Raw genomic sequence first — 57,671 nt, 5'->3', positions numbered from 1 at the left:
CCGCACCGGAGTGCCGCCCATCACCGGCAACCACGTCTCCGTCCGCCCCGGCCCCGGGCCGCACCACCGCCGCAGGCTCGGCCACTTCCACCAGGCGGGCCGCAACCCGCGCGTCCGCCACCGGGACGGCCACCGGTCCATCGTGCTCCCCGGCAGGCGTCCACGAGGTCCCCGTCACCGCCGCGTCCGGAAGTTCGCTCTCGCAGGGTGACGTCCCGCCGGCCTCCGCACGCCGGGACGCCGCCGAGGACCCCGCGTCCGCCACCGCGCTCGCCCGCCCGTCCACAGCGGGCGCGGCCGCGTCGGCCGGAAGCTCCGCAAGCCCGGTCAGCAGCCCCGGGGCGCCCACCGGTCCGGCACCCGCCGGCCCCGTCCCAGGCGTGGTCCCCGTCGTCTCCGCGCCGGTGCCGGTCGACGACGAAGCCGCCGGGCACGCCAACGCCTCCGGCGGGTCCGCCTCGGCCGCGCCCTCCGCGGCGACCACCACCCCGCACGCCACCACCGCGGCGGACGGACCGGCCTGCGCACCGCCGTCCCAGGCGTCGGCCACGTCGCCATCGCTCCGCCGCGCAGGCGCGGTCTCGGTGTCAGCGGCCGTGGCCGTACCGCTCCGCGACTCGCCCCCTTCCGGGGAGTCCGCGCTCTCCCGCGCGCCGGGCGGCAGCGGATCGTTGCCGGCCTCGTCCGCCTCGAGGGGCGGCAAGGGGCCGGCGGCTCCCGTGGCACGGAGGACGGGTGCTTCGGTCTCGGTGGTGACGTTCAACTCGGGGGTGACGTTCAACTCGGGCCTCACTGGGTGTCGTTCAGGATCGGGCGGCGCCCGCCGCCGCTTCCACCGCGTCGGCCAGCCGCTCCAGCACGGCGTCCGCCTGCTCGTCGGTGACGGTCAACGGCGGCAGCAGACGCACGACTTCGGCGTGCGGTCCGCCGATGCCCACGATCAGTCCGCGCCGCAGGCACTCCCGCCGCACCGCCGCGGCGAGACCGGGCACGGGGAGACCGGGCACGGCAGCGGCCACCTCGGGCGCGGGCGCGGAGGCCGGGTCGACGAACGCGAGGCCCAGCATCAGCCCTCGCCCGCCGACCTCACCGACGCACCGGTGGCCCGCGGCCAGCGACCGCAGCCGGCGGAGCATGCGGGCGCCGACCTCACCCGCCCGGGCGGCGAGCCGCTGCTCGCGGACATGGGCCAGGGTCGCGGCACCGGCCGCCATGGCGAGCTGGTTGCCGCGCGGCACGTCGGCCGGCGGGCCCGCCGCCGGGGCGAGGTCCAGGTCCTCCCGGTGCACCACCACGGCCAGCGGCAGGCTGCCGCCGATCGCCTTGGCCAGCACCATCACGTCGGGCGTCACACCGCTGTGCTCCACGGCCCAGAAGGCGCCGGTCCGCCCGACCCCCGTCACCGTCTCGTCGACGACCAGCGGGACGCCCCGCTCGCGCGTGCTCTCCCGCAGTCGCCTCAGCCGGTCGTCCGACACCGGCTCGACGACCACCCCGCTCTCGACGACCACCCCGCCGGCCCCCCCGGCCGGACCGGCGGCCAGGGCGAGGGCGTCGGCGACCGTGGGGCCGCAGAACCTGACCCGGGCGCACCGCGCGAGCCCGGGCGGCAGCGTGGCCAGCAGTTCGGCGAGGAACCGCTCCTCCACCGGCGTGGACAGGTCCAGGACGCCGATGGGCGCGCCGGAGTCCAGCACCTCACGCACCGCCGCCAGCACCACGGGGTGGTTGTGTCCCAGTGCGAGCGCCCCGTCGCCGGAGAGGCAGTCCAGGTAGCGGCGGCCGTCCGCGCCCTCGACGGTCATCCCCCGGGCGCGCACCGGCACGATCGGCAGGGCACGCGCATAGGTCCGCGCCGACGACTCCCGCAGCGGTTGCCTGCGCACCGTCCCGGTCAAGGCCACCCTCTGGTCCTCCCGCCGCCTCACGACATCGGGGCCGCGCATGGACAGCCGTCCCCTCACCGCTACAACTGCCGTCCCTCCGTCGGGGACACGGGTGACAGTGAAGTTCCGGGGAAGCAGCGCGGGAGGACGTGTGCCGGAACCCCCTGGTGGACGCCTCAAGCCACCCCTCGTGACGGAACCGTTGCCTGCCCGTCGGCGACCACCCACAGCCACCCCCTAGGGTGGGGTGGCCGATCGGGCACCGTGGGTGACCGGTCCCACCATGTCCAAGCGCACACGCCAGGGGGAGTCCTGAACATGCGACCCATACGCCCGCCGTTCCCGACCGGCCGGGAAACCACCACGGGCCGGACAGCGAGCACGCGGCGCGGAGCCTTCCGCCCCTTCGCCGCCGTGGTCCTGGCCTCGGCCCTCGCCCTGACCGCGGGAGCCTGCGGTCCGGAGGACACAGAGGCCGCCGACAAGCCGCCCGTGTCCCTCCCGGACGAGGGCAAGATCAAGATCCCCCAGGAGCTGACCGACAAGCTCAAGGAACACGGGATCGACCTCGAGGAGTGGCGCGGCGGCGCCTGGAAGAACTGGGACAAGGACGACTGGCTGCGCGAGGCCGACCAGTTCATCAACCCGATCATCGAGGACCTCTGGAACCCCGACCGCATGCGGGAGGCCGAGGAGCCGGAGAGCACGGTCGACGAGAGCGACATCGCCGACGACCAGGGAGTGACCGACCCGACGCCCGCGCCGGTGGAGGCCGCCGAGGTCTCCGCCCCGTACGGCGACTCGGCGCCGACCGCGGGCAAGCTCTTCTTCGACGGGCCGCAGGGCACCATGGTCTGCTCGGCGACGGTCGTGGAGGACCCGGCCAACCCGGGGAAGTCCAACCTGGTGTGGACGGCCGGCCACTGCGTGCACGCCGGTAAGGAGGGCGGCTGGTACCGCAACATCGCCTTCGTGCCCTCCTACAACGACCAGGCCATGAGCGGGCAGGAGCTGGCCGGCGCCGCCCCCGAGAAGATCGCTCCGCACGGCCTGTGGTGGGCCCAGGTCGCGATGACCTCCGACCAGTGGATCGCGCAGGGCGGTCAGACCGGCGGCAACGGGGCTCCGTTCGACTACGCCGTGCTCAAGGTGACCCCGGAGAACGGCGGCGGGAAGTCGCTGGAGGAGACGGTCGGCGCCGCGACGCCGGTGGGGTTCGACGCCCCGGCGGTGCCGGACATCGACAGCATCACCGCGACCGGCTACCCGGCCGCGGAGCCGTTCGACGGTGAGCGGATGTTCCAGTGCCAGGACAAGCCGGGCCGCCTGTCCGTCGTGGCGAGTGACCCGACCATGTACCGCATCGGCTGCACGATGACGGCCGGTTCCTCCGGCGGTGGCTGGATCGCCGAGGTGAACGGCGAGCCGGCGCTGGTGTCCAACACCTCCATCGGCCCGATCAGCGCGGGCTGGCTGGCCGGACCGCGTCTCGACGAGCAGGCGAAGAAGCTCTACGAGTCCGTGAGCGCGCAGTAGTCCAAGGCGCACGGTAGTCCGTGAGCGGGCGGTGGTCGGCGGAAGCCGGCGCCTGCCCGCGCACGACGAGGGCCCGCCCCCCGGCCGGGGGGCGGGCCCTCGTCGTTGCCCGAAACGTCGCGTCCGGCCGGGTGGGCCGGGGCCGCTGACGGCTTACGCGGTGGCCGGCGTGTACGGAGCGAGGTCCGAGGCCAGCTCCTCGTGCACCCGCACCTTGAGCAGGGTGCCCTCCGCGGTGTGCTCCTCGGAGATCACCTCGCCCTCGGTGTGCGCCCGCGCCACCAGCTTGCCGTGGGTGTACGGGATCAGCGCCTCGACCTCGACGGCCGGACGCGGCAGCTCGGCGTCGATCAGCGCCAGCAGTTCGTCCATGCCCTGCCCGGTGCGGGCGGAGACGGCGATGGAGCGCTTCTCGACCCGCATGAGCCGCTGGAGTTCCAGCGGGTCGGCCGCGTCCGCCTTGTTGATCACGACGATCTCCGGCACACCGGTGGCACCGACGTCACGGATCACCTCGCGCACCGCGGCCAGTTGCTCCTCCGGGTTCGGGTGCGAGCCGTCCACCACGTGCAGGATCAGGTCGGAGTCACCGACCTCCTCCATGGTGGAGCGGAACGCCTCGACCAGGTGGTGCGGCAGGTGGCGCACGAAGCCGACGGTGTCGGCCAGCGTGTACACCCGCCCGCTGGGCGTCTCGGCCCGGCGCACGGTCGGGTCCAGGGTCGCGAACAGCGCGTTCTCGACCAGGACGCCGGCGCCGGTGAGGCGGTTCAGCAGCGACGACTTTCCGGCGTTGGTGTAACCGGCGATGGCGACCGAGGGCACCTTGTTGCGGCGCCGCTCCTGACGCTTCACGTCACGGCCGGTCTTCATCTCCGCGATCTCCCGGCGCATCTTCGCCATCTTCTCGCGGATCCGGCGCCGGTCCGTCTCGATCTTGGTCTCACCGGGACCACGGGTGGCGAGACCACCGCCCTTGCCGCCGCCCATCTGACGGGACAGCGACTGACCCCAGCCACGCAGGCGCGGCAGCATGTACTGCATCTGTGCCAGCGCGACCTGCGCCTTGCCCTCGCGGGACTTGGCGTGCTGGGCGAAGATGTCGAGGATCAGCGCGGTCCGGTCGATGACCTTGACCTTGACGACGTCCTCGAGGTGGATCAGCTGTCCGGGGCTGAGCTCACCGTCGCAGATCACGGTGTCCGCGCCCGACTCGATGACGATGTCCCGCAGCTCGTTGGCCTTGCCGGAACCGATGTAGGTCGCGGCGTCGGGCTTGTCGCGCCGCTGGATCACGCCGTCCAGCACCAGCGCGCCCGCCGTCTCGGCGAGGGCGGCCAGCTCGGCCAGCGAATTGTCGGCGTCCCGCGCCGTGCCCGAGGTCCACACTCCGACGAGTACGACCCGCTCCAGGCGGAGCTGCCGGTACTCGACCTCGGTGACGTCCTCGAGCTCGGTGGACAGACCCGCGACGCGTCGCAGGGCCGCACGCTCGGAGCGGTCGAACTGCTCACCGTCCCGATCGCCGTCGATCTCGTGGCTCCAGGCGACGTCCTCTTCCATCAGGGCATCGGCCCGAAGGGCGTGCGCGAAACGCTGGGAGTCCTGGGAAGTGGATGAAGAGGAGGTCATTGGGTCCTTACGTCGAAGGGTGGAGTGACGGCCGTGCGGTCCGTCACTGGTCACAACGTCCGGGTGCCCCGGGAGATTCCCGGGCAACCCGCCCGCACCCCACGATGGTCCCACGGCGCCGCCGCCCCGTCACCGGGTTATGCGCCGCGGCGGGCGGCGGTGCACCCGCGCGGCGGCATGCGCTTTCAATCTGCGTGCCCTCACCCCATGTGGCCACCCCATGTGGCCGTGACCCACGTGCCCTCACCCCACGTTGCCGTGGCCCACGTGGTCGTGACCCATGTGCGCATGCCCCAGGTGCGCGTGACCGTGCCCGTGCCCGTGCGCGTCACCGTGCCCGTGCCCGTGCCGGCCGAGTCCCGGCGCGGGCACGACCGCGCGTCCGGCGGCGGGCTTCCCCTCGGCCTTGGGGGCGTCCGACGTCCAGTCCGGGTGTCCCGGCATCGGCGGCGTCCGGGTGTCGTGGAGCCACGCCCGGAAGAAGCCGTCCAGGTCGCGTCCGGCGATCTCGGAGGAGAGCCGGACGAAGTCGGCGGTGGTGGCGGTCCCGTCCCGGTGCCGGTGCACCCAGGCGCGCTGCACCTGCTCGAAGGCGTGCCGTCCGATCTCCTGGCGCAGCGCGTACAGCACCAGTGCCGATCCGTCGTAGATCACCGGACGGAAGATGCCGATCTTCTGCCCCTCCGCGGGGACCTTGGGCGCCGCGGGCGGTCCGCCCGCGGCGCGCCACGTGTCGGAGGAGGTGTACGCGGCCTTCATCCGCGCCTCCAGCGTGCGGTGCCCGGTCTCCTCCCCGTAGAGCGCCTCGTACCAGGTGGCGTGGCCCTCGTTGAGCCAGACGTCCGACCAGGTGGCCGGGGTGACGCTGTCGCCGAACCACTGGTGGGCCAGCTCGTGCACCATGACCGATTCGACCAGCCAGGCGGGGATGGCGGGCTCGGTGAACAGGAAGCGCTCGAAGAGGGAGAGCGTCTGGGTCTCCAGCTCGAACCCGGTGGCGGCGTCGGCGATGAGGATCCCGTAGGTCTCGAACGGGTAGGGGCCGACCTTGCCCTCCATCCAGTCGATCTGGTCCGGGGTCTTCGCCAGCCACGGTTCCAGCTTCTCCCGGTCGGCGGCCGGGACGACGTCGCGCAGCGGAAGGCCGTGCGGGCCCTCGCGCCGGACGACGGCGGAGCGGCCCACCGAGACCTGGACCAGTTCGGTGGCCATCGGGTGCTTGCTGCGGTACGTCCAGGTGCGGGTCTGCGCGGCGCGCCCGGTCCCGGCGCTCTTCCCGTCCTTCTCGGGCAGGCCGTTGGCCACGGCCGTCAGCGCGGTGGGGGCGGTGACGCGAATGGTGTAGAGCGCCTTGTCGGACGGGTGGTCGTTGCAGGGGAAGACCAGGTGGGCGGCGTCGGCCTGGTTGGCCATGGCGAGCCCGTCCTTGGTCACCACCCAGCCGTGCCCCTGTCCCTTCGGCGGGCGCGGGTCGCTGGTGTGCCGGACGACGACGCGGGTGGTGTCGCCCGCCTCCGGCGCGGTGCGCGGCGTGATCACCAGGTCCTCCCCGGCGGAGGTGAACGCGGCCTTCGCGCCGTCCACCGTGACCGAGGAGACCTTGCCGTGCGCGAAGTCGAGGTTGAGCCGGTCCAGGCGGCGGGTGGCCCGGGCCTCGATGGTGGTGACCGCCTGCATGGGGCGGGTGTTGGAGCCCGGGTAGGCGAAGTGGAGGTCGTACGAGCGGACGTCGTACCCGGGGTTGCCCAGCTCGGGGAAGAGGCGGTCGCCGACGCCGAGCGGCGCGGCGGGCGTGGGGTCCGGGGCGGCGGCCGCGACCAGGCTGACGGAGACGGCGGAGGCCAGCAGGGCGCCGCGGACGGCGCGGCGGCGAGGGCGGTGCGAGAGCATCCCCCACGGCTACCAGGACGGGGCACCGCCCCGGGGGCGACTCGCACCCTTCCCACCCGAACGGGTTGCCGCCGGCCCTCGACACCCGGACCCGGCGGGCGGCTTCACTGCACGCCCAGGCCCGGCTGCCTCACCGCACGCCCAGAGCTGGCGGCCTCACCGCACGCCCCGGCTCGGCGGACTCTCCGCTCGCCCGGGCCCGGCTGCCTCACTGCTCGGCGGTGGCGGCGCGGCCGACGTCGAAGACGCCGGGCACGTCCCGCATGGCGCGCATCAGCGCGGGGAGGTGGGCGGCGTCGGGCAGGTGGAGCGTGTACGTGTGGCGGACACGCTGGCGGACCGGCGGTTCCACGGTGGCGGAGACGATGTCGACGCCCTCGGCGGCGATCGCCTCGGTGAGGTCGGCCAGCAGGTGGGGGCGGCCGAAGGACTCGGCGACCAGGGTGACGCGGCAACCGGTCGTCTCGCCCCAGTGCACGCCGACCGGCTCCCGCCCGGCCCCCCGCATCCGCACGGCGGTGGCGCAGTCCGCCCGGTGGGCGGCGATCGCGCCGCCGCGCACCGCGAAGCCCACGATCTCGTCGCCCGGCACGGGCGTGCAGCAGCCCGCGAGCCGCACCGGGGCACCGGACTCCTCCGCGATCACCCCCGTGCCGCGGAACGACACGTCCGGCTCGACGGAGGGCTCCGGCGCGGGCGGTACCTCGCGGATCGCGTCGTCGGGGCGGTTCTCGGTGGGCGCCTCACCCGCGGGGACCTCGGCGGCGCGGGCGGCGAGCCGGCGCTGGATGGCGATGCGCGCGGTGGGCGTGCGGGCGTGGTCGAGCCACTCCCGGGAGGGTTCGGAGGCCGGGTCCTGGCCCATCAGCAATTGCACCCGGTCACCGTCGCGCAGCACCGTGCCGAGCGCGGCGAGGCGGCCGTTGACCCGGGCCCCGATACAGGAGTGGGCGTCCTCCCCGTACTGGGCGTAGGCGGCGTCGACGCATGTGGAGCCCTCGGGCAGGCCCAGGGCGCCGCCGTCGGCACGGAAGACGGTGATCTCGCGGTCCTGGGCGAGGTCCTGACGGAGCGTGGACCAGAAGATGTCGGTGTCGGGGGCGGCGGCCTGCCAGGCGAGCAGCCGGGAGAGCCAGCCGGGCCGGGTCGGGTCGGCGCGCTCCCCGTCGGGCCGTTCACGCTCGGCGCCCTCGCCCTGCTCGTCCGCGCCGGGCGGCGTCAGGTGCGGGTTGCCCAGCGCGATCACACCGGCTTCGGCGACCTTGTGCATCCGGTGCGTGCGGATGAGGACTTCGGCGACCTGGCCGTCCTCCCGGGCGACCGCGGTGTGCAGCGACTGGTAGAGGTTGAACTTCGGGACGGCGATGAAGTCCTTGAACTCCGAGACGACCGGGGTGAAACAGGTGTGGAGTTCACCGAGCACGCCGTAACAGTCGGCGTCCTCGTTCACCAGGACCAGCAGCCGTCCGAAGTCCGTCCCCCGCAACTGCCCGCGTTTGCGCGAGACACGGTGGACGGAGACGGAGTGCCGGGGCCGGATGACGACCTCCGCGGCGATGTCGGCCTCGCGCAGCACCGCGCGCACCGACTCGGCCATCTCGGCCAACGGGTCGTCACCGGATGCCGTGTTGCCGGAGATCAGCTCCTGGGTGTGCCGGTGCTCCTCGGGGTGGAGGACGGCGAAGACCAGGTCCTCCAGCTCGGTCTTGAGCACCTGCACGCCGAGTCGTTCGGCGAGCGGGATCAGCACCTCGTGGGTGACGCGCGCGATGCGTTCCTGCTTCTCGCGCCGCATCACGCCGAGCGTGCGCATGTTGTGCAGCCGGTCGGCGAGTTTGATCGACATCACGCGGACGTCGTTGCCGGTGGCGACCAGCATCTTGCGGAAGGTCTCCGGCTCGGCGGCCGCGCCGTAGTCGACCTTCTCCAGCTTGGTGACGCCGTCGACCAGGTAGGAGACCTCCTCGCCGAACCCGTTGCGCACCTGCTCCAGCGTGACGGCGGTGTCCTCGACCGTGTCGTGCAGCAGCGAGGCGGTCAACGTGGTGGTCTCCGCGCCGAGTTCGGCGAGGATCAGGGTCACCGCGAGGGGGTGCGTGATGTAGGGCTCGCCGCTCTTGCGCATCTGTCCGCGGTGCGAGGACTCGGCCAGCACGTAGGCGCGGCGCAGCGGTTCGAGGTCAGCGTCCGGGAAGTGCGCCCGATGGGCCTCGGCGACATGGCTGATGGCGTCGGGCAACCGGTCGCGGCCCGTCGGGCCGAGCAGGGCCGCCCGGCCGAGCCGTCTCAGGTCCAGTCTGGACCGGGACCGCCGGCGGGGAGCCGGCGGGCTCTGGGGAACGGGCGTCACGGCCCCTGGGGTCGCGGCGTTCGTGGCCTCCGCGCTCATCGGCACCTCCGGCTGCGTCGACCGGCGGACGGGGACCCCGAGAGGCGACACGGCCAGGGGTGCGGTGTCGGTCCCCCGTCCGGACCGGTGCTTGATGCTATCGAGCCCATCACGTGCCGTTCACCGCCTCTCGCCGAGCGTGAACGGGATCACCCGTTCGAGCGAAGGGGGCGGGCGTCGCGGCGTGGCGTTCCACCGCGCGCGCGGCGGAGGGTCCCACGACCCCGACCCGCTCCCTTCCGCCCGGTTTCATACGTTCCGCACCACCGGGGTCTTCGCGGCGACGGCGCGCTCCAGCCAGTCGGCGTCGACGGCGCCCTCGGCGACGATCTCCGCCGGGCCGGTCATCTCGACCTCGCCGTCCGGATGCTCGGTGATCACCAGCCGGCCGCCGGGCAGGTCCACGGTGTACGTCACCGGGGTTCCGACGACGGCCGGGTCGGCGCCGTCCCGGCGGGCCGTGGCGACGGCCACGGCGCAGGCGCCGGTGCCGCAGGAACGGGTCTCGCCGGAGCCGCGCTCGTGCACCCGCATGGCGACGTGACGCGGGCCGCGGTCGACCACGAACTCGACGTTGACCCCGTCCGGGTAGACCGAGGCCGGCGTGAACGGCGGCGGGGTGTGGAGCGCCCCGGCGTGCGCCAGGTCCTCCACGAAGGCGACGGCGTGCGGGTTGCCCATGTTGACGTTGCGCGCGGGCCAGCTGCGGCCGTCGACGGAGACCGTCACCGCGTCCTCGGGCAGCACCGCGCGGCCCATGCGGACGGTGACGTCGCCGTCCTTGGCCAGGTGGACGGTCTTGACGCCGCCCCGGGTGGCCACGGCCACCTCACCGGCCGCGACGAGGCCCGCGTGCTGGAGGTACCGGGCGAAGACGCGGACGCCGTTGCCGCACATCTCCGCGACCGAGCCGTCGCCGTTGCGGTAGTCCATGAACCATTCGGCCTCGCCGGACATCTCCCGGGCCTCCGGGTGTGCGGCCGACCGCACCACGTGCAGCAGCCCGTCGCCGCCGATCCCCGCCCGGCGGTCGCACAGCGCGGCGACGGCGGCGGGGGGCAGGTCCACGGCGTTCTCGGGGTCGGGCACGATCACGAAGTCGTTCTCGGTGCCGTGGCCCTTGAGGAAGGCGATCCGCGTGCTCATCCTTCGATCGTACGGCCTGGACGGACCCGACGACGTGCGGGGACCGGGGCCGGCGGCGGCTGTCGGGCGGCCGGTGTCCATCGTCACCGGAGCCGGGCGACGCGCCAGACCGCGAGCGCGACGACGGCGATCACCGCCACCGCGTAGGCCAGCGCGATCCGCCAGTCGGTGGGCCGTCCGGAGCCCCGCGGGGGCAGGCCGGGCCAGTGCTGACCGACCTTGCGGGCGGCCACCAGGGCCCAGCCCGCGGCGCAGGAGCAGATCAGCACGCCCAGCATGGCGATCACGGCGCCGCTGTCACCGAAGTCGAAGGCGAGCGGGAAGGCGAACATCAGCGAGCCGGCGGCGGCGAGCCCCACCACGGGCGCGAGGTGCCAGGCGCTCAGCCTCCGCCGGGGGCGGATCTCGACCTCGACCTCTGGACCGGGGAACATCTCGTCGGGCGGCGGACCGTCGTCGCTCACACCGCCGTCGCCCACACCGTCCTCGTCGACCTCGTCGTCTCCGTCGACGCCCACGTCGACGCCGACCTCGTCGTCGGCCGCTACGTCGGCCTCCAGGCCGTCGGCCTCCGGCTCGGCCCCGGGGGCGGCGAGAGCTTCGTCAGCGGTGCGCGCCGTGGGCACACGGGGCAGGTCGGCGCCGGGCGCCGGGGCGTCGTCGCCGCGCTCCCTGTCGCCCTCGGCGACATGCCTCCCGTGTGCGGTGTCGCGAGGGCCGGCCTCCATCGCCACGCGCCCTCCTGACTGGGACTCCACTGGTCGATCGGATCACGATGATGGCACGGCGCCCGGGGCCCGAATGACGACCGGAGCGACCCGATGCCATGACGTGATCAGGCTGTAACCGGCCGTTCGAGCAGTGCGAGCGCACGCTCGGGCAGCTCGGTGGCGTCGTCCGCGGCCCCACTGAGCCAATGCACCCGCGGGTCCCGCCTGAACCAGGAATCCTGGCGGCGCGCGAAGCGTTTGGTCGCGCGGACCGTCTCGGCGCGCGCCTCGTCCTCGGTGCACTCCCCCGCCAGCGCCGCCAGAAGCTGCTGGTAGCCCAGCGCACGGGAGGCCGTGCGCCCCTCGCGCAACCCCTGTGCCTCCAGTGCCTTCACCTCGTCGACCAGCCCGGCCTCCCACATCCGGTCGACCCGGCGGGCGATCCGCTCGTCCAGCTCCGGCCGGGACACGTCGACGCCGATCTGCACGGTGTCGTACACCGACTCGTGGCCGGGGAGATTGGCGGTGAAGGGCTTGCCGGTGATCTCGACGACCTCCAGCGCCCGGACGATCCGGCGGCCGTTCGACGGCAGGATCACGGCCGCCGCCCCGGGATCGGCCTCCGCCAGCCGGGCGTGCAGGACGCCGGGGCCGCGCTGCTCCAGTTCCTCCTCCAGCCGGGCCCTGACCTTGGGGTCGGTGCCGGGGAACTCCATGCGGTCGACCGCGCCCCGCACATAGAGGCCCGAGCCGCCGACCAGGACCGGCCACCGGCCCTCGGCGAGCAGCGCCTCGATCCGGGCGCGGGCCAGCCTCTGGTACTCGGCGACGCTGGCTGCGACGGTGACGGCCCAGATGTCGAGCAGGTGGTGCGGGACGCCGCCGCGCTCCTCGGGGGTCAGCTTGGCGGTGCCGATGTCCATGCCCCGGTAGAGCTGCATGGAGTCGGCGTTGATCACCTCGCCGCCGAGCCGCTGGGCGAGGAAGACGCCGAGGTCGGACTTGCCGGCGGCGGTGGGGCCGACGACGGCGATGACGCGCGGGGTGGGACGAGTACTGCTCACGGCCCCAGTCTCCCAAATCCCGCGAGTGGTCCGGACCGGGGTGGGGCCCGGCCCGGGCGCCCTGCCGAATACGTCGGCCGGGCGCCCCGGGGCCCCTCGGAGGACGCCTCGGGGATGCCTCCGGGGGTACTTCCACCGGGTGCCTCGGTCGGACGCGCGCATCCGGCCGGTTCCGGCCCGCATACGTACGGTGTGAAACGGACAGGTGTGTACCGAGAGCACGGAAGGCGGACCATGAGCGGTTTCCTCGACAACCTGAAGAACAAGCTCGGTCCCGCGAAGGGCAAGGTCAACGACCTCGCCTCGCGGAACCAGGACAAGATCCAGCAGGGCATCGACAAGGCCGCGCGGATGGCCGACGAGCGGACCAAGGGCAAGTACTCGGAGAAGATCGAACGCGGCACCGGCAAGGCCAAGGACGCGGCCGCGCGGCTGGCGCAGCAGCAGGCGGGCGGTCCGCACGGGCACGGCACCGGCATGACCGGCGACGAGGGCCCGGGCCCGGTGCGCCGCCCGGAGAGCGGCGACGGCGGCACCACGCCGCCGTCCTCCCCGCCGCCGGGGCCCTGACGGCGGCCGACGGCGCCGACGGCGGGGGCCGCCCTGCCGCGCCCCGGCCGGGGCCGTCGGTCAGGTCCAGGAGGCCACGAAGTAGCCCACGCCGTACGGGGCGTCGTCGAAGAGCAGGCGGCAGTCCAGGTCGTCCTCGTGGGCCGCGGAGAGGATCTGCCACGGGGAGCGGCCCGAGATCATCAGGTCCCGGGCGAGCGTCTCGTCGAGGTCCCCGAGGAGGAATCCGTCGCGGTCCCCGTTCGCCAGGGCCTTCGCGATGGCGGCGTCCACGGCGGCGGCGCGCTCGTCCAGGTAGCCGGGGGCCTTCACGTCGCGGCGGGCGCTGCCGTCGCCCATCACCAGGAACCCGACGCGCTCGCCGGAGCCGGCCAGGTTGGTTCCGTCCTCGCCGTTGGCCGCGGTGGAGCGCCCGTGCGTGGAGACCTCGTAGCCGCGGACGGGTCCCGTCCAGCCGGAGCGGGACAGGAGCCAGGCGCCGACGGCGAGGGGCGGGGGCAGCACGGCGGGCCCGGCGTCGCCCCGGCCCTCGCCCAGCGTGACGTCCATGGGGACGCCGAAGCCGCGGAACGAGCCCGTGGAGCCGGCCTCGTGCAGGACGTCGCGCCCGCCCGTGCCGACGACCACGACGAGGTCGGGGGCGGCCTCGACGAGCGCCCGCACCGCCTCGTCGCAGGCGGCGCGCAGCGGGTCGAGTTCCGGTGCGGCACGCTGGGCGACGTCGGGCACGAGCAGCGGGGGGCAGGGGCAGACGGCGGCGGCGACAAGCATGATCGCAGCGTAACCGCTCCCCCTCGCACCCCGCTGCGGCCAACCGTGCCGCCGGTGCGCCCCGCGGACCCCGCCCCGGCCCAACTGTTCCGCCTGCGGCCACTCGTGCCGCCGTGCTGTACGCAGCCCACGCCCTCCCTCCCGTGCTGCGGGCAATCGTTCCGCCAAGGGCGATGGGGGTGGGCGCAGGCCTCACATACGCACGTGACGGCTCGCTTCGCGAAAGCCAAGCCCCTGGGAAGGGGGCGGGTCGGGGGATGAACAGTGCTGTCCGCCCCGGCTGAGCGCGAGCACGCCGCGATGAGGTCACGTGCGTACGGCACCGCCCGCTCAGGCCTGGTGGAGCGGACCGCTCGCCGCGGAGGCTCGGGCCTGCGCCCGCCCGTGCCGCCCCCTGGGCGGCCCAGCCGCCCGCAGAACGGTCGGGAATGCGCCCGCAGGGCGGCGGAGCATGCGTCCGCAGGACTGTCGGAGCAGGCACCCGCAGAGCGGTCGGGGCAGACGCGTGCGGGGCGTACTCCAGGGCCGTCAGCAGGCGCCGGCGCAGGGAGTGGCGGCACCTCGCCGCCCGCGTGGGCTTCCGTTGTCAGGCGCTGCCCGCGGAGGGGGCCCGTTGGCACCTGCCGCCCGCGCAGGGACCGTCAGGAGGCGCCGCCCGCGGAGGGGCCGTCAGGAGGCGGCGCCCGCGGAGGGGCCCGTCAGCACGTGCCGCCCGCGGAGGGAGTGTCGGCAGGCGCCCCCGCGCAGGGGCACGTTGGCACGTGCCGCCTGCGCGGGGGTGTCGGCGGGCGGTGCCCGTGGAGGGGGGTCAGTCGCAGCCGCAGGGGCTGGTGGGGGCGGCGACCGGCTCGGGCACCCCGACCTTGGGAAGCCCGAGCAGCACCCCCGCCGGCTTCGCCGCCTCCACCACGTTCCGCTTCTCCCACGCGTCGCCCGCCCGGGTACGGCGCACCGCCAGCACCGGTCCCTCCGCCAGCAGGTGGTGCGGCGCCGCGTACGTGACCTCGACGGTCACCACGTCCCCCGGCCGCACCTCCTCGTCCGGCTTGGTGAAGTGCACGAGCCGGTTGTCGGGGGCGCGCCCGGACAGCCGCTGCGTCGCGCCGTCCTTGCGGCCCTCGCCCTCCGCGACCATCAGCTCCAGCGTCCGCCCGACCTGCTTCTTGTTCTCGTCCCAGGAGATCTCCTCCTGGAGCGCGACCAGCCGCTCGTACCGCGCCTGGACGACCTCCTTGGGGATCTGGCCGTCCATGGTGGCCGCCGGGGTGCCGGGCCGCTTGGAGTACTGGAAGGTGAAGGCCTGCGCGAAGCGGGCTTCCCGCACCACGTGCAGCGTCTGCTCGAAGTCCTCCTCGGTCTCGCCGGGGAAGCCCACGATGATGTCGGTGGTGATCGCCGCGTGCGGGATGGCGGCCCGCACCTTCTCGATGATCCCCAGGTACCGGTCCTGCCGGTAGGACCGCCGCATCGCCTTCAGCACGGTGTCCGAGCCGGACTGCAGCGGCATGTGCAGCTGCGGCATCACGTTCGGCGTCTCGGCCATCGCGGCGATGACGTCGTCGGTGAAGTCCCGCGGGTGCGGGGAGGTGAAGCGGACCCGCTCCAGGCCCTCGATCGCACCGCAGGCGCGCAGCAGCTTGCTGAACGCCTCACGGTCGCCGATGTCGGAGCCGTAGGCGTTGACGTTCTGGCCGAGCAGGGTGATCTCGGAGACGCCCTCGGCGACCAGGGCCTCCACCTCGGCGAGGATGTCGCCGGGCCGGCGGTCCTTCTCCTTGCCGCGCAGCGCGGGCACGATGCAGAAGGTGCAGGTGTTGTTGCAGCCGACGGAGATCGACACCCAGGCCGCGTAGGCGCTCTCGCGGCGGGTCGGCAGGGTGGAGGGGAAGGCCTCCAGCGACTCGGCGATCTCGACCTGCGCCTCTTCCTGGACGCGGGCGCGCTCGAGCAGCACCGGCAGCTTGCCGATGTTGTGGGTGCCGAAGACGACGTCCACCCAGGGCGCCCGCTTCACGATGGTGTCGCGGTCCTTCTGGGCCAGGCAGCCGCCGACGGCGATCTGCATGCCGGGACGCGAGGCCTTCCTGGGGGCGAGCCGGCCGAGGTTGCCGTAGAGGCGGTTGTCGGCGTTCTCCCGGACGGCGCAGGTGTTGAAGACGACGACGTCCGCGTCGCCGTCCGACCCCTCGGGGGCACGGACGTAACCGGCGTCCTCCAGCAGCCCGGAGAGCCGCTCGGAGTCGTGGACGTTCATCTGGCACCCGTAGGTGCGCACCTCGTAGGTCTTCAGGCCCACCGCTGTGTCGTGGACGGCCGTGTCCACTGCCCCGCTCATCGCGTCGCTCCGGTCCATGCTGCTCATGGGACACAAGGGTAAGGGGGCGCCGGACCCGCCCGGCACGCGTCCCGGGGCCGCCCCGGCTCAGAGGCGGGCGCGCATCGACTCGCAGACGCCGTGCACGCCGTCCAGCGGGTGGTCGGCGCCGCCGGCCCGCAGCACGCCCTGGTAGCGGCCGTACATCTGGAAGTAGTCGATGGAGAGGAGGCCGAATCGGTGGCGGACCGTCTTGCGCCCCTCGGGTGCGAAGACGACGTCCAGCCGGCCGTCGCGGGAGGCGATCCGCCAGGGGGCGGCCGGGTCGTCGGGGCGCTCGGGGGTGAAGGAGATCTCACCGAGCGGCTCGCACGCGCCGGGCGCCCACACCGCCGACTCCTCGGGCTCCCCCGGCAGCTCGGGGCGGTCGGCGAAGTTGGCGCCGACGGGGCCGTCCGCGGTGGGCAGGGCGAACGTGCCCCACAGCCACCGGGTGCGGTAGGGCAGGAAGGAGCGGTGCTCGTCCAGGATCGCCAGGTCGCGTCCGGGCTCGAAGACGTACTCGGTGGAGCCGACCCTGAGCACGCCCTCGGCCGGGAAGACCGCCTTGTGCGTGTACATCCGGCCACCGCCGGGCAGGAGCGAGCCGACCGACAGGGGCGCACCGGCGCCCCGCGCGTCCAGGGTGAGCTCGGCTCTCATGGCCGGGGCGGTCGCGGTGGCGGCGACGTCGACGTGGATCGTGTGCCGTCCTTCACGCTCGGCGAAGTCGTAGACGAGACGGTGGCCCGGCCTGTCGAAGGCGCAGTGACCGCCGTCCAGCAGCTCCTCGGGCAGCGCCGGGGAGCCGCCCCGGGCGTTGGCGGCGTGCTGGTGGAGGGTGCCGGTGCGCCGGTCGTGGGCGTAGATCTCGCAGCTCGCGAGGTACTGGGCGTCCTGGATGATCATCGAGGACCACAGGTCCGGGTGGAGCAGCGTGAACCCGGCCCACTCCTTCAGCCGCAGCCGGCGCAGCAGGCGGGAGGGCCCGGTGAACTCGTCGAGCGGGTTGACGCGGACAGGCCGGGCGGGCAGCCGCCCGTGGCGGCGGACACCGCCCTCGACCAGGAAGGCGGGGGCGGCGTTCTGGTGGTCGTCGGGCACAACGCCGGAGCCAACCATCCTCCCCGGGGCCGGTCAATGGCACCGGCACCGCGGGGATCCGGGGACGCAGCCGTGATCGGGGGACGCCACGCCGGTCCGGGGACGCCACCCCACTCCAGAGCCGCCACCCCGGTCCGGGGACGCCACCCCGCTCCAGAGCCGCCACCCGCTCCGGGGACGCCACCCCGGTCCAGAGCCGCCACCCGCTCCGGGGACGCCGCCCCAGTCCAGGGACACCGCCCAGTCGGGGAACGCCGCTCCGGCCGGGGAGGGTGACCGGTCGCACAGGGCGGTGGAGCGCGTGCGTGATCCCCGGCCTACCGGTGGCGGGCGCCGAGCTGGCAGGATCGCTGGCATGTTCCCGGCTGTGACCCGTATCGGCAGACGAAGAGCCCTGACGGGTTCGTTCGTCCTCCTGGTCGTGCTGGTCGTTCTCCTGTGGTGGCTGCTGCCCCTGGGCAGGACCCCGCCGAGCGGGCGGACGGTCTTCGGCACGGGCACCCCGGCGGGCGTGTACCACGTCTACGGCGAGGAGCTGCGCAAGGACCTGGCCGTGGACATGCCGGACCTGTCGGTGCGCCTGAAGGAGTCCTCCGGCTCCCGGCAGAACGTGGCCATGGTGGCCGTCGGCAAGGCCGACTTCGCCATCGCCGCCGCAGACGCGGTGCAGGAGTACAAGTCCAACGAGAGCGCGCGGGCGGACCAGCTGCGGGGCGTTGCCCGCCTGTACGACGACTACCTGCACGTGCTCGTCCCCGCCGACTCCGACGTCCGGCACGTCGCCGACCTCAAGGGGCTCCGGGTGGGCATCGGCCCGAACGACTCCGGTGTGCAGCTGATCGCGGAACGGGTCCTGACGGCGGCGGGTCTGGACCCGCAGGACGACATCGTCCGGCACCTCGACGGCATCGACACCGGGCCCGACAAGCTGAGGCGCGGCGAGATCGACGCCCTGTTCTGGTCGGGCGGCATCCCCACGGCGGGCCTGACCGATCTGGCCAAGACCTTCGACTACCGCTTCGTCCCCGTCGACAGCGCCCTCGTGACCCGGCTGCACGAGCAGGGCAACAGGTACGGCCACTACCGGTCCACCACCATGCCCGAGTCCGCGTACCCGGAGGCGATGGACGGTGAGCCGGTGGAGACCCTGGCCGTCTCCAACCTGCTCATCACCCGTGCCGACGCGGACCCGGAGCTCACCGAGTGGCTCACCGGCACGGTGATCCGCAGCCGCGACGAGATCGGCGAGAAGGTGCACTCGGCCCAGCTGGTCGACGTGCGCACCGCGATAGACACCCATCCGGTGCCGCTGCACGAGGGCGCCCGGGACTACTACCGCTCGGTCAAGCCGTAGGAGCCGAGCGGGGCACGGTCACGGTCACCGCCAGTCCGTGGGGCCGGTGGTGGGCGACGTCCAGCGAGCCGCCCGCCGCGGCGAGCAGCGCCTTGGTGATGGACAGGCCCAGACCGGACCCGTTGATGTTCTGATGGCGGCCGCTGCGCCAGAACCGGTCGCCGACGCGGTCCAGCTCCTCGTCGGTGAGGCCGGGGCCCTCGTCGGTGACGACGACTGTGGCGGTGCGCCCGTTGGCGGCCACCGTGACCCGTACCTCGCCGCCCCCGGGCGTGAACTTGACCGCGTTGTCGATCACCGCGTCGAGGGCGCTGGAGAGGGTGACCGGGTCGGCCCAGGCCGTGGTGGCGGGGCACTCGCCGGTGAGCCGGACGCCCTTGGCCTGCGCGGCGGGGGCCCAGGCGGCGACCCGTTCCCCGGTGAGCGCGCCGATGTCCGCGAGTCCCAGCTCAGGCTCGGTGTGCTCGGCGAGGGCCAGGTCCAGCAGATCGTCGAGGACCTGCGCGAGCCGCTTGCCCTCGGTGCGCACCGAGGCGATCTCCTCGTTGCCCTCGGGGAGTTCCAGCGCCAGCAGCTCGATCCGCAGCAGCAGCGCGGAGAGCGGGTTGCGCAGTTGGTGGGAGGCGTCGGCCACGAAGGCGCGCTGCTGCTCCAGCACGTCCTCCACGTGGTCGGCCATCTCGTTGAACGACCGGGCCAGCCGCCGGAGTTCGGGCGGCCCGCCGGCGGCTGCGACCCGGGACTTGAGGCGGCCGGTGGCGATGTCGTGGGTGGTGGCGTCCAGGACGCGGACCGGTCGCAGCACCCAGTGGGTGAGCCGCAGGGCGGCGCCCACCGCGACCAGCATGGCGGCCAGTTCGCCCGCGGCGATCAGCAGCCAGCTCCGGAGCGTGCGCCAGCGCATCGCGTCGGTGGGCGAGTCGGTGACCACGACGGCGACCACGTCGCCGTCCCGGATCACCGGTGAGGCGACCACCAGCCGCCGGTCCTGCCAGGGCCAGACCTGTTCCGGGTCGTGGCTGGGGCGGCTGAGCAGCGCCTCCTCGAACGCGGCGCGCACCTCGCCGCCCGCGGGCAGTTGCCAGTCGTCGGGCGCGGAGGTCAGCAGTTCGTCGTTGCGCAGGAAGACACCCGCCCGGATGCCGAAGACCTTGTGGTAGCTGTCCAGTTCGCGGGCGAGGTTGTCGTCGCGCTCGCCGACCGCCCCGTCCGGGACGTCGCCGGGCGCGAGGGTGCGGACGAACTGGGCGAGGGCGGCGAAGCGCGCGGTGTCGTCGATCCGGTCCACCACCACGCGCTGCTGCTCGGTGGCGGCCACGCTCACCGCCAGGGGCACGCCCAGGGCGAGCAGCACGGCCGCCATCAGGACGATCAGCAGCGGAAGAAGCCTGTTGCGCACCCGTCCCCTAGGCGGCCGGGGCGACGAGTCGGTACCCGACGCCGCGAACGGTCTCGATCAGCGTCGGCCGGCGCAGCTTGGAGCGCAGCGAGGCGACGTGCACCTCGAGAGTACGCCCGGTCCCCTCCCAGCTGGTACGCCACACCTCGCTGATGATCTGCTCACGCCGGAAGACCACGCCCGGACGCTGGGCGAGCAGGGCGAGCAGGTCGAACTCCTTGCGGGTGAGGGCGACCACGGCCCCTTCGACGGTGACCTGCCGGGTGGACAGCTCGATCCGGACCGTGCCCAGGTCGATGACGCCGTCGTCGGCCCCGGGGGCGCTCTCCTCGGCGGGGCGGCGGCGGCTGACCGCGTGGATGCGGGCGAGCAGTTCCCCGGTGTCGTAGGGCTTGACCACGTAGTCGTCGGCCCCCAGATTGAGCCCGTGGATGCGGGAGCGGACGTCGGCCCGGGCGGTGACCATGATCACCGGGGTGGTGGTGCGCTTGCGGATCCGTCCGCAGACCTCGAACCCGTCCTGGTCGGGCAGGCCCAGGTCGAGCAGGACGACGGCGAAGGCCGGGCCGCCGGGCACCAGCGCGCGCAGCGCCTCCTCGCCGTTGCGGGCGTGGGTGACGCTGAAGCCGTGCCGGGCCAGGATCGCGGTCAGGGCCGCCGCCACGTGGTTGTCGTCCTCGACGAGCAGCAGTCTCATGTCGTTCGGCCCTCCCTTCGGCCGTCCCGTCCGGGCGCGCTTCCCGTCCGGACCTCCTTATCGGGTACCACCCCGCGAACAGGTTTAGGAGCGTCGCGAGGGGTTTCGTTACCCACCCGGTACGGATCAGGACGTCCCAACTACGGCATGTGTCCGGTTGCTATCCAATCGTGATGCTCAATTTCCGCTCAGAAGTAATGCGCTGGTAGGACCGGGTTATTAAGGTCCAGCGGAAACCGAGGAGGACGGAGCCAGCAAACGATGACCGATGTAACGGTGGCCAAGGAAGATGCGGCCCCGGTCGGCGATCTCGTGGTCTTGAAGGACGTCAACAAGCACTTCGGTGCTCTGCACGTGCTCCAGGACATCGATCTGACCATCGCCCGCGGTGAGGTTGTCGTGGTCATCGGGCCCTCGGGGTCCGGCAAGTCCACTCTGTGCCGCACCATCAACCGGCTCGAGACCATCGACTCCGGCTCGATCGCGATCGACGGCAAGCCGCTGCCCGCCGAGGGCAAGGAGCTCGCGCGGCTGCGCGCCGACGTCGGCATGGTCTTCCAGTCGTTCAACCTGTTCGCCCACAAGACGATCCTCGAGAACGTCACCCTGGGCCAGGTCAAGGTCCGCAAGGCCGACAAGAAGGTGGCCGAGGAGAAGGCGCGGGCCCTGCTCGACCGGGTCGGCGTCGGCGCGCAGGCGGACAAGTACCCGGCCCAGCTCTCCGGCGGCCAGCAGCAGCGCGTCGCGATCGCGCGGGCGCTCGCCATGGAGCCGAAGGTGATGCTCTTCGACGAGCCCACCTCGGCCCTGGACCCGGAGATGATCAACGAGGTGCTGGAGGTCATGCAGCAGCTCGCCCGCGACGGCATGACCATGATCGTCGTCACCCATGAGATGGGCTTCGCACGGTCGGCCGCGAACCGGGTCGTCTTCATGGCGGACGGGCGGATCGTCGAAGAGGCCGCTCCGGAGCAGTTCTTCAGCAACCCCCGCAGCGACCGCGCCAAGGACTTCCTGTCCAAGATCCTGCACCACTGAGACACCCGCCGGGAAACCCTCCGAGGCGCCCGCGCCACCTCCCGTCCCCGGACTCGTCCGGGGACGGGTCGCATCTCCTCATCACGCAAAGGATGTTCACCATGAAGCTCCGCAAGGTCACCGCCGCCTCCGCGGCCGTCATCGCCCTGGCCCTGACCGCCACCGCCTGCGGCGAGGGTGCCGCCGAGAAGGACGCCAAGGGCCCCGAGGGCGGCAAGGGCAAGATCACGGTCGGCATCAAGTTCGACCAGCCCGGCATCGGCCAGAAGACGCCGCAGGGCTACGCCGGCTTCGACGTGGACGTGGCGAAGTTCGTCGCCAAGGAGCTCGGCTACTCCGAGGACCAGATCGAGTGGAAGGAGTCGAAGAGCGCCGACCGCGAGAACATGCTCTCGCGTGGTGACGTCGACTTCATCGCCGCCTCCTACTCGATCAACGACGAGCGTGAGGCGAAGGTCGACTTCGCCGGCCCGTACCTGCTGGCCCACCAGGACCTGCTGGTCCGCGCCGACGACGACTCCATCAAGTCGCCCGAGGACCTGAACAGCAAGAAGCTCTGCTCGGTGACCGGCTCGACCTCCGCGCAGAACGTCAAGGAGAAGCTGGCCCCCAAGGCCCAGCTGCAGGAGTACCCGACCTACTCCGCCTGCCTGACCGGTCTGCAGAACGGCGCCGTCGACGCGCTGACCACGGACGACTCGATCCTGGCCGGCTACGCCGCGCAGGACTCCTTCAAGGGCAAGTTCAAGCTCACCGGCCTGAAGCTCTCGAACGAGAACTACGGCATCGGCGTCAAGGAGGGCAGCGACCTCAAGGCGAAGATCAACTCCGCCCTCGAGAAGATGGTCTCCGACGGTGCGTGGGAGAAGGCCGTCGCGGCGCACTTCGGTCCCGCGAACTACAAGAACGAGCCCGCGCCGAAGATCGGCGACATCAAGAAGTAACGTCCAGCGGCTTCACCACGGCGGCACCGTCCTCCCGGCTCCGGCCGGGGGGACGGGCCGCCTGCCCTGAGCCAACCGACACGCGGAAGCGCGGGAGATCGTGTTCGACTTTCTTGAAGGTTACGACCTGCTGGGGGCCTTCTGGGCGACGGTGCAACTCACCGTCTACTCAGCGATCGGCTCCCTGATCTGGGGAACTCTGCTGGCCGGCATGCGGGTGGGCCCGGTGCCGCTGATGCGCGCCTTCGGCACCGCGTACGTGAACTTCGTACGCAACATCCCGCTGACTGTGATCATCCTGTTCAGCTCGCTGGGGCTTTACCAGACGCTCGGTGTCGACCTCGGGGGCGACGGGATCGTCCAGGTCATCAGCTTCCGCCTGTCGGTGCTGGGGCTGATCGTCTACACCTCGGCGTTCGTCTGCGAGGCGCTGCGCTCCGGCATCAACACCGTGCCCGTCGGGCAGGCGGAGGCGGCACGCGCCCTCGGCCTGAACTTCGGCCAGGTGCTGCGGCTGATCGTCCTGCCGCAGGCCTTCCGCGCGGCGGTGGCCCCGCTGGCCAACGTGCTGATCGCACTGACGAAGAACACCACGGTCGCCGCCGTGATCGGTGTGGCCGAGGCTTCGCTGCTGATGAAGGAAATGATCGAGAACGAGGCGCAGCTGGTGCTGATCGGCGCGGTCTTCGCGTTCGGCTTCGTGTGCCTGACGCTGCCCACCGGTCTGCTGATGGGCCTGCTGGGCAAGAAGGTGGCGGTGAAGCGATGAGCGCGTCGGTTCTCTACGAGGCCCAGGGCCCGCGGGCCAAGGCCCGCAACGTCGTCTACACGGCCGTCTTCCTGGTCGCGGCGGCCGTGCTGCTGTGGTGGGTCTACAGCTCCCTGAAGGAGAAGGGCCAGCTCGACTGGGCCATGTGGTCGCCCTTCTTCGGCAGCGAGTCCTGGACGACCTACCTGCTGCCCGGCCTGCAGAACACCTTGCTCGCCGCGGCGCTGTCCCTGGTGATAGCCCTGCCGCTGGGCGCGGTGCTCGGCATAGCCCGGCTCTCCGACCACGCATGGGTCCGCGTTCCTGCCACGGTGGTCGTCGAGTTCTTCCGCGCCATCCCCGTGCTGATCCTGATGGTGTTCTGCGGGGAGTTCTACTACCTGTACACCGGCGTCAGCAGTGACTCACGCCCGCTGTACGCGGTGATCACCGGCCTGGTCCTGTACAACGCGTCGGTGCTCGCGGAGGTCGTGCGGGCCGGCATCCTCTCCCTGCCCAAGGGGCAGTCCGAGGCCGCCATGGCCATCGGTCTGCGCAAGAGCCAGGTGATGCGAGTGGTGCTGCTGCCGCAGGCGGTCACCGCGATGCTGCCGGCCATCGTCAGCCAGATCGTGGTCATCGTGAAGGACACCGCCCTCGGCGGCTACATGATGACCTTCCCCGAGCTGCTGTCCAGCGCCACCACGGCCAGCTCCTTCTACGGCGCCAACATCATCCAGTCCCTCACGGTCGCGGCGGTCATCTTCATCGTGATCAACTTCGCGCTCACCTCGTTCGCGAGCTGGCTGGAGAAGCGTCTGCGGAGGGCCAAGAAGTCCACCGGCGTGACGCTCGCACCCGACGGAGGAGCCGACCAGTCGGCTTTCGCGGCCCCGGGGGTCTGACCGGAACCGACGTCCCGTCAGTTTCCCGACGCCCCTGGTGACACGGGCGTTCGTCCGACGAAGGCAGTGGCGGCCCCGCCACTGCCGTCGTCGCTTGACGCGGACACCTGCAATGGGTTGCATAACCATGTGATCGCGCACTCCGCTCCACCTCCCTCCGCCCCTGTGCTCGTCGTGGGCGCGGGTCCGGTGGGGCTCACCCTCGCGCTCGCGCTGGCGCGCCTGGAGGTCCCCTCGGTGGTCCTCGACGAGGGGCAGGGCGGCGAGGAGCGACGAGCGGCCCGCACGGTCGTGCTGCACCCCGGCACCGCGGCGCTGATCACCCGGATCACCGGGGGCGGCCTCACCCGGCTGGGGCTGCGCTGGAGCGGCTGGCGCGCGACGCGCGGGCGCCGCACCGCCTTCGAGACGCGGTTCGACACGACGGACTCGGGACCCGGCGCCCCCCTGCATCTGCCTCAGCACGCGCTGACCGGCGCGCTGCGCGCCGCCGCCGAACAGGAGCGCCTGGTCACCCTCGCCCCGGGGAGCCGGCTGGACTCGGTGGAGCAGGACGGCACGGAGGTACGCGCCCGGGCCCGCGGCACCTGGTGGCGGGGCACCCATCTGGTCGGCTGCGACGGCGCCCGGTCCACGGTCCGCAAGCTGCTGGACATCCGCTTCCCCGGCCGCACCGCCGTGGAGCGGCACGCGGTGGCCACCCTGCGCGCCGAGCTGCCCTGGCCGGGGCAGGGCGTCCTGCACCGTTCCCCGCCCTGGCGGTCCTCGGCTCCGTTCGCCGGCGAGGTGGTCGCGCGCCCGCTGCCGGACGGGGCGTGGCGGCTGGACTGGCTGATGCCGCCGCCCCGCGACCCGGCGGCCGACCTGGTCACGCCGGACGTGCTGGTGACGCTGGTCCGGGAGACGCTCGCCGGCTGGCACGGTGCCGACCTTCCTCCCCCCTACGAACTGCTCGACACCGGCGTCCACACGGTCCACCACCGGCTGGCCCGGCGGTGGCGGCGGGGTCGGGCCTTCCTCGCCGGGGACGCCGCCCACCTGCTGGGCTCGCTGGGCGGCCAGGGCTTGGAGGAGGGGCTGCGGGACGCGGAGAACCTCGCCTGGAAGCTGGCCTTCGTCCTGCGCGGCAAGGCGCCCGAGTCGTTGCTGGACACCTATCAGACGGAGCGGCGGGCGGCGGTCGCCACCCGGCTGCGCGCGGCCGACCAGGCGCTGCCGATACTGCGCGGCGGCGGGCTGCGGACCTACGTGCCGGGAACGGCCCGCGCCCAGGACGCGCTGCTGGTCGACGGCCACCTCGGACGCGGCGCGCTCGGCGGGCCGGGCGGGTACGGCTCCTCGCCGCTGCTGCCCTCGCCGACCGACGCGGATGTGACGGTGGACACCGCGCCGGGCGAACCGGTGGCGGACGTGCGGGTCACCGCGGAGGACGGCTCCTCCAGCGGGCTGTGGGAGCTGCTCGGGCGGTGCGCGCTGTCGGTGGTGCTGGTCGCGCCCGGCACCGGGGTGTGGGAGCGGCGGCACTGGGCGGGGGCCGGGATCATGCCGGCCCTGGCCGAGGCGGTGCGGGCGCTGCCGGTACCGGCGGAACTGCTGGTCACCGAGGCATACCCGGGGGCGCCGGCGCACACCGTCCTGCTGGTGCGGCCGGACGGCCGGCTGGTCGCCGCCCTCGGCGGGGTCCGCCCCGCCCAGCTGCGCGCGGCGGCCGAGGCGGCGACCGGGGCGAACCTCACGGTCCCCTCCCCGTCCGCGCCGGAGCCGGACGCGGCGGAGCGGGCGGCGGCGCGTTCCTGACCGGCGCCGGGACGGGCACCGGTGCCGACCGGGCCGGTGCCGTGCCGGTGCCAGCCCGGCACGGCACCCGCACCCGCATCCGCATCCGCATGCGCATGCGCATGCGCATGCGCTGCTGACGGTTGTCACCGGTCCCTGCGGGGCGGCCCCTTCACGCCGCAAGGCAACCGCCCCCTCGTGTTGCACAGCACCGGCCCCGGGCCCAGGCCGCGTCCGGGGCGGCCCAATCGGATCACCGCCACCGTCGCCGGTCCGCGACGACCTGCCTCGTACCGGGGGCCCCAACCGGCCCGGAACGGTTGTCCGACGGCGACCGTACACTGCCGCCATGACCGGATCGACCAGGCAGGGCGGCCCGTCCGGGCCCGGCCACGCCCAGCGGCTGAGCGTTCTCTCCGAGGCCCTGACCCGGCGTCTCGGCCTGCCGGAGGTGAGGACGGAGCCCGCCTCGGCCACGGCCCCGGCGACCCTGGTGTGGACGGACGGACCGACCCTGGACGCGGTGTCGGCGGCGGCCCGGGACACCGACCCGGAGGCGGCCGGTCCTCTGTGCCTGCGGCGGGTCCTCTCGGAGCAGGCGGTCGCACTCGGCGCGGTCAGGCTGGCGACCTCTCCCTCCCCTCTCGGCTGCGGCCTTCCGCTGCCGGTGACCGCGGACGCGGTGGAGGCACTGTGGTGGGAGGTACCGCTGCCCGCGGCGTCCACCCCGCGGGAGGACGCGCTGGTGTACGCCCTGCTGTACCAGGCCCACGACGACCACCGGCGCAACAGCGTCAGCGCCGAGGAGATCTGCGCCGTGGTCCGTCAGGAGGGCATCGCCCCGCTGCTCCTGCGCTCGGGCGCCGAACTGACCCCGGCCGAGATCCTGACCGCCCGCTACGCCGCCACCCACGCCCACCCCGCCTGGCGGCACAGGCTGACGACCATGCCCGTGCCGACCCTGCTGCGGCTGGTCGCGGACGACGCCCAGGCGCCGCCCCCGTGCCTGACGGCGGGTCTGGCCCTGGCCCTCGCCTTTCCGGAGGACGACGCCTCCGGCGCGATCGCGGCCACCCTCAGGGCCCGCCTCGCCACACCGGACCGCCGGAACGGGGACCGATGAACCGGTGAACGCGCCTTGGACGGACGACCGCTCCGGACGGACCGGTGAACGCACCCCGGAGGGGCGGTGAGCGCGCCGCGGACGGAAGGGGACTAAGCCGTGCCGGAGTCCGGACTGCCCGCGGAAGGTGGCGCCGTCCGTCCCGGCGACGCCGTGGTCGCCGGCAGATCCCCCGCTACTGCGGTGTGGTCGCGATCTGGATCAGGTTGCCGCAGGTGTCGTCGAGGACGGCGGTGGTGACGGGGCCCAGCTCGACGGGGTCCTGGGTGAACCGGACGCCGAGACCACGCAGACGCTCGTACTCCGCCGTCACGTCCTCGACGGCGAACTGGGCGAGCGGGATGCCGTCCGCGACGAGCGCGTCCCGGTACGCCCTGGCCGCGGGGTGGCCGGCGGGCTCGAGGAGGAGTTCCGTGCCGTCGGGCTCGTCGGGGGACACCACGGTGAGCCACCGGTCCTTCTCGCCCACCGGGACGTCGTGCTTCTTCACGAAGCCGAGGACCTCGGTGTAGAAGCGCTCGGCCTGTGCCTGGTCGTCGACGAAGACGCTGGTCAGGTGAATCCTCATGAGGTGCTCTCCTCGGTTCCGGAGGGGTCGGGCACGGGCCATCGCTCGGCGATCCGCCGCAGCGGAGCGGTGTTCAGGTCGTGGAACTTGTAGCGGCCCTCCCGCCTCGTCTCGACCAGCCCCGCGCCCTCCAGCACCGCGAGGTGCTGGGAGACCGCCTGGCGTGAGATGCCGAGTCGGTGCTTCATGCTCAGCCGGGAGCAGATCTCGAACAGCGTCTGGCCGGACTTCTCCGTGAGCTCGTCGAGGATGGTGCGACGAGTGGGGTCGGCCAGGGCTTTGAAAAGGTCGTCGGCCACACCCCCACCATAGGCAAGTAGTCACTTGCCTATCAACCGGAGGTGCGGCTCGGCACGCCAGGTCGCCCGGGCACCGGCCCACGGCCACCCACCGACGTCAGTAGGCGTCGTCGCCCGGGTACCCGGGGAACTCGTCGAGGTCCGCGTCCTCACCCTCCCCCTCGAGGGCCTCGCGGACCACGCGCAGGGCCATGCCCTCCGGGTAGCCCTTGCGGGCCAGCATCCCCGCGAGGCGGCGTATGCGCTTGTCGCGGTCGAGCCCACGGGTGGACCGCAGCTTGCGCCCGACCAGGTCGCGGGCGGTCGCCTCCTCCTGATCGCTGTCGAGCTGGGAGACCGCCTCCTCGATCAGCGAGGACTCGACACCCTTGGTCCGCAGCTCGCGCGCGAGGGCACGCCGGGCCAGGCCCCGGCCGTGGTGCCGGGACTCCACCCAGGCGTCGGCGAAGGCACCGTCGTCGATCAGGCCCACCTCTTCGAACCGGGTGAGCACCTGGTCGGCGACGTCGTCGGGGATCTCCCGCTTGCGCAGGGCCTCGGCGAGCTGCTTCCGGGTCCGCGGGGACCCGGTGAGCAGGCGCAGGCAAATGCCCCGCGCCCGCTCGACCGGATCCCCGCGGTCACCGTCGTGAGCGATGCGATCGACCTGCTCGCCGCGCGTCCCGCGGCCTTCGCGACTGCCGCGACCGGGGCGACGGGCCGGACCGGGCGGACCGGCCTCGTCGTCGGGGCCGGCCTCTGAGGCCCATTCGGTTCGGCGTGTCACGGATCAGCTCTTGGCCGCCGCGGCCTTGGCCTTGGTGGCACGGGCGGCGGGAGCCGGGACGGCCTTGGCGGCGTCCGCGTTCTCGCCCCCGGCCGGGTCGGTGACAGCGGCGGCCGCGGTCTCCTCCTCGGTCGGCTTGATGACGCCCAGCTTGGTCTTGATCTTCCGCTCGATCTCCTCCGCCAGGGCGGGGTTGTCCTTGAGGAAGTTGCGGGCGTTCTCCTTGCCCTGGCCGAGCTGGTCGCCTTCGTACGTGTACCAGGCGCCGGCCTTGCGGACGAACCCGTGCTCCACGCCCATGTCGATCAGGCCGCCCTCGCGGCTGATGCCCTGGCCGTAGAGGATGTCGAACTCGGCCTGCTTGAACGGCGGGGCCACCTTGTTCTTGACCACCTTGCAGCGGGTGCGGTTGCCGACCGCGTCCGTGCCGTCCTTCAGGGTCTCGATGCGGCGGATGTCGATGCGCACCGAGGCGTAGAACTTCAGCGCCCGGCCACCGGTCGTGGTCTCCGGGGAGCCGAACATGACGCCGATCTTCTCGCGGAGCTGGTTGATGAAGATGGCCGTCGTCTTGGACTGGTTGAGCGCGCTGGTGATCTTCCGCAGCGCCTGGCTCATCAGGCGGGCCTGCAGACCCACGTGACTGTCGCCCATCTCGCCCTCGATCTCCGCGCGCGGGACCAGCGCCGCGACGGAGTCGATGACGATCAGGTCGAGCGCGCCGGAGCGGACCAGCATGTCCACGATCTCCAGCGCCTGCTCGCCGTTGTCCGGCTGGGAGAGGATCAGGTTGTCCACGTCCACGCCGAGCTTGCGCGCGTACTCGGGGTCGAGCGCGTGCTCCGCGTCCACGAACGCGACCTGGCCGCCGGCCTTCTGCGCGTTGGCCACCGCGTGCAGGGTCAGCGTGGTCTTGCCGGAGGACTCCGGACCGTAGATCTCCACCACACGGCCGCGCGGCAGGCCGCCGACGCCGAGCGCCACGTCCAGGGCGGTCGAGCCGGTCGGGATGACCTCGATGGGCTCCTGGGTGCGGTCGCCCATGCGCATGACCGCGCCCTTGCCGAATTGCCGTTCAATCTGCGCGAGGGCTGTTTCCAGCGCCTTCTCGCGGTCGGTTCCTGCCATGGGTTCCACCCGGTTTGCTTGAGTCGATCGCTTCACGTCAAAGACGCTAACGCCTGCCACTGACAACGCGCCCCGACGCCCGTCCACCCTGTGGAAAACTCGTGCGCATCTCACCTCAAACCGTACAGAAGTACCTCTGTGAGACGGATGCCCGAGCACCACCGGCCGTCCCATAAGAACGGCTGTTCGATTTTCGTGTCAAATCATTCCCGGTCCCGGCGGTGCGTGCCGGGTGTACGCGGGGTTCACACCCGGGAACCGCCCCAGAGCCGCCTGGCCCGCCGGAACAGCCCCCGGGCGGCCGCGTCCGCCGCTCCCCGGCGATGGCCGTGCACCCGCGGGTCGTCCGTCACGTCGTACCGCTTCACATAGGCGCCGAGGAACGCCTGGAGGGTGGCGACGGCCGGGATCGCGATCAGCGCGCCGACCGCGCCGAGCAGCGCGGTGCCGGCGATCACCGAGCCGAAGGCGACCGCGGGGTGGATGTCCACCGTCCGCGCGGTCAGCTTGGGCTGCAGCAGGTAGTTCTCGAACTGCTGGTACACCACCACGAAGATCAGCACCCACAGCGCGTACCAGGGGTTGACGGTGAAGGCGATCAGCATCGGCAGCGCGCCCGCCAGATAGGTGCCGATGGTGGGGATGAACTGCGAGACCAGTCCCACCCAGACCGCCAGCACCGGCGCGTAGGGCACGTCGAGGAACTGCAGCAGCACGTAGTGGGCCAGGCCCGACACCAGTGCCATCAGGCCGCGCGAGTAGATGTAGCCGCCGGTCTTGTCGACGGCGATCTCCCAGGCCCGCAGCACCTCGGCCTGCTTGGCCGGGGGCAGCACCGAGCAGAGGGCGCGCCGCAGCCGGGGGCCGTCGGCGGCGAAGTAGAACGAGAACAGCGCGACGGTCAGCAGCTGGAACAGGCCGCCGAGGACCTGGGCGGACACGTCCAGCACCCCGCTGGCGCTGTTCTCGACGTACTTGTGCAGCCAGTCGGAGCTGAGCAGGCTCTCCTGGACGTCCACCCGGCGCAGCTCGGTGTCGAAGTGCACGTTGATCCAGTTGATCACCGAGTCCAGGTAGGCCGGGAAGTCGTCGATGATCCGGATGATCTGGTCGGCGAGCATCGAGCTCATCAGGGTGACGAAGCCCGCCGCACCGGCCAGCACGCCCAGGAAGACCAGGCACGCGGCGACGCCCCGCCGCAGCCCTCGGGAGGCCATCCAGCTCACCGCGGGCTCGATGGCGAGCGCCAGGAAGAAGGCGATCAGCACGTTGATCAGCAGGCCGGTCAGCCGGTGGAAGGCCCAGCTGCCCAGCTGGAACACGGCGACCAGGGAGAGCGCGAGCACCATGGCCCGCGGCAGCCAGCGGGGCATCCTGGCGGCCTGCGGCGCCTCCGCGGCCGCCCGCGTCCGGTCCGCAGGTGGTGGCCCGTCCGCAAGTGGTGGCCCGTCCCCGGGTGGTGGCCCGTCGGCCGGTGGTGGCGCCGTCTTCCGCTGCGACGGCACCCCGGCGCCGTCGGCGGCCGGCGCCGCACCCGTGTCCCTGCCGCTCTCCGTGCCCTCAGCCCCTGTCACGCCGCAAGTCTCGCCCACCTCGCAAGGTTTCGGAGAATTCCGGTGGCTCAGCGCCTCTCGGCCGGCACGTTCATCGCGGTGCAGACCGCCCGCCACACGTCCTTCGCCTCCCAGCCGGCGTCCAGTGCCTGCTGGACGGTACGCCCGCCGAGTTCCGCCATCACGTGGTCGCGCGCGAAGGAATCGGCGTACCCGGGACCGAAGTGATCCGCCATCCGCTGCCAGAAGACCGTCAACCGCATGGCTCCAGTATCCGCCCCCGGATCTCAGAGCAGCGCGCGGACCCCGGCCGTGACGGCCACCGCGACCCCGACCACCACGAGGAACGGCGCCCGCAGCGCCAGCGCCACCCCTGCCGCGCCCACCCCCAGCACCCTGGCGTCGAGGACCAGCTCGCGCCCGTCGCCGAAGGTCTGCTGCGCCGTCAGCGCGGCCAGCAACGCCACCGGCAGCAGCGCCGCGAGCCGCCGCACCAGCGGCCGCTCCAGCACCGAGCCCGGAACCAGCAGCCCCGCGAGCTTCACGGCGTAGCACCCGACCGCCGTCAGCCCGATCGCGATCCAGACGTTCACCGCTGCTCCTCCTCGGATGCCTCGACCGTGGGCCTTCCACCGGGACCGGAGCCCCGTCGCCCCTGCACGTACAGCACGACCGGCGCCGCCAGCGCCGCCACCAGCACCGGCACCCCCGCCGGCAGCACCGGCAGCAGCCCCAGTCCGAGCGCCACCGCGAGCACGGCGGTCGCCCGCTCCACGGCGCTGCGCAGCATCGGCGCCAGCAGGGCCAGGAAGACGGCCGGACCGGCGGCGTCCAGCCCCCACGCCTCGGTGTCCCCGATCGCCTCCGCGCCCAGCGCGCCGAGCAGCGTGGTCAGGTTCCACAGCAGGTAGAGGGTGACGCCGGTGACGGTGAAACCGATCCGCGCCGCCCGGCGGGTCGGCTGCGCCAGGGCCACCGCCGTGGTCTCGTCGATCACCCACTGGGCCGCCGCCGGCCGCACCGCCGGCCGCAGCGCCAGCAGCTGCGACAGCCGCAGGCCGTAGAAGGCGTTCCGCACGCCGAGGAAGAAGGCCCCGGCCGCCGCCGTGAACGGGTTGCCGCCCGCCGCCAGCGCGCCCACCAGGGCGAACTGCGACGCGCCGGTGAAGATGAGCAGGCTGGTCAGGCAGGTCTGCAGCAGGGTGAGCCCGGCGCCCGCGGAGGTCACCCCGAAGGCGAAGCCGGACAGTCCCACCGCGACGCCGACCCCGAGGGCGTCACGGACCACCGCCGCGTCGGGCTTGGCGTCGGCGGGATCCGGCTGGTCAGGACGTTGCGTGTGCGCTGTCTCGTGTGCCACGCCCGCAGCCTAGGCAGGCTGGCCGCCTTCCGGTCAGCGTGTTCGATATTCGGGCAGGTCAGCGGCGAGTGTCGGTGGCGGGGTGCAGGATGGAGCCATGGCAGGCACCCCCCATCCCGCCCTGGCAGGTTTCTCCGCCGCGACCCGCGGCTGGTTCGCGGGTGCCTTCACCGCGCCCACCTCGGCCCAGGCCGGCGCCTGGCAGGCCATCGGCGAGGGGTCGGACGTCCTGGTGGTGGCCCCCACCGGTTCCGGCAAGACGCTGGCCGCCTTCCTCGCCGCCCTGGACCAGCTGACCTCCACGCCCCCGCCCGCCGAGCCGAAGAAGCGCTGCCGGGTGCTGTACGTGTCGCCGCTGAAGGCCTTGGCGGTGGACGTGGAGCGCAATCTGCGCAGCCCGCTGACCGGTATCCGCCAGGAGGCGGTGCGGCTCGGCCTGCCCGAGCCCGAGGTCCGGGTGGGCATCCGCTCGGGTGACACCCCCGCCGCCGAGCGCCGGTCGCTGGCCAACCGGCCGCCGGACATCCTGATCACCACGCCCGAGTCCCTGTTCCTGATGCTGACCTCCGCCACCCGGGAGGCGCTTACCGGCGTCGAGACGGTGATCCTCGACGAGGTGCACGCCGTGGCCGGGACCAAGCGCGGCGCCCATCTGGCCCTCTCCCTGGAGCGGCTGGACGAGCTGCTGCCCCGTCCGGCCCGCCGGATCGGCCTGTCGGCCACCGTCCGCCCGGTCGACGAGGTGGCCCGTTACCTCTCGCCGCAGCGCCGGGTGGAGATCGTCCAGCCGCCGTCCGGCAAGGAGTTCGACCTGTCGGTGGTCGTCCCCGTGGAGGACATGGGCGAGCTGGGCGGCTCCCCCGCCACGGACGCCGGCAAGGACGGCGAGCGGCCGTCGATCTGGCCCTCCGTGGAGGAGCGCATCGCCGACCTCGTGCAGTCGCACCGCTCGACCATCGTCTTCGCCAACTCCCGCCGTCTGGCGGAGCGGCTGTGCAACCGGCTCAACGAGATCGCCTACGAACGCGCCACCGGGGAGCCGCTGCCCGAGGAGCATTCCCCGGCCGAGCTGATGGGCGGCTCCGGCGCCGCCCAGGGCGCTCCCCCGGTGATCGCCCGGGCGCACCACGGCTCGGTCTCCAAGGAGCAGCGCGCCCAGGTCGAGGAGGACCTGAAGGCGGGCCGGCTACCCGCCGTGGTCGCCACCTCCAGCCTGGAACTGGGCATCGACATGGGCGCCGTGGACCTGGTCGTCCAGGTGGAGTCGCCCCCTTCGGTCGCCTCCGGCCTGCAGCGCGTGGGCCGCGCCGGGCACCAGGTGGGCGCGGTGTCCACCGGCGTCGTCTTCCCCAAGTACCGCGGCGACCTCGTGCAGGCCGCCGTGGTGACGGAGCGGATGCGCACCGGCGCCATCGAGTCGCTGCGCGTGCCCGCCAATCCGCTGGACGTGCTGGCGCAGCAGATCGTGGCGATGACCGCGGTGGACGGCTGGCAGGTGGACGAGCTGCTGGCGCTGGTCCGCCGGGCGGCACCGTTCGCCTCGCTGCCGGAGTCGGCGTTCACCGGCGTGCTGGACATGCTGGCCGGCCGCTACCCGTCCGACGCCTTCGCCGAGCTGCGGCCCCGCGTGGTGTGGGACCGGGTGACGGGCACGGTCACCGGCCGGCCCGGCGCCCAGCGGCTGGCCGTCACCTCGGGCGGCACCATCCCGGACCGCGGGCTGTTCGGCGTGTTCCTCGCGGGCTCCGACCCGAAGAAGGGCGGCGGCCGGGTCGGCGAGCTCGACGAGGAGATGGTCTACGAGTCCCGCGTGGGCGACGTGTTCACGCTCGGCACCAGCTCCTGGCGGATCGAGGACATCACCCGCGACCGGGTGCTGGTCTCCCCCGCGCCGGGCGTACCGGGGCGGCTGCCCTTCTGGAAGGGCGACCAGCTCGGCCGCCCGCTGGAGCTGGGGCGCGCGGTCGGCGCGTTCCTCCGCGAGGTCGGCTCGCTGTCCGAGGAGGACGCCCGGCTGCGGCTGCTCGCCGCGGGACTGGACGCCTGGGCGGCGGACAACGTCATCGCCTACCTGACCGAACAGCGCCAGGCCTGCGGCCACGTCCCCGACGACCGCACCATCGTGGTGGAGCGGTTCCGCGACGAGCTGGGCGACTGGCGCGTCGTCGTCCACTCCCCGTTCGGCGCGCAGGTGCACGCCCCCTGGGCGCTGGCCCTGTCCGCGCGCCTGTCCGAGCGCTACGGCATGGACGCCCAGGTGATGCACGCCGACGACGGCATCGTGCTGCGCCTGCCGGACGCCGATCTGATGGGCCTGGACCTGATGGACCAGGACCCCGCCCGGGCAGGCATGGAGTACGACGGCGAACAGGCGCCGGTGGGCGCGGCCGACGTCGCCTTCGAAGGGGGCGAGGTCGACCGGCTGGTCACCGACCAGGTCGGCGGCTCCGCCCTCTTCGCGTCCCGGTTCCGTGAGTGCGCCGCCCGCGCCCTGCTGCTGCCCCGCCGCAACCCGGGCAGGCGGACACCGCTCTGGCAGCAGCGCCAGCGAGCCGCCCAGCTGCTGTCGGTGGCGAGCGAGTTCGGTTCCTTCCCGATCGTCCTGGAGGCGGTCCGCGAGTGCCTCCAAGACGTGTTCGACGTCCCCGGGCTGACCGAGCTGATGGGCGACATCGAGTCCCGCAAGGTCCGCCTGGTCGAGGTGACCACGCCCGAGCCGTCGCCGTTCGCCCGGTCCCTGCTCTTCGGCTACGTCGCCCAGTTCCTGTACGAGGGCGACTCCCCGCTCGCCGAGCGGCGGGCCGCCGCGCTGTCGCTGGACTCCCGGCTGCTGGCCGAACTCCTCGGCCAGGCGGAGCTGCGCGAACTGCTCGACGCGGACGTGCTCTCCGAGCTGGAGAGTGAGCTCCAGTGGCTCACCGAGGACCGCCGGGTGAAGGACGCGGAGGGCGTGGCCGACGTTCTGCGGCTGCTGGGCCCGCTCACCGACGCCGAGCTGGCCGAGCGGGGCGCCGAGCCGGGCTGGGCCGAGGAACTGGCCTCATCCCGCCGCGCGATCGGCGTGCGGATCGCCGGCGCCGCACACTGGGCCGCGGTCGAGGACGCCGGGCGCCTGCGCGACGCCCTGGGCACCGCCCTGCCGGTGGGCGTTCCCGAGGCGTTCACCGAGCCGGTCAAGGACCCGCTGGGCGACCTGCTCGCCCGCTACGCCCGCACCCACGGCCCCTTCACCTCGACCGCTGCCGCCGCCCGGTTCGGCCTAGGCGTCGCCGTCACCGAGGGCGCCCTGCGCCGCCTGGCGGCCGGCGGCCGGGTGGTCGAGGGCGAGTTCCATCCGGCGGGCATCGGCCAGGAGTGGTGCGACGCCACGGTGCTGCGGCGGCTGCGGCGCCGCTCGCTGGCCGCGCTGCGCGAGGAACTCGAGCCGGCGCCGCCCGCCGCCCTCGCCCAGTTCCTCCCCCAGTGGCAGCACATCGGCAAGGGCCACGCCCTGCGCGGCATCGACGGCCTGGTGCGGGCGGTCGAACAGCTCCAGGGCGCCTCGGTGCCCGCCTCCGCCCTGGAGAAGCTGGTCCTGCCCTCCCGTGTCGTCGGCTACACCCCGGCGATGCTCGACGAGCTGACGGCGGCCGGCGAGGTGGTGTGGGCGGGCGCCGGCTCGCTGCCCGGCAAGGACGGCTGGGTCTCCCTCTACCTCGCCGACACGGCGCCCCTGCTGCTCCCGCCCCCGCACCCTCTGGAGCTCACCGCTGTGCACGAGTCGGTGCTGACGGCGCTGTCGGGGGGCTACGGCCTGTTCTTCCGGCAGATCGCCGACCAGGTCCGCGCCACCACCCATCCGGACGCCACCGATCCCGAGCTGGCCGACGCGCTGTGGGACCTGGCCTGGTCGGGCCGGCTCACCAACGACACCCTGGCCCCGATGCGTTCCCTGCTCGGCTCGGGGCGGACCGCGGGGTCCACCGCCCACCGCGCCAAGCGGGCGGTGCCGCGTGGCCGGTACGGCGGCCTCACCGCCTCGGCCCGCCGCCCCGCCTCGCGCACCGGTCCGCCGACGGTGGCCGGCCGCTGGTCGCTGCTGCCCGAGCGGGAGGGCGATCCCACCGTCCGGGCCACCTCGCTGGCCCGCGCCCTGCTGGACCGGCACGGCGTGGTGACCAGGGGCGCGGTCGGCGCGGAGGGCGTCGAGGGCGGCTTCTCCGCCGTCTACCGGGTGCTGGCGGCGCTGGAGGAGACCGGTCAGGCCCGGCGAGGCTATGTGGTGGAGGGGCTGGGCGCCGCCCAGTTCGCGATGGAGGGCGCCGTCGACCGCCTGCGCGCCACAGCCAACGCCCGGGAGCGGGGCGAGGCGGCACCGCCCACCGGCGACCCGTGGAGCGGCACCGCGCCCGGGGGCGCGGGTGGCGGCGGAGCTGACGGCTTCCCCGAGCCCTGGGGCCCGGCGCCGATCGCGGACCCGTCCGGCGGTCCCGGGCGGTTCGGCGGCCGCCCCGCCGACCGGTTCGGGGGCCGCCGCGACGCGGGCGCCTCCCGCGCGGTGGTGCTGGCCGCGGCGGACCCCGCCAACGCCTACGGCGCGGCCCTCGGCTGGCCCGAGCCGCCGGGCGGCGCGGGGCACAAGCCGGGCCGCAAGGCGGGCTCGCTGGTGGTCCTGGTCGACGGTGAGCTGGTGCTGTACATGGAGCGCGGCGGCAAGACGCTCCTGGCCTGGCCCTCCGAGCCGGATCTCCCCGCCGACCGGGACCCCCGGCTGCGGCAGGCCGCCGAGGCGCTCGCCGAGGCCGCCCGGTCCGGTTCGCTGGGCACGGTCACCGTGGAGCGGATCAACGGCGAGCCGGCGCTGGGCGCCGCGCTCGGCCCGTCGCTGGAGGAGGCCGGGTTCGTCGCCACACCACGGGGCCTGCGGATGCGAGCCTGAGCCCCCGGCGCGTCCCTCGCCCCCTCGGCGCCCCCTCGGCCTCCGGCGCCACGACGCCGCCGGCCCACGCACACCTCCCGTACCCCGCCGCGCCTCCCGGGTCCCGCTTCCGCGTGCCGCCCGTACCACCGCTCCCCCGGGCCGCGGCCTCGTCCCGCCCGCCGCCTCCTGCCGCCCACTCCCGCTCACCCGTATCGCCGGTCCCCGTGGCGCGCACCGCACGGTCCGGCTCAACCCGCGCCGCCCGTTCCCCCGCGCCTCCGTCCAGTCAGCTCCCACCACCCGCGCCCCGCACTGCCCGGTCCCGCACTGCCCGGTCCCGCGAAGCCCGGTCCCGCGCCGCCCGGGTCCCGCTTCCGCGCCCCGTCCCGCATTCCCGGTAAGGCCCGGTCCTGCTCGCCTCACGCGGCCCGGGCCCTCGGCCCGCGACGCCGCCCGTTCCGCGATGCCTCACATGCGGGGGCACCGTCCCGCGCGGCCGCCCTCACGCCCGGTGTCGTGGAGGAGGCGCCGCCCGGCGCGCACCGGGGACGGGACGCGCTGCCGTGCCGTGCGGTCCCGGGGGTCCGCTGCCGTGAGGCGCCCAGGCCGGGGCATGCTTGAGGCATGCCCGAAGGCGACACGGTATGGCTGACCGCGAAGCGGCTGCACGAGGCCCTCGCGGGCCGGGTGCTGCTCCGCAGTGACCTCAGGGTGCCCCGTTTCGCCACCTCCGACCTGACCGGACGGACCGTGCTGGAGGTCGTCCCCCGCGGCAAGCACCTGATGACCCGGGTGGAGGGCGGTCTCACCCTCCACTCCCATCTGCGGATGGACGGCGCGTGGAAGGTCCTCCCCGGCGGGGGGCCCTGCGTCCGGCTGCCCGGGCCGCAGCACCAGATCCGTGCCGTCCTCGGCACCGCCGAGAACACTGCGGTCGGTTACCGGCTGCCGGTGCTGGAGCTGCTGCGGACGTCCGAGGAGGAGCGGGCCGTGGGGCACCTGGGCCCGGATCTGCTCGGGCCCGACTGGGACCCGGACCTGGCCCTCGCCAACCTGGCCCGCGAACCGGACCGCCCGCTGGGCGAGGCGCTGCTCGACCAGCGCAACCTGGCCGGCGTCGGCAACGTGTACAAGTGCGAGCTGTGCTTCCTGCTGGGCGTGACGCCGTGGCTGCCGTTCGGTCTGCTGCCGTCGGAGCGGGCGGCCGCCCTGCCGGGAACGGCGCAGCGGCTGCTGGCCGCGAACCGGGAGCGGCACCAGCGCCGCACGACCGGGCCGGCGGGACCGGCCGGGCGTCCGACGGGGCAGAACCTCTATGTCTACGGCCGCGCGCAGCGGCCCTGCCTGCGCTGCGGCACACCCGTGCGCGTGGCCGACCAGGACGACCGTCCCACGTACTGGTGCCCCACCTGCCAGACGGGGCCGACGCCGTGACCCTCGCCCGCACCGTCCCGTCCGCAACGGCCGCTCAGCACCGTTACAACCGCCACCGCCACGGCCGCTCAGCACCGTTGCAACCGCCACCGCCACAACCGCCACGCACCGCCACAACCGTCACCGGTCGTGCGCGCGCCGCCCCCGCAGGGCCCGCACCCATCGCCCCGTGGCGACGACGACCCCGGTCGCCCGCTCCTTGGCCACGCAGTGCACCGGCAGCAGGCTGACGCTCCACCCGGCGAGCACCACGCCCGCCTCGACCGCCCCGGACGCCCGCGGGTCGAGGGCGAGCCGCAGCGCCGCCCACCACCACAGCAAGCCCAGCGCCACCCTCACCGCCGTGCCCATGGCGTACCTCCCGCTCCGCCCGGACGGCTCGCGCCCGGCACCCGCGAGCCCGGCGGCCCGGCCGCCACCGCCCGGACCGGAGGCCTACCCGTTCTCCGCCTGGAACATCCAGTGGTGCTTCTCCAGGTCCGCGGTGATCCCGATCAGCAGGTCCTGCGTGATGGGATCAGGCTTCTCCGTCGTCTCGACCCTCGACCGCATCCGTCCGATGACCGCCCCCAGCGCGTCCACCATGGTCCGCACCACGTCGCCGTCCTTGATCCATCCCTCGGACACCGTCGAGATGCCGGACCCGGAGGCCACCGTGGCCGCCCGCCCGTCCGGGGAGATCCCGAGCGCGGAGGCCCGCTCGGCCACCGAGTCGGAGTGCGCCCGGGCACTGGTCACCACGTCGTCGAGCTGCAGGTGCAACGACCGGAACCGGGGTCCGATCACGTTCCAGTGGACCTGCTTGCCGACCAGCGACAGATCCACCAGGTCGACCAGGGCGCCCTGGAGCGCTTCCGAGACCACCCTGAGGTCCGCATCCGGCAATGGGCTCTTGACAACGTACATGCGTTGCTCCTCGTCAGCCGACGTGTCCCTCCACCATGACCGCACCCCGACGACACGGCAAACGGGGCGTATCCGCACGATGTGCGCATACGCCCCGCTGTTCCCGCTGTTCGTTCCGGCCGTGTCCCGTCCGGTTGCCTCGGGACCGCCCGCGTCAGGCGGCGACCACGTCGACGGCCTCCGCGGGCGCCTTGATGGTGACCCGCTCCGGGGAGACACCCGTCACGGAGACGGACCCCAGCATCGGGCGCACCGGAGCCGGCACGGAGGAGTCGGTGGCGGCCGCGGACCGGGCCAGCTCGGCGAGAGCCAGCTCGTCGCTCACTTCCCGCATGAGTTCGGACATCCGCACGTCCAGCGCGTCGCAGATGGCGGCGAGCAGTTCGGAGGAAGCCTCCTTCTGCCCGCGCTCCACCTCGGACAGATAACCGAGCGAGACCCTGGCGGACGAAGAGACCTCGCGCAGAGTACGGCCCTGGCGCTGCCGCTGCCGACGCAGCACGTCACCCAGCAGGCGACGGAGCAGAATCATCGGTGGCTCCCTCCTCGGACCGCGTAGCCGCATCCTTCTCGCCCCACCGTACCGCCTCGCGCCGCGGCCGTGCGGGGAGCGATGTCGTGTTCACTCAGGGCTGCAAACATCAGATCCCCCCGTTCTGTTCCGTATCCTATGCCCGCTCGTTTCCTTGCCGTTGGTCCGTCTGCGCCGCGCCTCCGGCGTCGAGGAGCTCTTCCAGGAGCAGTGCGAGCACGCTCCGCGCACTCTCCATACGAATTTCCGCCCGTGTGCCGTTCAACCGCAGAGCGCGGACTTTCCCGCCCGCGGACGCCTCCGCACCGTGCGCCGCACCCGCCGCACCACCGGCGACGGCGACGAAGACGGTGCCGACCGGCTGCCCGTCCTGCGGCTCGGGTCCGGCCACCCCGGTGGTGGCGATGCCCCAGTCGGCGCCCAGCGCCCGCCGCACGCCCTCCGCCATCTGCCGCGCGACCCGCGCGTCCACGGCGCCGTGCTCGGCGAGCAGCCGTTCGTCGACCCCCAGCAGCCGGTGCTTGACCTCGGTGGCGTACGCCGTCACCGAACCGAGGAACGCCTTCGAGGCCCCCGGGACCTCCGTCAGCTCGGCCGCGACCAGTCCGCCCGTGAGCGACTCGGCGACGGCGACCGTCTCCCCGTGGTGGGTCAGCATCAGGACGACCTCGGCGGCCGCGGGCGTCATGCCGTGCTCCCCCTCGACGCGGCGCGCCGCTCGGCGATGCCCTGCCGGCGCAGCACGACCGCCTGACGGACGTAGTCCAGACCGGTGACCACGGTGAGCGCCACGGCCACCGCCATCACCCACCAGCGGAGGGTGGCCAGCGGCCCGGTCAGCGCCAGGATGTACATGCCGACGGCGATGCCCTGGGTGAGCGTCTTGAGCTTGCCGCCCCGGCTGGCCGGGATCACCCCGTACTTGATGACCAGGAAACGGATCACCGTGACGCCGAGTTCCCGGCCGAGGATCACCCCGGTCACCCACCACGGCAGCTCGTCCAGCCAGGACAGGCAGACCAGCGCCGCACCCATGATCGCCTTGTCGGCGATCGGGTCGGCGATCTTGCCGAAGTCGGTGACCAGGTTGTACGTGCGGGCCAGGTGCCCGTCGAAGAGGTCGGTGAACATCGCCACCGCGAACGCCGCCCATGCGAAGGAGCGCCACGCGGGGTCGTACCCGCCCTCGGCCAGCATCAGCACCACGAATCCGGGCACCAGCACCAGCCGGAACATGGTCAGCAGGTTGGCCACGTTCCACAGGCTGGCCTCGTTCACCGCGGCCGCCGCGATCTTCCCGCCTCTGGCCGCCGGCCTGGCGCCCAGGGGCTCGACGGGCTCCTCCATCAGGACCTCCGTCTCGGGCGAGGCGCCAGGGGCGGACGCCGGTACGCCGGTCATCCCGTGGCCTCCGCCAGCTCCGCCCGGGACGCCGGCGCGGACGCCCCCGGCAGCGGGCCGCCCAGCGGCTCGGCCACCAGGTCGACGCCCTCGGTGGCGATCACCTTCGCCTCGACGAACTGCCCCACCCGCAGGCCGGCGGCCTCGGTCAGCCGGACCTGGCCGTCGGTCTCCGGCGCCTGGTGCGCCGCTCGCCCGTACACGCCGTCCTCCTCGTCCACGGATTCCACCAGCACCCGGACCGTCTCGCCCACGCGCTCCTCGGCGCGCTGGGAGACGAGCTCCTCGGCCAGCCGGGAGACCCGGGCCAGACGCTCGGCGACGACGTCCTCGTCGAGCTTGCCGTCGTATCCGGCGGCCTCGGTGCCGTCCTCGTCCGAGTACCCGAAAACACCGATGGCGTCGAGGCGGGCGTTGTTGAGGAAACGCTCCAGCTCGGCCAGGTCCTCCTCGCTCTCGCCGGGGAACCCGACGATGAAGTTGGACCGCACACCGGCCTCGGGCGCCTTGGAGCGGATGGTGTCCAGCAGCTCCAGGAAGCGGTCGGTGTCGCCGAAGCGGCGCATGGCACGCAGCACGGCGGGCGCCGAGTGCTGGAAGGAGAGGTCGAAGTAGGGCACGACGCCAGGCGTGGACGTCAGCACGTCGATCAGGCCGGGACGCATCTCGGCGGGCTGCAGGTAGCTGACCCGCACCCGCTCGATGCCGTCGACGTCGGCGAGCTCGGGCAGCAGCGTCTCCAGCAGGCGGATGTCGCCCAGGTCCTTGCCGTAGGAGGTGTTGTTCTCGGAGACCAGCATGACCTCCTTCACGCCCTGCTCGGCCAGCCAGCGCGTCTCCCCCAGGACGTCACTGGGACGGCGGGAGATGAAGGAGCCGCGGAACGACGGGATCGCGCAGAAGGAGCAGCGCCGGTCGCATCCGGAGGCCAGCTTCACGGACGCCACCGGGGAGCCGTCCAGCCGGCGCCGCAGCGGGGCCCGGGGCCCGGAGGCGGGGGCCAGGCCGTCGGGAAGGTCGGCGGGGGCCGGCTCGGTGTCGGCCACGGCGCCGTGTCCGGGCAGCGCGACGTCGGTGGCCGCCTGGCGCTCCGCGGGGCTGATCGGCAGCAGCTTGCGCCGGTCCCGCGGGGTGTGGGCGGCGTGGATGCCGCCGGCGAGGATGGTCTGCAGCCGGTCGGAGATGTCGGCGTAGTCGTCGAAGCCGAGGACACCGTCGGCCTCGGGGAGCGCCTCGGCGAGTTCCTTGCCGTACCGCTCGGCCATGCAGCCCACGGCCACGACGGCCTGGGTCCTGCCGTGGTCCTTGAGGTCGTTGGCCTCGAGGAGGGCGTCGACGGAGTCCTTCTTGGCGGCTTCGACGAAACCGCAGGTGTTGACGACGGCGACGTCCGCGTCCTCGGCGTTCTCCACGAGGTGCCAGCCGTCCGCCTCCAAGCGGCCTGCGAGCTCCTCCGAGTCCACCTCGTTACGGGCGCAGCCAAGGGTGACGAGTGCGACGGTACGGCGTTCAGGCATGGGCTCAAGACTACTTCGTTCCGTCGGCGTCCCACGCCGACGGGGTTGGCCCGGCCGGGCCAACCCCGTGTGCGCGCACCCTCGGTCCCCCTGTACGGCGGCCCTAGCCGGCGGCCGGGTCGCCCTTGGTGTACGACAGGCGTTCCACCTGGCCGTTCTGGAAGTCGTCCTCGATCTTCTCGCCGTTGACGTGCAGCTCGAGGGCGCCGGCGTTGCCGAGGACCAGGTCGACGCGGGTGTCGTCCTGGAAGGTGCGGGAGTCTCCCTCCTCGAGGACGCCGTCCCACAGGACGCGCCCGTTGTGGTCCTTGGCGGAGATCCAGCTGCGCCCGTCGGGGGCGCTCACCGTCACCTCGACCTTGTCGCGCGGCGCGGCGGCGATGGCACTCTCGGTGGGCTCGGGCGCGGCGGGCTTCTCGGTGGGCTTCTGGGTCACCGAGACGCTGGGCTCGGGGCCCTCGGCGACCTGGGCGCGGTCGGTCCCGTCGCTGTCCCCGCCGAAGGCGGTGAAGCCGACGAAGCCGATCACGGCGACGATGGCGGTGACCATGGCCGCGGTCCAGTTCGGACCGCGGCGCTCGGGGCGGATGCGTTCCGCCTCGAAGAGGGGCGCGGCGAGGGTGGGCGCCGGGCGCCCGCCGTGCCTCTTGTCGTAGGACGCGATCAACGGGGCCGGGTCCAGGCCGACCGCGCGCGCAAGGGTCCGGATGTGGCCACGGGCGTAGACGTCACCGCCGCACGGGCCGAAGTCGTCCTCCTCGATGGCCTGCACGATGGCGACGCGCACCCGGGTGGCGTTGCTGACGTCGTCGACCGACAGCCCGGCCGCCGTGCGGGCACGCTGGAGGGCGTGGCCGATCGGCGGAAGGTCTTCACGGTCCTTGTCGAGGTCGTCCTGGAACGGACGCTCTTCTTCGGAGGGGTTGCCGAGGGACACGGGGGCGCCTTTCGAGGGTGTGGCCACCTGTGCTGGAGGTTCAGTCTAGGGGGGGTGCGAAAGGGTGGGGCAAGCGGGCGACGGCGGTTTGTAGGCCGCCGGGTGGGCACCCGCCTGTGCCCGGTTCGACGTGCGAGGGCGGGGAACGGTTGCCCTGCTTCCGTTACGGGAGGATCACGGTGAACCGGCCTGCCGGACGGGGCCGGCGGGACGTCCGCCTTGATGATCCCCCACGCCGCTCCCCTTCCACGTCCGGCTCTCGCCAAACCACCCGAAGGGCGCTCGGTCACCGCACAGTTCTGCGGCTCGGTCACCCCGGCGCCCTCCCGGGCCACGCCCGCCACCGGGCGCGTCCGCAGCCGGGCGCTTCTTCCTCAGCCGGGCGCGTCCGCAGCCGGCCGGCGGCGCGGGTTCCGCGTCCGCGCCCGTACGCCGTGCCGCACCCGCGACCGGCGGCTACCCGCCGGGAGCCTCGCCGCGGATCCTGGCGAGCGCCTCACCGAGTTCGTCGGCCTTGACCAGGACGTCGCGCGCCTTGGACCCCTCGCTCGGGCCGACGATCTGACGGGACTCCATCAGGTCCATCAGGCGGCCGGCCTTCGCGAAGCCGACGCGCAGCTTGCGCTGGAGCATCGAGGTGGAGCCGAACTGGGTGGTGACGACGAGTTCGGCCGCCTGGCAGAGCAGGTCGAGGTCGTCGCCGATCTCCTCGTCGATCTCCTTCTTCTGCTGGGTGCCCACCACGACGTCGTCCCGGAAGACCGGCGTCATCTGCGCCTTGCAGTGGTCGACGACGGCGTGGATCTCGTCCTCGGCGACGAACGCGCCCTGCATGCGGACGGGCTTGTTGGCGCCCATCGGCAGGAACAGGCCGTCGCCCTTGCCGATCAGCTTCTCCGCGCCGGGCTGGTCGAGGATGACCCGGCTGTCGGCCAGCGAGGACGTCGCGAAGGCGAGCCGGGACGGCACGTTCGCCTTGATCAGGCCGGTGACCACGTCCACCGATGGCCGCTGCGTGGCGAGCACCAGGTGGATGCCGGCCGCGCGGGCGAGCTGGGTGATGCGGACGATGGCGTCCTCGACGTCGCGCGGGGCGACCATCATCAGGTCGGCGAGCTCATCGACGATCACCAGCAGGTAGGGGTAGGGGCGCAGTTCACGCTCGCTGCCGGGCGGGGTCTGCAGCTTGCCGCTGCGCACGGCCTCGTTGAAGTCGTCGATGTGCCGGTAGCCGAAGGCCGCGAGGTCGTCGTAGCGCAGGTCCATCTCGCGCACCACCCACTGCAGCGCCTCGGCGGCCCGCTTCGGGTTGGTGATGATCGGCGTGATCAGGTGCGGGATGCCCTCGTAGGCCGTGAGCTCGACCCGCTTGGGGTCGACCAGCACCATGCGGACGTCCTCCGGCGTGGCCCGCATCATGATCGAGGTGATCAGGCAGTTGATGCAGGACGACTTGCCGGAGCCGGTCGCGCCGGCCACCAGGATGTGCGGCATCTGCGCCAGGTTGGCCATCACGTAGCCACCCTCGACGTCCTTGCCCAGCGCCACCAGCATGGGGTGGTCGTCCTCGGCGGAGTCCGCCAGGCGCAGCACGTCCCCGACGTTGACCATCTCGCGGTCGGTGTTGGGGATCTCGATGCCGACGGCGGACTTGCCGGGGATGGGGCTGATGATCCGCACGTCCGGGCTGGCCACCGAGTAGGCGATGTTCTTGGTGAGCGCGGTGATCCGCTCGACCTTGACCGCGGGACCCAGCTCCACCTCGTACCGGGTGACCGTCGGGCCGCGCGTGAAGCCGGTGACCGCGGCGTCGACCTTGAACTCCTTGAAGACGTTGCCCAGTGCGGCGGCGACGGCGTCGTTGGCGGCGGTGCGGGACTTGCCGGGGCCACCGCGGTGCAGCAGGTCGAGCGCGGGCAAGGCGTAGGTGATGTCGCCGGAGAGCTGCAACTGCTCGGCGCGCGGCGGCAGCTCGCGCTCGCGGGCGGGCGGCGCCTTGGTGAGGTCGGGGACGGTCCCGGCGGCCGTCGCGGGCTCCTCGGGCGCGGCGGCCGGCGGGTTCCCGGGCCGCGGCCGCGCGGTGGGCACGGACGGCTCGGACCGCTCGGTGTCCTCCTCGCGCCCGCCGCGCTCGGTGACGCCCTGGGTGAGTCCGGCGACCAGCGGCGACGGGGGCAGGCCGTGCAGGATCGCCCCGTCGAGGGCGGCGGCCGCCTGTGCGGCGACGTCCACGGCGTCCATCGGACGGTTCGGGTCGGGCCGGCGGCTTCCGCCGCGCCGGGCACGGACCTTGCCGGTGGGTGGCGCGTCCAGGCCGGCCGCCTCGGCCTCGTCGATCTCGTTCTCGGCCGCCGGAAGCGAGCGCCTGCGCCGGGTGGGCGGCAGCGACTCCCGCCACTGTTCCTCGTACCGCTCGTCGTCCTCGCCCGGCGTCGTGCCCCCGGTGAAGCCCTCGTCCACCGCCGGCGGGCGCACCAGACCCAGCCGGACGCCGAGGGCGCGCAGGCGCTGCGGGATGGCGTTGACCGGGGTCGCGGTGACCACCAGCAGGCCGAAGACGGTGAGCAGCAGCAGGAGCGCGACGGCCAGCGCGGCGCCGGTCGCGTAGATCAGCGGGGTGGCGGCCGCCCAGCCGATGAGTCCGCCCGCGTCGCGTATGGCCTGCATGCCGCCGCTGCGGGCCGGCGAGCCGCAGGCGATGTGGACCTGGCCGAGCACGCCGATCGCCAGTGCGGACAGGCCGATGACGATGCGTCCGTTGGCCTCCGGCTGCTCGGGATGGCGCACGAACCGGGCGGCCACCACGGCCAGCAGGATCGGCACCAGCAGGTCGAGGCGGCCGAAGGCGCCGGTGACCAGGATCTCCACCAGCTCGCCCACCGGCCCCCGCAGGTCGGCCCAGGTGCCGGCCGCCACGATCAGGGAGAGCGCGATCAGCAGCAGGGCGATGCCGTCCTTGCGGTGGGCGGGGTCGAGGTTCTTCGCTCCGGTCCCTATCCCCCGCAGTACCGCGCCGACGGCGTGGGCGACACCCAGCCACAGGGCGCGCACCAGCCGGTACACGCCGTTGGTGGGGCTGGGCGCGGGCTTGGGCGCGGGCTTGGCGGCGGCCTTCCTGGCCGGCGCCTTCTTCGCCGGCGCCTTCTTGGCCGCCGGTTTCGCGGCCTTGGCGGGCCGCGGGGCCCTCGGTGCCTTCGCAGCCGAGGACGCCTTCGCGGGAGCGGGCGGCTTCTTGGCTGCGGAGGGTCGTGAGGCCATGAGAGTGAGGTTACCGGGGGAGGCGCCTGTGGACACGCCTGCGCGATGCTTCACCCGTTCGTGTCGCATCGTGTCGCAGGGGAGCGGGCCGGGAGCGGGCCGGACGTCGGCTGGACGGTACTGACGCCCCCTCACCGCACGCGAAAGCTTCGGGCGTTCAGCTCTGCTGGGGCAGCCTCGGCGCGGCCGGACCGGTGCCCGGCTCCAGCGCGTCCAGCGCGCGGCGCAGCCCGTTCAGCTTGCGCTCCAGGTGGGCCGCCGTGGCGACCGCGGCGGCGTCCGCCGCGTCGTCGGTCAACTGCTTGGAGAGCGCCTCGGCCTGCTCCTCGACGGCCGCCAGCCTCGCGGACAGCTCGGCCAGCAGCCCGGAGCCGGCCGTCCCCTCCTGGGGGACGTCACCCACGGACCGGTCACTGCCCTCCAACTGGAGCCGCAACAGCGCGGCCTGCTCCTTGAGCTGGCAGTTCTTCATGTACAGGTCCACGAAGACCGAGACCTTCGCCCGCAGCACCCACGGGTCGAACGGCTTGGAGATGTAGTCCACCGCACCGGCCGCGTACCCGCGGAAGGTGTGGTGCGGCCCGTGGTTGATGGCCGTGAGGAAGATGATCGGGATGTCCCGGGTCCGCTCCCGCCGCTTGATGTGCGCGGCGGTCTCGAAGCCGTCCATGCCCGGCATCTGGACGTCGAGCAGGATGACCGCGAAGTCGTCCGTCAGCAGCGCCTTGAGCGCTTCCTCCCCGGACGATGCCCGGACCAGCGTCTGATCGAGCGCGGAGAGGATGGCCTCCAGCGCCAGCAGATTCTCCGGCCGGTCATCGACCAGGAGGATCTTGGCCTTCTGCACCATGGCCCGTCCTCCTCGCCCCGGCTTGGGGCCGCCCCTGTTGACAGGACTCGGGGCGGCCTCCTGGGACGCCGCCCGTGATGACGGCTTCCTTGCGCCGTCCGTCCTTGTGCCGGTCATCGTAGCCGCACCCCGGGTGCCACCACACCCTGTCACCGCGATGTCACTGTGCATGCAGCGGAAACGTGGCGCGGGACCAAATGGTTCCCGGTGGGACCTTTCGCCCACCGGGTACCGCCGGATCTCGGCCACCCTGCACGTTCGCATACCCCGGATGGCGCGTTTCTCACCCCCGGACGCGGATCACTTGCGGCCCATCCAGTCCTCCATCACCGCGAGCAGGTGGTCCGGGTCGACCGGCTTGGTGACGTAGTCGGAGGCGCCCGACTCGATCGCCTTGTCCCGGTCCCCCTTCATCGCCTTCGCGGTCAGCGCGATGATCGGCAGCCCCGCGAACTGGGGCATCCGCCGGATCGCCGTGGTCGTGGCGTAACCGTCCATCTCGGGCATCATGATGTCCATCAGAACGATCGTCACATCCTCGTGCTGCTCCAGGACCTCGATGCCCTCGCGACCGTTCTCCGCGTACAGCACGGCCACCCCGTGTTGCTCCAGGACGCTGGTGAGGGCGAAGACGTTGCGGATGTCGTCGTCGACGATCAGCACCTTCTCCCCGTGGAACCGGACACCCTTGCGCTGCCCCGCGGAGGGGGCCGGGAGCTGCTCCGCCTCGCCGCCGGCCCGGCCCTGGCCCTGCCCCTGAGCCGGCCCCTGATCCTGCGCCTGTCCGCCGGCCCTGCCGGGCGGCTGCTCGGCGCGCGGCGCGGGCGGGTGCTCCTCGCGGCGGCGGCGCCGGAAGAGCGCCGCGGGCCCGTTCTGTGTCTCCCGGTAGGAGTTGACCTCGGCCGGTGTCTCCCCGCCCGCGGGCAGCGCGGCCCGCGCCTCCGGCCCCTCCAGCGCCTCGTTCTCGCCCGCCCCCTGCGCCGGTGCCTCGTTCGGGTGCAGCGGCAGGTAGAGCGTGAAGGTGGAACCGCGGCCCGGCTCGGACTGGGCGTGGATCTCGCCGCCGAGCAGCCGGGCGATCTCCCGCGAGATCGACAGCCCCAGCCCCGTACCGCCGTACTTGCGGCTGGTGGTGCCGTCCGCCTGCTTGAACGCCTCGAAGATGACCCGCATCTTGCTGGCCGCGATACCGATGCCCGTGTCGGTCACCGAGAACGCGATCATCTCCGCGTCCGGCTCGCGCAGCGCGCCCGACTCCAGCAGCTGCTCCCGGATGGCCGACGGCACGTCCGCGCCCGCCTGCCGGATCACCAGTTCCACGGCCCCGCTGTCGGTGAACTTCACCGCGTTGGACAGCAGGTTGCGCAGCACCTGCAGCAGCCGCTGCTCGTCGGTGTGCAGCGTCGCCGGCAGCTCCGGCGAGACCCGCACCGAGAAGTCCAGGCCCTTCTCCGCGGTCAGCGGCCGGAACGTCGCCTCCACGTAGTCCACCAGCTGCACCAGCGCGATCCGCGTCGGCGAGACGTCCATCTTGCCCGCCTCGACCTTCGACAGGTCCAGGATGTCGTTGATCAGCTGGAGCAGGTCGGAGCCCGCTCCGTGGATGGTCTCGGCGAACTCCACCTGCTTGGGCGAGAGGTTGCCGTCCGCGTTGTCCGCGAGCAGCTTCGCCAGGATCAGCAGCGAGTTCAGCGGAGTGCGCAGCTCGTGCGACATGTTGGCGAGGAACTCGCTCTTGTACCGCATGGAGACGGCGAGTTGCTCGGCACGCTCCTCCAGGACCTGCCGCGCGTCCTCGATCTCGGTGTTCTTCACCTCGATGTCGCGGTTCTGCCGCGCCAGCAGCTCGGCCTTCTCCTCCAGTTCGGCGTTGGACGCCTGGAGCGCCAGCTGCCGCTGCTCCAACTCTGCGGATCGGTCCCGCAGTTGCTCGGTCAGCTTCTGCGACTGCTTCAGCAGCACCTCGGTCTTGCTGTTCACCGAGATGGTGTTGACGCTGGTCGCGATCATCTCGGCGATCTGGTTGAGGAAGTCCTTCTGGATCTGCGTGAACGGTGTGAAGGAGGCCAGCTCGATCACCCCGAGCACCGTGCCCTCGAAGAGCAGCGGCAGCACGATCACCTGTGCGGGCGGCGCCTCGCCGAGACCGGAGGCGATCTTCAGGTAGCCGCTGGGCGCGTTCTCGACCAGGATCGCGCGCTTCTCCTGCGCGGCCGTGCCCACCAAGCCCTCACCGGGCCGGAACGACGTCGGCATGGAGCCCATCGAGTAGCCGTAGCTGCCGAACATCCGCAGCTCGTAGGCGTCGCCGTCGACGGCCCCGACCTCCTGGGAGTCACCCGGCGGGATCGCCAGGAAGAACGCCCCGTGCTGCGCGGACACCACCGGCGTCAGCTCGCTCATCACCAGCGACGCCACGTCGTCGAGGTCCCGGCGGCCCTGCATGAGGGCCGAGATCCGGGCCAGGTTGCCCTTCAGCCAGTCCTGCTCCTTGTTGGCGATCGTGGTGTCGCGCAGGTTGGCGATCATCTTGTTGATGTTGTCCTGCAGCTCCTGGATCTCGCCCGAGGAGTCGACGTCGATCTTCAGGTTGAGGTCGCCGCGGGTCACCGCGGTGGCTACCCGGGCGATGGCGCGCACCTGACGGGTCAGGTTCCCGGCCATCTCGTTCACCGACTCGGTCAGGTCGCGCCAGGTGCCGTCCACGTCGCGCACCCGCGCCTGACCGCCGAGCCGGCCCTCGGTGCCCACCTCGCGGGCCACCCGGGTGACCTCCTCGGCGAACGAGGAGAGCTGGTCGACCATCGTGTTGATGGTCGTCTTCAGCTCCAGGATCTCGCCCCGCGCGTCGATGTCGATCTTCTTGGTGAGATCACCCTTGGCGATGGCCGTCGTCACCATCGCGATGTTGCGCACCTGACCGGTCAGGTTGGACGCCATCTGGTTCACCGACTCGGTGAGGTCCTTCCAGGTGCCGGCCACACCGGGCACGTGCGCCTGACCGCCCAGGATGCCGTCCGTGCCCACCTCGCGGGCCACCTTGGTGACCTGCTCGGCGAACGAGGACAGCGTCTTCACCATGATGTTGATGGTGTCGCCGAGCTGCGCGACCTCGCCGCGCGCCTCGATGGTGACCTGCCGGGTCAGGTCGCCGTTGGCGACCGCGGAGGCGACCTGCGAGATGTTCCGCACCTGGGTGGTGAGGTTCTTCGCCATCAGGTTGACGTTGTCGCTCAGGTCCTTCCAGATGCCGGTGACGCCCGGCACGTGCGCCTGACCGCCCAGGATGCCCTCGGTGCCCACCTCACGGGCCACCCGCGTCACCTGCTCGGCGAACGAGGACAGCTGGTCGACCATCGTGTTGACGGTGGTCACCAGCTCGAGGATCTCGCCCTTGGCGTCGACGGTGATCTTCTTCGACAGGTCGCCCTTGGCGACCGCCGTGGTGACCTCGGCGATGTTCCGCACCTGGATGGTGAGGTTGTTCGCCATGAAGTTCACCGACTGGGTCAGGTCCTTCCAGGTGCCGGAGACCCCCTGCACCTCCGCCTGACCGCCGAGGATGCCCTCGGTGCCCACCTCGCGGGCCACCCGCGTCACCTGCTCGGCGAAGTTCGACAGCTGGTCCACCATCGTGTTGAGGGTGTTCTTCAGCTCGAGGATCTCGCCCCGCGCGTCCACGTCGATCTTCTGCGACAGGTCACCGCGCGCCACCGCCGTCGCGACCTGCGCGATGTTGCGCACCTGCGCCGTCAGGTTCCCGGCCATGCCGTTCACCGAGTCCGTCAGGTCACGCCACACGCCGGCCACGCCGGGCACCTGCGCCTGACCGCCGAGGCGGCCCTCGGTGCCCACCTCACGGGCCACCCGCGTCACCTGGTCGGCGAAGGCGGAGAGCTGGTCGACCATCGTGTTGATGGTGTTCTTCAGCTCGAGGATCTCGCCCCGCGCGTCCACGTCGATCTTCTGCGACAGGTCACCGCGCGCCACCGCCGTGGTGACCTGCGCGATGTTGCGCACCTGCGAGGTGAGGTTGCCGGCCATGCTGTTGACGGAGTCGGTGAGCTCCTTCCAGGTGCCCGACACCCCGTCCACCCGGGCCTGACCGCCGAGGCGTCCCTCCGTCCCCACGTCCCGCGCCATCCGCGTCACCTGGTCGGCGAACGACGACAGCTGGTCCACCATCCGGTTCACGGTGTTCTTCAGCTGGAGCATCTCGCCGGAGACGTCCACGGTGACCTTCTGCGACAGGTCGCCGTTGGCCACCGCCGTCGTCACCTGCGCGATGTTCCTCACCTGACCGGTGAGGTTGCGGAACGCCGTGTTGACGGAGTCCGTCAGGTCCTTCCAGGTGCCGGCCGCCCCGGGCACCTGCGCCTGACCGCCCAGCTCACCCTCGACGCCGACCTCACGCGCCACCCGGGTCACCTCGGCGCCGAACGCCGACAGCTGGTCCACCATCCCGTTGACGGTGTTCTTCAGCTCCAGCATCTCGCCGGCCACGTCCACCGTGACCTTCTGCGACAGGTCGCCGTTGGCCACCGCCGTCGTCACCGCGGCGATGTCTCGCACCTGCGTCGTCAGGTTCCGGAAGACCGTGTTCACCGAATCGGTGAGGTCCTTCCAGGTACCGGCCGCGCCCGGGACGTTCGCCTGGCCGCCCAGCCGCCCCTCGGCGCCGACCTCGTTGGCGACCCGGGTGACCTCGTCGGCGAAGATCCGCAGCGTCTCGGTCATCTGGTTGATCGTGTCGGCGAGCTGCGCCACCTCGCCGCGCGCACTCACCGTCACCTTCCGCGACAGATCGCCGTTGGCGACCGCCGTGGTCACCTCGGCGATCCCGCGCACCTGGGCGGTGAGGTTGCCCGCCATCAGGTTGACGGAGTCGGTCAGGTCCTTCCACACGCCGGCCACGCCCGGCACCTGCGCCTGCCCGCCCAGCTCCCCCTCGGTGCCCACCTCACGGGCCACCCGGGTCACCTCGGCGGCGAACGCCGAAAGCTGGTCCACCATCGTGTTGACCGTGTTCTTCAGCTCGAGCATCTCGCCCTCGACGTGCACGGTGACCTTGCGGGAGAGGTCACCGTTGGCGACGGCGGTCGTCACGAGCGCGATGTCCCTCACCTGAAGGGTGAGCCGGTGCGCCATCGTGTTGACGGACTCCGTCAGGTCCTTCCAGGAACCGGACATACCGCGCACCTGGGCCTGCCCGCCCAGCTTGCCCTCGGTACCCACCTCGCTGGCCACCCTGGTGACCTCGTCGGTGAACCGCGAGAGCTGGTCGACCAGGTTGTTCACGGTCCGCGCGACCTTCAGGAACTCGCCCCGCAGCGGATGCCCGCTGCCGTCGGCGCCCCGGGTCCGCAGCTCCATCCGCGGCGACAGATCACCCTCCGCCACCGCGGACAGCACCCGTCCCACCTCGGACACCGGCCGCACCAGGTCGTCGACCAGCGCGTTCGACGCGTCGATCGCGGCTGCCCACGACCCCTCGCAGGCGCCGGTCTCGAGCCTTTCGGTGAGTTTTCCCTCACGCCCGACCATCCGCCGCACCCGGGCCAGCTCACCGGTCAGGTGCAGGTTCCGGTCCGCGACCTGGTTGAAGACGGCGGCGATCTCCGACATCACGTCGTCGCCGGACACCGTCAGCCGCTTGCGGAAGTTCCCGTCGCGCATCGCCACCAGACCGGACAGCAGCCTGTTCAGCGCGGCCGTGTCCACCTGGGTGGTGCCTCCGCCCTTCGCACGCGTCCTCGTACCCCGCGTCGCCGCGCCAGACTCCACTGTGTCCCTCCCGCAGGGATCGACCAACCTCTGCCGCTCGCGTGCCCGTGACCGGGGCCGCGCTCGCTCCGCCCGCCCGTCCGCAACCACGCGTCGGGGGCGTTACCGTCAAGCCTGCCCAGTGCAAGCCTGCCCAGTGTTTCACCTCGTCCGAACCAGGCCATAACAGTTCGGCAAGCCCGCACACCGTCCGCACACCCTGCGGACGGAATCGGCGTCAACCGGCATCCGCACGGACCTCGAAGGTAAGTAACCTTGCAGAACGCTGTCCGGCCGAGCGCGGTCCCGTCCGGTCCGGACGGTGGTGAGACCATGGTGCGGGCATCGGAGGGGCGGCCTCGGAGAACATGACGACCGGACTGATCTCGGGGGAGCAGCCCCCGGAGCACCCCGGGCCGGCAGACGCGTTTCCCGCTCAGCAGGGGCAGGCGCGGGACGACCGGCCGGATCCACACGCCCCAGAGCGCACGAGGAGTTCTGTGATCACCGCGCGGGCGGCCGCCAGCTTCGAGCCTGTGGGGCGTTCCGTCGCGACCGCCCGCTCCTTCGTCCGCGACACCCTCCAGGGCTGGGGATTCGCCGACATCATCGACGACGCCGTGGTCCTCACCAGCGAGCTGGTCACCAACGCCGTCGTCCACGCTGGCACCGCCGCCGATGTCGTCTGCCTGCGCAGCGGCGAGGGCGTCCGCATCGAGGTCGCCGACCATTACCCGGAGCGCGAGCTGCCCCTGCAGTCCGCCGCGCTGACCATGACCAACCCCGACCAGGAGGGCGGCCGCGGGCTCCAGCTCTGCGCGGCTCTCGCCACCCGCTGGGGCGTCGACTACACGACGACCCGCAAGCAGGTCTGGTTCCAGCTCGACCTCCCCGACCGCGCCGTCGGCACCCGCTCCGCGGGCCCGGCGCTCCCGGTCGAGATGCTGCCGGCCGCCGACGGCCGGGTCAGGGTGGCCGTCGTCCAGATCGACCGCGACGGCACGGTGACCTCGTGGAACGAGGACGCAGAGGACCTCTTCGGCTACCGGGCCGCCTCCGTGACCGGCAAACCGCTCACCGACCTCGCGGCCTGGCCGCACACCCCGGGCACCAGCACCGGCATCGCCGAGGCCCTCCAGCTCTCCCGCTGGGAGGGCAGCTACGGCATCCGCGACGCCGCCGGCCGCGTGGTCCCCGTGTACGCCTCCCATCTGCGCGTCCGCGACCCGCAGGGCGAGCCCTCCACGGTGTGCCTGCTGGTCCGCAACGAGGAACGCGCCGTCCTGCAGAGCCCCGCCCGGGGCGCCACCGGCGACACCGGCGGCCACGACGGCCGGGACGCCGACCCCTTCGAGGTCTTCATCGGCTCCCCCGCCCCCGACGACCTGGACGGCCTCCTCCAACGCACCGTCGAGCGCGCCCGCGACATGCTGGATGCCGACGCCGCCTTCCTGCTGCTGGCCACCGACGACGAGACGGAGCTGGAGGTCCGCGCGTCGACCGGCCTGCCCTCGGCCCGCCAGCGTTTCGCCCGGGTCCCCGTCGAGGCCGGTCCCGGCCGCTACGGCTCGGCCCGGATGCCCGCCGTCCACGACGACCTGGCCGCCGCCCCGGGCGCCATCCCGCTGCTCAACGGCACCGGGATGCGCTCCGTGGTCACGGTCCCCCTCAAGGTCGAGGGCCGCCTCACGGGCTCCCTCGGCGTCGCCGCGGAGTCTCCCGGCCGTTACTCGAACGAGGAGGCCCTGCGTCTGCAGTTCGCGGCCGACCGGATCGCGCTCGCCGTCGAGTCCGCCCGTCTGGGCGAGCTCGAGCGGCTCCGCCGTGGCTCGCTGAGCTTCCTCGTCGAGGCCTCCGACCTGCTGGCGGGCACCCTGGACCGCGACCAGACGCTGGCCCTGATGGCCCAGATGACCGTGCCCACTCTGGCCACCTGGTGCGCCGTGTACACGATCAACGACCCGTCCTCCGAGCCGTACCTGTCGTACGTCCTGCACGAGGACGAGGACCGCATCGACGGCCTCAAGGCCCTGCTTTCCAAGATCTCCCCGCCGGACCCGGTCCCGACTCCGGGCGCCCGCGTCTGGACGGCCCCGTTCGAGGCCGCCCACGAGGCGGCCCTGCGCAGCTCCATGCGCAGTCTCGGCCTGGGCGAACCGACCACCGTCTCCTCCGGCATCGGTCCCACGCTCGCCACCGCGTCGGCGGTGGGCGGCGAGACCGTCGTCCTGCCGCTGGTGGCCCGCAACCGCGTCATCGGCATGCTCACACTGGGCAAGCCGACCGACGAGCACTTCCGTCAGGAGTCCCTGGAACTCGCCGAGGACCTGAGCCGCCGGGCCGCCCTGGCGCTGGACAACGCGCGCCTGTACTCGGAGCGCATGGCCATCAGCCAGTCCCTCCAGCGCAGCTTGCTCCCCCCGGAGCTCCCCAGGATCGACGGCGTCGAGGTGGAGGTCATCTACCAGGCGGCCGGCGAGGGCAACGAGGTCGGCGGCGACTTCTACGACCTCTTCCCCATCCGGGACGGCGCCTACGGCTTCGCCATCGGCGACGTGTGCGGCACCGGCCCCAACGCCGCTGCCGTCACCGGCCTCGCCCGGCATGCGCTGCGCCTGCTGGCCCGTGAGGGCCTCAGCGGCCCCGCGGTGCTCCAGCGCCTCAACTCCGCGATCCTCGACGAGGGCGAACGCAGCCGCTTCCTCACTCTCCTCTACGGCGAGCTCTGGCCGCAGGAGGACGGCAGCGCACTGCTGAAGGTGGTCTGCGCCGGCCATCCGCTCCCCCTGCGCCTACGCCAGGACGGCACGGTGGAGCCCGCGGCGGAGCCGCAGCCGCTGCTCGGCGTGATGGACGACCTGGAGCTCTACGAGGAGACCCGCGTCCTCGACCCGGGCGACGTCCTGCTGTGCGTCACCGACGGCATCACCGAACGTCGCGAGGGGATGCGCATGCTGGGCGACGACGGCCTGGCGGACGTCCTCACCACCTGCACCGGCCTGACCGCCGGAGCGGTCGCGGCGCGCGTCCTGCGGGCCGTGGAGCGCTTCGCCTCGGAACCGCCGTCGGACGACATGGCCATCCTGGCGATGCGGGTACCGGGCCTCCAGGCGGACTGACGCCGGGAGCCGGACCACGGCGATCGGCACGGCATACGAAAGAGGCCCCGCCCGAATGGGCGGGGCCTCTTTTTGGCTGAGCCCCCAAACGGAATCGAACCGTTGACCTTCTCCTTACCATGGAGACGCTCTACCGACTGAGCTATAGGGGCCTTGTCGTTTTTGAGGTTTCCCTCGCGGCGACACATGAATACTAACCCACGACCTGCACGGATTCCAACTCCGGATGTACGGGCCGGAGGACGACCGAACCGATCACCCGCGCCCGAAATCACCGCCAATGACCCCACTTTCCGGGCACACCACGCAGGAAGGCCGGCAGCATCTGCGTGGCTGCCGTACAGC

At 72.8% G+C, this 57,671-nt stretch carries 43 protein-coding genes and 1 tRNA gene (1 of these 44 running past the window's edge); 13 read left to right on the top strand and 31 right to left on the bottom strand.

All coding sequences use genetic code 11. From position 1 onward, the window contains the following. A protein-coding gene (locus tag GBN72_RS35675) for a hypothetical protein (protein WP_151775262.1) crosses the window boundary here: on the top strand, positions 1-211 show its final stretch. It extends 353 nt beyond the left edge of the window; only the last 211 of its 564 coding nucleotides appear in the window; its start codon lies off the left edge, out of view; its stop codon occupies positions 209-211. Positions 212-803: 592 nt separating this feature from the next. On the opposite strand, the gene GBN72_RS30780 is transcribed toward GBN72_RS35675, so the two are convergent. Then, positions 804-1,946, bottom strand: coding sequence for an aminotransferase class III-fold pyridoxal phosphate-dependent enzyme (locus tag GBN72_RS30780; RefSeq protein WP_151775260.1), 1,143 nt, complete (start codon positions 1,944-1,946; stop codon positions 804-806). Positions 1,947-2,204: 258 nt separating this feature from the next. On the opposite strand from GBN72_RS30780, the gene GBN72_RS30775 reads away from it, so the two are divergent. Beyond that, entirely contained in the window at positions 2,205-3,422 is a 1,218-nt protein-coding gene (locus GBN72_RS30775; RefSeq protein ID WP_151775259.1) for a trypsin-like serine peptidase, read from the top strand. 153 nt (positions 3,423-3,575) lie between these two features. On the opposite strand, the gene hflX is transcribed toward GBN72_RS30775, so the two are convergent. The 6 genes from hflX to miaA form a co-directional block, all read right to left on the bottom strand. Beyond that, on the bottom strand, positions 3,576-5,054 hold the full coding sequence (hflX, locus tag GBN72_RS30770; protein ID WP_151775258.1) for a GTPase HflX: 1,479 nt from the start codon (positions 5,052-5,054) through the stop codon (positions 3,576-3,578). Between the two features lie 243 nt (positions 5,055-5,297). Next, the gene (locus tag GBN72_RS30765; protein WP_151775257.1) at positions 5,298-6,944 is read right to left on the bottom strand and encodes a M1 family metallopeptidase; all 1,647 of its coding nucleotides are present in this window, start codon (positions 6,942-6,944) and stop codon (positions 5,298-5,300) included. Between the two features lie 208 nt (positions 6,945-7,152). Beyond that, positions 7,153-9,333, bottom strand: a complete 2,181-nt coding sequence (locus tag GBN72_RS30760; protein WP_151775256.1) for a RelA/SpoT family protein — start codon at positions 9,331-9,333, stop codon at positions 7,153-7,155. A 249-nt stretch (positions 9,334-9,582) separates the two neighbouring features. Continuing rightward, a complete protein-coding gene (gene dapF, locus GBN72_RS30755) occupies positions 9,583-10,479 on the bottom strand; it encodes a diaminopimelate epimerase (RefSeq protein ID WP_151775255.1) in 897 nt (298 codons plus the stop codon). 83 nt (positions 10,480-10,562) lie between these two features. Further along, positions 10,563-11,207, bottom strand: coding sequence for a hypothetical protein (locus GBN72_RS30750; protein WP_151775395.1), 645 nt, complete (start codon positions 11,205-11,207; stop codon positions 10,563-10,565). 107 nt (positions 11,208-11,314) lie between these two features. Continuing rightward, positions 11,315-12,253, bottom strand: a complete 939-nt coding sequence (gene miaA, locus GBN72_RS30745; RefSeq protein WP_151775254.1) for a tRNA (adenosine(37)-N6)-dimethylallyltransferase MiaA — start codon at positions 12,251-12,253, stop codon at positions 11,315-11,317. Between the two features lie 234 nt (positions 12,254-12,487). Between miaA and GBN72_RS30740 the strand changes: the two genes are divergently transcribed. Beyond that, positions 12,488-12,823: an antitoxin gene (locus tag GBN72_RS30740; RefSeq protein WP_151775253.1), complete on the top strand. Its 336-nt coding sequence runs from the start codon at positions 12,488-12,490 to the stop codon at positions 12,821-12,823. A gap of 60 nt (positions 12,824-12,883) precedes the next feature. Here GBN72_RS30740 and GBN72_RS30735 read toward each other — a convergent pair whose 3' ends face one another. From GBN72_RS30735 to GBN72_RS30725, 3 genes are all read right to left on the bottom strand, one after another. Then, positions 12,884-13,594: a class III extradiol dioxygenase subunit B-like domain-containing protein gene (locus GBN72_RS30735; protein ID WP_151775252.1), complete on the bottom strand. Its 711-nt coding sequence runs from the start codon at positions 13,592-13,594 to the stop codon at positions 12,884-12,886. Positions 13,595-14,402: 808 nt separating this feature from the next. Then, entirely contained in the window at positions 14,403-15,956 is a 1,554-nt protein-coding gene (miaB, locus tag GBN72_RS30730) for a tRNA (N6-isopentenyl adenosine(37)-C2)-methylthiotransferase MiaB (protein ID WP_439959837.1), read from the bottom strand. Between the two features lie 60 nt (positions 15,957-16,016). Continuing rightward, entirely contained in the window at positions 16,017-17,051 is a 1,035-nt protein-coding gene (locus GBN72_RS30725) for a DUF2804 family protein (RefSeq protein WP_218042102.1), read from the bottom strand. A 355-nt stretch (positions 17,052-17,406) separates the two neighbouring features. Between GBN72_RS30725 and GBN72_RS30720 the strand changes: the two genes are divergently transcribed. Further along, complete coding sequence (locus tag GBN72_RS30720) at positions 17,407-18,405, top strand: TAXI family TRAP transporter solute-binding subunit (protein ID WP_151775250.1); 999 nt, start codon at positions 17,407-17,409, stop codon at positions 18,403-18,405. On the opposite strand, the gene GBN72_RS30715 is transcribed toward GBN72_RS30720, so the two are convergent. Then, on the bottom strand, positions 18,395-19,804 hold the full coding sequence (locus GBN72_RS30715; protein ID WP_151775249.1) for a sensor histidine kinase: 1,410 nt from the start codon (positions 19,802-19,804) through the stop codon (positions 18,395-18,397). The genes GBN72_RS30720 and GBN72_RS30715 overlap by 11 nt on opposite strands. Before the next feature lie 7 nt (positions 19,805-19,811). Then, positions 19,812-20,501 carry a response regulator transcription factor gene (locus tag GBN72_RS30710; protein WP_151775248.1) on the bottom strand — a complete coding sequence of 230 codons (690 nt, stop codon included), beginning with the start codon at positions 20,499-20,501 and terminating at the stop codon, positions 19,812-19,814. Positions 20,502-20,762: 261 nt separating this feature from the next. Here GBN72_RS30710 and GBN72_RS30705 point away from each other — a divergent pair, with 261 nt between their 5' ends. The 6 genes from GBN72_RS30705 (at position 20,763) to GBN72_RS30680 (ending at position 27,035) form a co-directional block, all read left to right on the top strand. Beyond that, positions 20,763-21,539 carry an amino acid ABC transporter ATP-binding protein gene (locus GBN72_RS30705; protein ID WP_151775247.1) on the top strand — a complete coding sequence of 259 codons (777 nt, stop codon included), beginning with the start codon at positions 20,763-20,765 and terminating at the stop codon, positions 21,537-21,539. Between the two features lie 101 nt (positions 21,540-21,640). After that, positions 21,641-22,483: a glutamate ABC transporter substrate-binding protein gene (locus GBN72_RS30700; RefSeq protein ID WP_151775246.1), complete on the top strand. Its 843-nt coding sequence runs from the start codon at positions 21,641-21,643 to the stop codon at positions 22,481-22,483. A gap of 100 nt (positions 22,484-22,583) precedes the next feature. Then, positions 22,584-23,252, top strand: a complete 669-nt coding sequence (locus GBN72_RS30695; protein ID WP_151775245.1) for an amino acid ABC transporter permease — start codon at positions 22,584-22,586, stop codon at positions 23,250-23,252. Then, the gene (locus tag GBN72_RS30690; protein WP_151775244.1) at positions 23,249-24,136 is read left to right on the top strand and encodes an amino acid ABC transporter permease; all 888 of its coding nucleotides are present in this window, start codon (positions 23,249-23,251) and stop codon (positions 24,134-24,136) included. Before GBN72_RS30695 ends, GBN72_RS30690 begins: the two co-directional genes overlap by 4 nt. 129 nt (positions 24,137-24,265) lie before the next feature. Beyond that, the gene (locus tag GBN72_RS30685; protein ID WP_246213016.1) at positions 24,266-25,933 is read left to right on the top strand and encodes an FAD-dependent oxidoreductase; all 1,668 of its coding nucleotides are present in this window, start codon (positions 24,266-24,268) and stop codon (positions 25,931-25,933) included. A gap of 328 nt (positions 25,934-26,261) precedes the next feature. After that, positions 26,262-27,035, top strand: coding sequence for a hypothetical protein (locus tag GBN72_RS30680; protein ID WP_151775243.1), 774 nt, complete (start codon positions 26,262-26,264; stop codon positions 27,033-27,035). A 175-nt stretch (positions 27,036-27,210) separates the two neighbouring features. Here GBN72_RS30680 and GBN72_RS30675 read toward each other — a convergent pair whose 3' ends face one another. From GBN72_RS30675 to GBN72_RS30640, 8 genes are all read right to left on the bottom strand, one after another. Beyond that, positions 27,211-27,603 (bottom strand): VOC family protein, encoded by a 393-nt coding sequence (locus GBN72_RS30675; RefSeq protein WP_151775242.1) that lies wholly within the window; start codon positions 27,601-27,603, stop codon positions 27,211-27,213. Continuing rightward, a complete protein-coding gene (locus GBN72_RS30670) occupies positions 27,600-27,902 on the bottom strand; it encodes an ArsR/SmtB family transcription factor (protein WP_151775241.1) in 303 nt (100 codons plus the stop codon). Before GBN72_RS30670 ends, GBN72_RS30675 begins: the two co-directional genes overlap by 4 nt. A gap of 97 nt (positions 27,903-27,999) precedes the next feature. Continuing rightward, positions 28,000-28,668, bottom strand: coding sequence for a recombination regulator RecX (recX, locus tag GBN72_RS30665; protein WP_151775240.1), 669 nt, complete (start codon positions 28,666-28,668; stop codon positions 28,000-28,002). 3 nt (positions 28,669-28,671) lie between these two features. Continuing rightward, entirely contained in the window at positions 28,672-29,796 is a 1,125-nt protein-coding gene (gene recA / locus GBN72_RS30660) for a recombinase RecA (protein ID WP_151775239.1), read from the bottom strand. 245 nt (positions 29,797-30,041) lie between these two features. Beyond that, positions 30,042-31,169: an AI-2E family transporter gene (locus GBN72_RS30655; RefSeq protein WP_151775238.1), complete on the bottom strand. Its 1,128-nt coding sequence runs from the start codon at positions 31,167-31,169 to the stop codon at positions 30,042-30,044. A 248-nt stretch (positions 31,170-31,417) separates the two neighbouring features. After that, positions 31,418-31,612: a DUF3046 domain-containing protein gene (locus tag GBN72_RS30650; RefSeq protein WP_151775237.1), complete on the bottom strand. Its 195-nt coding sequence runs from the start codon at positions 31,610-31,612 to the stop codon at positions 31,418-31,420. Between the two features lie 24 nt (positions 31,613-31,636). Beyond that, the gene (locus GBN72_RS30645; RefSeq protein WP_151775236.1) at positions 31,637-31,942 is read right to left on the bottom strand and encodes an AzlD domain-containing protein; all 306 of its coding nucleotides are present in this window, start codon (positions 31,940-31,942) and stop codon (positions 31,637-31,639) included. Next, complete coding sequence (locus GBN72_RS30640) at positions 31,939-32,709, bottom strand: AzlC family ABC transporter permease (RefSeq protein ID WP_151775235.1); 771 nt, start codon at positions 32,707-32,709, stop codon at positions 31,939-31,941. Before GBN72_RS30640 ends, GBN72_RS30645 begins: the two co-directional genes overlap by 4 nt. A 97-nt stretch (positions 32,710-32,806) precedes the next feature. On the opposite strand from GBN72_RS30640, the gene GBN72_RS30635 reads away from it, so the two are divergent. Both GBN72_RS30635 and GBN72_RS30630 read left to right on the top strand, forming a co-directional pair. Further along, positions 32,807-37,627 (top strand): ATP-dependent helicase, encoded by a 4,821-nt coding sequence (locus tag GBN72_RS30635; protein ID WP_151775234.1) that lies wholly within the window; start codon positions 32,807-32,809, stop codon positions 37,625-37,627. 606 nt (positions 37,628-38,233) lie between these two features. Then, on the top strand, positions 38,234-39,043 hold the full coding sequence (locus GBN72_RS30630; RefSeq protein ID WP_151775233.1) for an Fpg/Nei family DNA glycosylase: 810 nt from the start codon (positions 38,234-38,236) through the stop codon (positions 39,041-39,043). Positions 39,044-39,163: 120 nt separating this feature from the next. Here the strand turns inward: GBN72_RS30630 and GBN72_RS30625 are convergent, their stop codons facing one another. The 10 genes from GBN72_RS30625 to GBN72_RS30580 form a co-directional block, all read right to left on the bottom strand. After that, the gene (locus GBN72_RS30625) at positions 39,164-39,394 is read right to left on the bottom strand and encodes a hypothetical protein (protein ID WP_151775232.1); all 231 of its coding nucleotides are present in this window, start codon (positions 39,392-39,394) and stop codon (positions 39,164-39,166) included. 84 nt (positions 39,395-39,478) lie between these two features. Beyond that, positions 39,479-39,949 (bottom strand): Dps family protein, encoded by a 471-nt coding sequence (locus GBN72_RS30620; RefSeq protein WP_151775231.1) that lies wholly within the window; start codon positions 39,947-39,949, stop codon positions 39,479-39,481. Positions 39,950-40,103: 154 nt separating this feature from the next. Continuing rightward, the gene (locus GBN72_RS30615; RefSeq protein ID WP_151775230.1) at positions 40,104-40,481 is read right to left on the bottom strand and encodes a helix-turn-helix domain-containing protein; all 378 of its coding nucleotides are present in this window, start codon (positions 40,479-40,481) and stop codon (positions 40,104-40,106) included. A 136-nt stretch (positions 40,482-40,617) separates the two neighbouring features. Continuing rightward, positions 40,618-41,169 carry a CinA family protein gene (locus GBN72_RS30610; protein ID WP_151775229.1) on the bottom strand — a complete coding sequence of 184 codons (552 nt, stop codon included), beginning with the start codon at positions 41,167-41,169 and terminating at the stop codon, positions 40,618-40,620. Next, positions 41,166-41,882: a CDP-diacylglycerol--glycerol-3-phosphate 3-phosphatidyltransferase gene (gene pgsA, locus GBN72_RS30605; RefSeq protein WP_151775228.1), complete on the bottom strand. Its 717-nt coding sequence runs from the start codon at positions 41,880-41,882 to the stop codon at positions 41,166-41,168. Before pgsA ends, GBN72_RS30610 begins: the two co-directional genes overlap by 4 nt. Continuing rightward, positions 41,879-43,399, bottom strand: a complete 1,521-nt coding sequence (gene rimO / locus GBN72_RS30600) for a 30S ribosomal protein S12 methylthiotransferase RimO (protein WP_151775227.1) — start codon at positions 43,397-43,399, stop codon at positions 41,879-41,881. Before rimO ends, pgsA begins: the two co-directional genes overlap by 4 nt. 103 nt (positions 43,400-43,502) lie before the next feature. Further along, positions 43,503-44,336, bottom strand: coding sequence for a helix-turn-helix domain-containing protein (locus tag GBN72_RS30595; protein ID WP_151775226.1), 834 nt, complete (start codon positions 44,334-44,336; stop codon positions 43,503-43,505). 456 nt (positions 44,337-44,792) lie between these two features. Continuing rightward, positions 44,793-47,594 (bottom strand): DNA translocase FtsK, encoded by a 2,802-nt coding sequence (locus tag GBN72_RS30590; protein ID WP_246213015.1) that lies wholly within the window; start codon positions 47,592-47,594, stop codon positions 44,793-44,795. 157 nt (positions 47,595-47,751) lie between these two features. Beyond that, the gene (locus tag GBN72_RS30585; RefSeq protein ID WP_151775224.1) at positions 47,752-48,444 is read right to left on the bottom strand and encodes a response regulator; all 693 of its coding nucleotides are present in this window, start codon (positions 48,442-48,444) and stop codon (positions 47,752-47,754) included. Positions 48,445-48,744: 300 nt separating this feature from the next. Beyond that, positions 48,745-54,228, bottom strand: a complete 5,484-nt coding sequence (locus GBN72_RS30580; protein ID WP_151775223.1) for a HAMP domain-containing protein — start codon at positions 54,226-54,228, stop codon at positions 48,745-48,747. Positions 54,229-54,575: 347 nt separating this feature from the next. Between GBN72_RS30580 and GBN72_RS30575 the strand changes: the two genes are divergently transcribed. Further along, the gene (locus GBN72_RS30575) at positions 54,576-57,326 is read left to right on the top strand and encodes a SpoIIE family protein phosphatase (RefSeq protein ID WP_151775222.1); all 2,751 of its coding nucleotides are present in this window, start codon (positions 54,576-54,578) and stop codon (positions 57,324-57,326) included. Between the two features lie 79 nt (positions 57,327-57,405). Here GBN72_RS30575 and GBN72_RS30570 read toward each other — a convergent pair. Next, positions 57,406-57,478: transfer RNA gene (locus tag GBN72_RS30570), tRNA-Thr, on the bottom strand. Positions 57,479-57,671: the final 193 nt, after the last annotated feature.

Source organism: Streptomyces abyssomicinicus, from assembly GCF_008974245.1.
GTDB lineage: Bacteria > Actinomycetota > Actinomycetes > Streptomycetales > Streptomycetaceae > Streptomyces > Streptomyces abyssomicinicus.
This window is presented reverse-complemented; position numbering and strand designations above follow the sequence as displayed.

Excerpts from the sequence above, each read along its gene's own strand:
- GBN72_RS30740 (WP_151775253.1), top strand. The coding sequence starts at position 12,488 with ATGAGCGGTTTCCTCGACAACCTGAAGAACAAGCTCGGTCCCGCGAAG.
- GBN72_RS30710 (WP_151775248.1), bottom strand. The coding sequence starts at position 20,501 with ATGAGACTGCTGCTCGTCGAGGACGACAACCACGTGGCGGCGGCCCTG.
- GBN72_RS30750 (WP_151775395.1), bottom strand. The coding sequence starts at position 11,207 with ATGGAGGCCGGCCCTCGCGACACCGCACACGGGAGGCATGTCGCCGAG.
- GBN72_RS30690 (WP_151775244.1), top strand. The coding sequence starts at position 23,249 with ATGAGCGCGTCGGTTCTCTACGAGGCCCAGGGCCCGCGGGCCAAGGCC.
- recA (WP_151775239.1), bottom strand. The coding sequence starts at position 29,796 with ATGGCAGGAACCGACCGCGAGAAGGCGCTGGAAACAGCCCTCGCGCAG.
- GBN72_RS30765 (WP_151775257.1), bottom strand. The coding sequence starts at position 6,944 with ATGCTCTCGCACCGCCCTCGCCGCCGCGCCGTCCGCGGCGCCCTGCTG.
- hflX (WP_151775258.1), bottom strand. The coding sequence starts at position 5,054 with ATGACCTCCTCTTCATCCACTTCCCAGGACTCCCAGCGTTTCGCGCAC.
- GBN72_RS30705 (WP_151775247.1), top strand. The coding sequence starts at position 20,763 with ATGACCGATGTAACGGTGGCCAAGGAAGATGCGGCCCCGGTCGGCGAT.
- miaB (WP_439959837.1), bottom strand. The coding sequence starts at position 15,956 with ATGAGCAGCATGGACCGGAGCGACGCGATGAGCGGGGCAGTGGACACG.
- GBN72_RS30780 (WP_151775260.1), bottom strand. The coding sequence starts at position 1,946 with ATGCGCGGCCCCGATGTCGTGAGGCGGCGGGAGGACCAGAGGGTGGCC.
- GBN72_RS30585 (WP_151775224.1), bottom strand. The coding sequence starts at position 48,444 with ATGGTGCAGAAGGCCAAGATCCTCCTGGTCGATGACCGGCCGGAGAAT.
- GBN72_RS30610 (WP_151775229.1), bottom strand. The coding sequence starts at position 41,169 with ATGACGCCCGCGGCCGCCGAGGTCGTCCTGATGCTGACCCACCACGGG.
- GBN72_RS30620 (WP_151775231.1), bottom strand. The coding sequence starts at position 39,949 with ATGTACGTTGTCAAGAGCCCATTGCCGGATGCGGACCTCAGGGTGGTC.
- GBN72_RS30655 (WP_151775238.1), bottom strand. The coding sequence starts at position 31,169 with ATGCCCCGCTGGCTGCCGCGGGCCATGGTGCTCGCGCTCTCCCTGGTC.
- GBN72_RS30635 (WP_151775234.1), top strand. The coding sequence starts at position 32,807 with ATGGCAGGCACCCCCCATCCCGCCCTGGCAGGTTTCTCCGCCGCGACC.
- GBN72_RS30650 (WP_151775237.1), bottom strand. The coding sequence starts at position 31,612 with ATGCGGTTGACGGTCTTCTGGCAGCGGATGGCGGATCACTTCGGTCCC.
- pgsA (WP_151775228.1), bottom strand. The coding sequence starts at position 41,882 with ATGACCGGCGTACCGGCGTCCGCCCCTGGCGCCTCGCCCGAGACGGAG.
- rimO (WP_151775227.1), bottom strand. The coding sequence starts at position 43,399 with ATGCCTGAACGCCGTACCGTCGCACTCGTCACCCTTGGCTGCGCCCGT.
- GBN72_RS30615 (WP_151775230.1), bottom strand. The coding sequence starts at position 40,481 with ATGATTCTGCTCCGTCGCCTGCTGGGTGACGTGCTGCGTCGGCAGCGG.
- GBN72_RS30735 (WP_151775252.1), bottom strand. The coding sequence starts at position 13,594 with ATGCTTGTCGCCGCCGCCGTCTGCCCCTGCCCCCCGCTGCTCGTGCCC.
- dapF (WP_151775255.1), bottom strand. The coding sequence starts at position 10,479 with ATGAGCACGCGGATCGCCTTCCTCAAGGGCCACGGCACCGAGAACGAC.
- GBN72_RS30680 (WP_151775243.1), top strand. The coding sequence starts at position 26,262 with ATGACCGGATCGACCAGGCAGGGCGGCCCGTCCGGGCCCGGCCACGCC.
- GBN72_RS30700 (WP_151775246.1), top strand. The coding sequence starts at position 21,641 with ATGAAGCTCCGCAAGGTCACCGCCGCCTCCGCGGCCGTCATCGCCCTG.
- GBN72_RS30775 (WP_151775259.1), top strand. The coding sequence starts at position 2,205 with ATGCGACCCATACGCCCGCCGTTCCCGACCGGCCGGGAAACCACCACG.
- GBN72_RS30720 (WP_151775250.1), top strand. The coding sequence starts at position 17,407 with ATGTTCCCGGCTGTGACCCGTATCGGCAGACGAAGAGCCCTGACGGGT.
- GBN72_RS30625 (WP_151775232.1), bottom strand. The coding sequence starts at position 39,394 with ATGGGCACGGCGGTGAGGGTGGCGCTGGGCTTGCTGTGGTGGTGGGCG.
- GBN72_RS30675 (WP_151775242.1), bottom strand. The coding sequence starts at position 27,603 with ATGAGGATTCACCTGACCAGCGTCTTCGTCGACGACCAGGCACAGGCC.
- GBN72_RS30630 (WP_151775233.1), top strand. The coding sequence starts at position 38,234 with ATGCCCGAAGGCGACACGGTATGGCTGACCGCGAAGCGGCTGCACGAG.
- GBN72_RS30575 (WP_151775222.1), top strand. The coding sequence starts at position 54,576 with ATGACGACCGGACTGATCTCGGGGGAGCAGCCCCCGGAGCACCCCGGG.
- GBN72_RS30760 (WP_151775256.1), bottom strand. The coding sequence starts at position 9,333 with ATGAGCGCGGAGGCCACGAACGCCGCGACCCCAGGGGCCGTGACGCCC.
- GBN72_RS30590 (WP_246213015.1), bottom strand. The coding sequence starts at position 47,594 with ATGGCCTCACGACCCTCCGCAGCCAAGAAGCCGCCCGCTCCCGCGAAG.